Annotated in this window: 55 protein-coding genes, 2 pseudogenes and 2 CRISPR repeat arrays (1 of these 59 running past the window's edge); of the genes and pseudogenes, 15 read left to right on the top strand and 42 right to left on the bottom strand. The window is 70.9% G+C overall.

From position 1 onward, the window contains the following. The 7 genes and pseudogenes from ABD317_RS03450 to ABD317_RS03475 all read right to left on the bottom strand — a co-directional run. Nucleotides 1-181: hypothetical protein (locus ABD317_RS03450; protein WP_344287675.1), on the bottom strand; the 181-nt coding region annotated here is incomplete at its 3' end. A 396-nt stretch (nucleotides 182-577) separates the two neighbouring features. Beyond that, entirely contained in the window at nucleotides 578-1771 is a 1194-nt protein-coding gene (locus ABD317_RS03455) for a tyrosine-type recombinase/integrase (RefSeq protein ID WP_344287677.1), read from the bottom strand. A gap of 39 nt (nucleotides 1772-1810) precedes the next feature. Beyond that, nucleotides 1811-2176, bottom strand: a complete 366-nt coding sequence (locus ABD317_RS03460) for a helix-turn-helix domain-containing protein (protein ID WP_344287679.1) — start codon at nucleotides 2174-2176, stop codon at nucleotides 1811-1813. Next, nucleotides 2173-2385: a hypothetical protein gene (locus tag ABD317_RS03465; RefSeq protein WP_344287681.1), complete on the bottom strand. Its 213-nt coding sequence runs from the start codon at nucleotides 2383-2385 to the stop codon at nucleotides 2173-2175. Before ABD317_RS03465 ends, ABD317_RS03460 begins: the two co-directional genes overlap by 4 nt. 486 nt (nucleotides 2386-2871) lie before the next feature. Then, nucleotides 2872-3420, bottom strand: a pseudogene (locus ABD317_RS37730) (DNA cytosine methyltransferase); the annotation flags it as partial. Further along, on the bottom strand, nucleotides 3407-4369 hold the full coding sequence (locus tag ABD317_RS03470; protein WP_344287683.1) for a TRM11 family SAM-dependent methyltransferase: 963 nt from the start codon (nucleotides 4367-4369) through the stop codon (nucleotides 3407-3409). The pseudogene ABD317_RS37730 and the gene ABD317_RS03470, both read right to left, overlap by 14 nt. A 21-nt stretch (nucleotides 4370-4390) precedes the next feature. Further along, nucleotides 4391-5038, bottom strand: coding sequence for a hypothetical protein (locus tag ABD317_RS03475; protein WP_344287685.1), 648 nt, complete (start codon nucleotides 5036-5038; stop codon nucleotides 4391-4393). A gap of 469 nt (nucleotides 5039-5507) precedes the next feature. On the opposite strand from ABD317_RS03475, the gene ABD317_RS03480 reads away from it, so the two are divergent. The 10 genes from ABD317_RS03480 to ABD317_RS03525 all read left to right on the top strand — a co-directional run bounded on the left by ABD317_RS03480 (nucleotide 5508) and on the right by ABD317_RS03525 (nucleotide 17932). After that, nucleotides 5508-6296 (top strand): hypothetical protein, encoded by a 789-nt coding sequence (locus ABD317_RS03480; RefSeq protein ID WP_344287687.1) that lies wholly within the window; start codon nucleotides 5508-5510, stop codon nucleotides 6294-6296. A 331-nt stretch (nucleotides 6297-6627) separates the two neighbouring features. Beyond that, nucleotides 6628-7005, top strand: a complete 378-nt coding sequence (locus tag ABD317_RS03485; protein WP_344287689.1) for a pilin — start codon at nucleotides 6628-6630, stop codon at nucleotides 7003-7005. A gap of 368 nt (nucleotides 7006-7373) precedes the next feature. Further along, complete coding sequence (locus ABD317_RS03490) at nucleotides 7374-9050, top strand: TrbL/VirB6 family protein (RefSeq protein WP_344287691.1); 1677 nt, start codon at nucleotides 7374-7376, stop codon at nucleotides 9048-9050. A 6-nt stretch (nucleotides 9051-9056) separates the two neighbouring features. After that, nucleotides 9057-10007, top strand: coding sequence for a PrgI family protein (locus ABD317_RS03495; RefSeq protein WP_344287692.1), 951 nt, complete (start codon nucleotides 9057-9059; stop codon nucleotides 10005-10007). Next, the gene (locus tag ABD317_RS03500) at nucleotides 10004-11866 is read left to right on the top strand and encodes a VirB4 family type IV secretion system protein (protein ID WP_344287694.1); all 1863 of its coding nucleotides are present in this window, start codon (nucleotides 10004-10006) and stop codon (nucleotides 11864-11866) included. Before ABD317_RS03495 ends, ABD317_RS03500 begins: the two co-directional genes overlap by 4 nt. Further along, nucleotides 11863-14265, top strand: a complete 2403-nt coding sequence (locus tag ABD317_RS03505; RefSeq protein WP_344287696.1) for a type IV secretory system conjugative DNA transfer family protein — start codon at nucleotides 11863-11865, stop codon at nucleotides 14263-14265. The genes ABD317_RS03500 and ABD317_RS03505 overlap by 4 nt, the downstream gene beginning before the upstream one ends. A gap of 39 nt (nucleotides 14266-14304) precedes the next feature. After that, the gene (locus ABD317_RS03510; RefSeq protein WP_344287698.1) at nucleotides 14305-15297 is read left to right on the top strand and encodes a replication-relaxation family protein; all 993 of its coding nucleotides are present in this window, start codon (nucleotides 14305-14307) and stop codon (nucleotides 15295-15297) included. Continuing rightward, nucleotides 15294-16229 carry a C40 family peptidase gene (locus ABD317_RS03515; RefSeq protein ID WP_344287700.1) on the top strand — a complete coding sequence of 312 codons (936 nt, stop codon included), beginning with the start codon at nucleotides 15294-15296 and terminating at the stop codon, nucleotides 16227-16229. Before ABD317_RS03510 ends, ABD317_RS03515 begins: the two co-directional genes overlap by 4 nt. Then, nucleotides 16226-17062, top strand: coding sequence for a hypothetical protein (locus ABD317_RS03520; RefSeq protein ID WP_344287702.1), 837 nt, complete (start codon nucleotides 16226-16228; stop codon nucleotides 17060-17062). The genes ABD317_RS03515 and ABD317_RS03520 overlap by 4 nt, the downstream gene beginning before the upstream one ends. 147 nt (nucleotides 17063-17209) lie before the next feature. Continuing rightward, nucleotides 17210-17932, top strand: coding sequence for a MarR family transcriptional regulator (locus tag ABD317_RS03525; protein WP_344287704.1), 723 nt, complete (start codon nucleotides 17210-17212; stop codon nucleotides 17930-17932). A 382-nt stretch (nucleotides 17933-18314) separates the two neighbouring features. Beyond that, a CRISPR array of direct repeats spans nucleotides 18315-19201; the repeat unit is 29 nt; unit sequence GTTGCGAGCCCTCCAGGGCTGATAAGGAC. Nucleotides 19202-19290: 89 nt separating this feature from the next. Here ABD317_RS03525 and cas2 read toward each other — a convergent pair. The 11 genes from cas2 to ABD317_RS03580 form a co-directional block, all read right to left on the bottom strand. Further along, nucleotides 19291-19554, bottom strand: coding sequence for a CRISPR-associated endonuclease Cas2 (cas2, locus tag ABD317_RS03530; RefSeq protein WP_344287781.1), 264 nt, complete (start codon nucleotides 19552-19554; stop codon nucleotides 19291-19293). A 6-nt stretch (nucleotides 19555-19560) separates the two neighbouring features. Next, a complete protein-coding gene (gene cas1b / locus ABD317_RS03535) occupies nucleotides 19561-20541 on the bottom strand; it encodes a type I-B CRISPR-associated endonuclease Cas1b (protein ID WP_344287706.1) in 981 nt (326 codons plus the stop codon). Between the two features lie 3 nt (nucleotides 20542-20544). After that, entirely contained in the window at nucleotides 20545-21057 is a 513-nt protein-coding gene (locus tag ABD317_RS03540) for a CRISPR-associated protein Cas4 (protein ID WP_344287708.1), read from the bottom strand. A 14-nt stretch (nucleotides 21058-21071) separates the two neighbouring features. Next, nucleotides 21072-23492, bottom strand: coding sequence for a CRISPR-associated helicase Cas3' (gene cas3 / locus ABD317_RS03545; protein WP_344287710.1), 2421 nt, complete (start codon nucleotides 23490-23492; stop codon nucleotides 21072-21074). Continuing rightward, nucleotides 23474-24190 carry a CRISPR-associated protein Cas5 gene (gene cas5 / locus ABD317_RS03550; protein ID WP_344287712.1) on the bottom strand — a complete coding sequence of 239 codons (717 nt, stop codon included), beginning with the start codon at nucleotides 24188-24190 and terminating at the stop codon, nucleotides 23474-23476. Before cas5 ends, cas3 begins: the two co-directional genes overlap by 19 nt. Beyond that, nucleotides 24190-25245, bottom strand: coding sequence for a type I-B CRISPR-associated protein Cas7/Cst2/DevR (gene cas7i, locus ABD317_RS03555; RefSeq protein WP_344287714.1), 1056 nt, complete (start codon nucleotides 25243-25245; stop codon nucleotides 24190-24192). The genes cas5 and cas7i overlap by 1 nt, the downstream gene beginning before the upstream one ends. Further along, nucleotides 25245-26645, bottom strand: coding sequence for a hypothetical protein (locus tag ABD317_RS03560; RefSeq protein ID WP_344287716.1), 1401 nt, complete (start codon nucleotides 26643-26645; stop codon nucleotides 25245-25247). The genes cas7i and ABD317_RS03560 overlap by 1 nt, the downstream gene beginning before the upstream one ends. Nucleotides 26646-26701: 56 nt before the next feature. Next, nucleotides 26702-27391: a CRISPR-associated endoribonuclease Cas6 gene (gene cas6, locus ABD317_RS03565; protein WP_344287718.1), complete on the bottom strand. Its 690-nt coding sequence runs from the start codon at nucleotides 27389-27391 to the stop codon at nucleotides 26702-26704. 358 nt (nucleotides 27392-27749) lie between these two features. Then, nucleotides 27750-28755: direct repeats of the CRISPR family, unit length 29 nt; unit sequence GTCGTCATCAGCCCGGGAGGGTTCGCAAC. 193 nt (nucleotides 28756-28948) lie between these two features. Beyond that, nucleotides 28949-29782 (bottom strand): hypothetical protein, encoded by an 834-nt coding sequence (locus tag ABD317_RS03570; RefSeq protein ID WP_344287720.1) that lies wholly within the window; start codon nucleotides 29780-29782, stop codon nucleotides 28949-28951. A gap of 296 nt (nucleotides 29783-30078) precedes the next feature. After that, nucleotides 30079-30336, bottom strand: a complete 258-nt coding sequence (locus tag ABD317_RS03575; protein WP_344287722.1) for a hypothetical protein — start codon at nucleotides 30334-30336, stop codon at nucleotides 30079-30081. A gap of 185 nt (nucleotides 30337-30521) precedes the next feature. Further along, entirely contained in the window at nucleotides 30522-30950 is a 429-nt protein-coding gene (locus ABD317_RS03580) for a hypothetical protein (protein WP_344287724.1), read from the bottom strand. Between the two features lie 315 nt (nucleotides 30951-31265). On the opposite strand from ABD317_RS03580, the gene ABD317_RS03585 reads away from it, so the two are divergent. After that, nucleotides 31266-31592 (top strand): SH3 domain-containing protein, encoded by a 327-nt coding sequence (locus ABD317_RS03585; RefSeq protein ID WP_344287726.1) that lies wholly within the window; start codon nucleotides 31266-31268, stop codon nucleotides 31590-31592. Here the strand turns inward: ABD317_RS03585 and ABD317_RS03590 are convergent. The 20 genes from ABD317_RS03590 to ABD317_RS03685 form a co-directional block, all read right to left on the bottom strand. Next, nucleotides 31558-31965: a hypothetical protein gene (locus tag ABD317_RS03590; protein WP_344287728.1), complete on the bottom strand. Its 408-nt coding sequence runs from the start codon at nucleotides 31963-31965 to the stop codon at nucleotides 31558-31560. The two genes, ABD317_RS03585 and ABD317_RS03590, sit on opposite strands and share 35 nt — an antisense overlap. A gap of 305 nt (nucleotides 31966-32270) precedes the next feature. Further along, the gene (locus ABD317_RS03595; RefSeq protein ID WP_344287730.1) at nucleotides 32271-32489 is read right to left on the bottom strand and encodes a DUF4314 domain-containing protein; all 219 of its coding nucleotides are present in this window, start codon (nucleotides 32487-32489) and stop codon (nucleotides 32271-32273) included. 199 nt (nucleotides 32490-32688) lie between these two features. Further along, entirely contained in the window at nucleotides 32689-33030 is a 342-nt protein-coding gene (locus ABD317_RS03600; protein ID WP_344287732.1) for a hypothetical protein, read from the bottom strand. Nucleotides 33031-33081: 51 nt separating this feature from the next. Beyond that, the gene (locus ABD317_RS03605; RefSeq protein WP_344287734.1) at nucleotides 33082-33561 is read right to left on the bottom strand and encodes a hypothetical protein; all 480 of its coding nucleotides are present in this window, start codon (nucleotides 33559-33561) and stop codon (nucleotides 33082-33084) included. Between the two features lie 103 nt (nucleotides 33562-33664). Next, entirely contained in the window at nucleotides 33665-35479 is a 1815-nt protein-coding gene (locus tag ABD317_RS03610; protein ID WP_344287736.1) for a vWA domain-containing protein, read from the bottom strand. Between the two features lie 83 nt (nucleotides 35480-35562). Next, a complete protein-coding gene (locus tag ABD317_RS03615) occupies nucleotides 35563-36603 on the bottom strand; it encodes an AAA family ATPase (protein ID WP_425582262.1) in 1041 nt (346 codons plus the stop codon). 1167 nt (nucleotides 36604-37770) lie between these two features. Then, the gene (locus ABD317_RS03620) at nucleotides 37771-40539 is read right to left on the bottom strand and encodes an AfsR/SARP family transcriptional regulator (RefSeq protein ID WP_344287738.1); all 2769 of its coding nucleotides are present in this window, start codon (nucleotides 40537-40539) and stop codon (nucleotides 37771-37773) included. Nucleotides 40540-40588: 49 nt separating this feature from the next. Continuing rightward, nucleotides 40589-41038, bottom strand: coding sequence for a pilus assembly protein TadG-related protein (locus ABD317_RS03625; protein WP_344287740.1), 450 nt, complete (start codon nucleotides 41036-41038; stop codon nucleotides 40589-40591). Then, nucleotides 41035-41415 carry a TadE/TadG family type IV pilus assembly protein gene (locus ABD317_RS03630; RefSeq protein ID WP_344287785.1) on the bottom strand — a complete coding sequence of 127 codons (381 nt, stop codon included), beginning with the start codon at nucleotides 41413-41415 and terminating at the stop codon, nucleotides 41035-41037. The genes ABD317_RS03625 and ABD317_RS03630 overlap by 4 nt, the downstream gene beginning before the upstream one ends. A 50-nt stretch (nucleotides 41416-41465) precedes the next feature. Continuing rightward, nucleotides 41466-41879, bottom strand: coding sequence for a TadE/TadG family type IV pilus assembly protein (locus ABD317_RS03635; RefSeq protein ID WP_344287742.1), 414 nt, complete (start codon nucleotides 41877-41879; stop codon nucleotides 41466-41468). Between the two features lie 3 nt (nucleotides 41880-41882). After that, nucleotides 41883-42077, bottom strand: a complete 195-nt coding sequence (locus tag ABD317_RS03640) for a hypothetical protein (RefSeq protein WP_344287744.1) — start codon at nucleotides 42075-42077, stop codon at nucleotides 41883-41885. Between the two features lie 37 nt (nucleotides 42078-42114). After that, nucleotides 42115-43011 carry a type II secretion system F family protein gene (locus ABD317_RS03645; RefSeq protein ID WP_344287746.1) on the bottom strand — a complete coding sequence of 299 codons (897 nt, stop codon included), beginning with the start codon at nucleotides 43009-43011 and terminating at the stop codon, nucleotides 42115-42117. After that, nucleotides 43008-43919 (bottom strand): type II secretion system F family protein, encoded by a 912-nt coding sequence (locus ABD317_RS03650; protein WP_344287748.1) that lies wholly within the window; start codon nucleotides 43917-43919, stop codon nucleotides 43008-43010. Before ABD317_RS03650 ends, ABD317_RS03645 begins: the two co-directional genes overlap by 4 nt. Continuing rightward, nucleotides 43916-45265, bottom strand: coding sequence for a TadA family conjugal transfer-associated ATPase (locus ABD317_RS03655; RefSeq protein WP_344287787.1), 1350 nt, complete (start codon nucleotides 45263-45265; stop codon nucleotides 43916-43918). The genes ABD317_RS03650 and ABD317_RS03655 overlap by 4 nt, the downstream gene beginning before the upstream one ends. 11 nt (nucleotides 45266-45276) lie before the next feature. Next, a complete protein-coding gene (locus ABD317_RS03660) occupies nucleotides 45277-46128 on the bottom strand; it encodes a MinD/ParA family ATP-binding protein (protein WP_344287749.1) in 852 nt (283 codons plus the stop codon). Continuing rightward, the gene (locus ABD317_RS03665) at nucleotides 46125-46823 is read right to left on the bottom strand and encodes an SAF domain-containing protein (protein ID WP_344287750.1); all 699 of its coding nucleotides are present in this window, start codon (nucleotides 46821-46823) and stop codon (nucleotides 46125-46127) included. The genes ABD317_RS03660 and ABD317_RS03665 overlap by 4 nt, the downstream gene beginning before the upstream one ends. 83 nt (nucleotides 46824-46906) lie before the next feature. Then, entirely contained in the window at nucleotides 46907-47761 is an 855-nt protein-coding gene (locus ABD317_RS03670; protein WP_344287751.1) for a hypothetical protein, read from the bottom strand. Beyond that, nucleotides 47755-48285 carry a hypothetical protein gene (locus ABD317_RS03675; protein WP_344287752.1) on the bottom strand — a complete coding sequence of 177 codons (531 nt, stop codon included), beginning with the start codon at nucleotides 48283-48285 and terminating at the stop codon, nucleotides 47755-47757. Before ABD317_RS03675 ends, ABD317_RS03670 begins: the two co-directional genes overlap by 7 nt. A gap of 346 nt (nucleotides 48286-48631) precedes the next feature. Then, entirely contained in the window at nucleotides 48632-49090 is a 459-nt protein-coding gene (locus ABD317_RS03680; protein WP_344287753.1) for an ATP-binding protein, read from the bottom strand. 19 nt (nucleotides 49091-49109) lie between these two features. Then, entirely contained in the window at nucleotides 49110-49262 is a 153-nt protein-coding gene (locus tag ABD317_RS03685; RefSeq protein WP_344287755.1) for a hypothetical protein, read from the bottom strand. A 22-nt stretch (nucleotides 49263-49284) separates the two neighbouring features. Here ABD317_RS03685 and ABD317_RS03690 point away from each other — a divergent pair, with 22 nt between their 5' ends. Together ABD317_RS03690 and ABD317_RS03695 are read left to right on the top strand one after the other, a co-directional pair. Next, a complete protein-coding gene (locus ABD317_RS03690; RefSeq protein ID WP_344287757.1) occupies nucleotides 49285-49518 on the top strand; it encodes a hypothetical protein in 234 nt (77 codons plus the stop codon). 4 nt (nucleotides 49519-49522) lie between these two features. Beyond that, nucleotides 49523-50263, top strand: a complete 741-nt coding sequence (locus ABD317_RS03695) for an NUDIX domain-containing protein (RefSeq protein WP_344287759.1) — start codon at nucleotides 49523-49525, stop codon at nucleotides 50261-50263. 7 nt (nucleotides 50264-50270) lie between these two features. On the opposite strand, the gene ABD317_RS03700 is transcribed toward ABD317_RS03695, so the two are convergent. After that, a complete protein-coding gene (locus tag ABD317_RS03700; RefSeq protein WP_344287761.1) occupies nucleotides 50271-50879 on the bottom strand; it encodes an NsdA family TPR-like regulatory protein in 609 nt (202 codons plus the stop codon). Nucleotides 50880-51078: 199 nt separating this feature from the next. Here ABD317_RS03700 and ABD317_RS03705 point away from each other — a divergent pair, with 199 nt between their 5' ends. Continuing rightward, nucleotides 51079-51723, top strand: coding sequence for an SMI1/KNR4 family protein (locus ABD317_RS03705; RefSeq protein ID WP_344287763.1), 645 nt, complete (start codon nucleotides 51079-51081; stop codon nucleotides 51721-51723). 80 nt (nucleotides 51724-51803) lie between these two features. Here ABD317_RS03705 and ABD317_RS03710 read toward each other — a convergent pair whose 3' ends face one another. Beyond that, on the bottom strand, nucleotides 51804-53819 hold the full coding sequence (locus tag ABD317_RS03710; RefSeq protein ID WP_344287765.1) for a hypothetical protein: 2016 nt from the start codon (nucleotides 53817-53819) through the stop codon (nucleotides 51804-51806). Between the two features lie 239 nt (nucleotides 53820-54058). Continuing rightward, nucleotides 54059-54716: pseudogene (locus ABD317_RS03715) on the bottom strand (transposase family protein); the annotation flags it as partial. A 614-nt stretch (nucleotides 54717-55330) separates the two neighbouring features. Between ABD317_RS03715 and ABD317_RS03720 the strand changes: the two are divergent. Next, nucleotides 55331-56389, top strand: coding sequence for a phosphotransferase (locus ABD317_RS03720; RefSeq protein ID WP_344287767.1), 1059 nt, complete (start codon nucleotides 55331-55333; stop codon nucleotides 56387-56389). Nucleotides 56390-56393: 4 nt separating this feature from the next. Here ABD317_RS03720 and ABD317_RS03725 read toward each other — a convergent pair whose 3' ends face one another. Next, nucleotides 56394-56945, bottom strand: partial view of a TfuA-like protein gene (locus ABD317_RS03725; RefSeq protein WP_344287769.1) — the end only. The gene runs 795 nt beyond the window's last position; the window shows 552 of its 1347 coding nt (coding positions 796-1347); the start codon falls outside the window, past its right edge; it ends in the stop codon at nucleotides 56394-56396.

A 56945-nucleotide genomic window follows, 5' to 3' on the forward strand; every position in this document is an offset into this window, starting at 1 on the left:
CCACGGCCGTCGCCCCCGGCGCCACCATGCCATCCGCGGCCGGAGCCAGCCCGGTGTCGACCGGCTTCCACTCGCCGCCCACGCGGGTCCGCACAGGCCGCAGGTACTCACGCGCCTCCAGATTCCCGTCGGGGGTCGCGAACACCTCGCTCGACTCACCGCGCAACGAGAGGATCTCCACCGGCTCACCGGTACGCTCCGCCCGCGCCGCCGCCTCACCCTCCGTCGCCGCACCCGCCGCACCAGCGTCCGACGAAACCGCCGAGGGCGCACGCACACCAACCGGAGCCGCACCCGCCTCCACGACCGGCGCCGCGCCCAGCAACAGCGCCGTCCCCAACCCCGCCGTCAACCACGCCCGACAACCCAGCCCAAGCCCACGCAACACCAACAGAGCCCCACCCCTGAGACAACTCAACGTAACGTCGCGTCAACCTAACGGCACCGATCACGTCTGGACTAGACCATGATTCCCGGCAATCCCGGGCAATTCAGCCAGCCATCTCAGTGACTTACATCACATCAATTAGCCCTTTAGACACAAAGCTGCTCTGCAAAGCGAGCCCATCCGATCCCTTCAGTCACCCCCGTAGGACTGTCCAGGTCGCAGCGCGTGGTGCATGATCGTTCGGCAGCGGTCCCAGGAGGCGGGGACGAGGTGGCCGTAGACGTCGACAGTAGTTTTGATCGATTTGTGGCCGAGCCAGCGGGACACTTCGTGGATCGGGATGCCGTGGGCCAGGGCGGTGGAGGCGAAGAAGTGCCGCAGGCCGTGGGGGGTGTACTTCGGGCTGCCGTCCGGCTTGACGATGGCCGCTTCTGTGAGTGCTTTGCGGAAGTGGTAGCCGTAGGTGACGGCGGTGGGCATGGTGCGCTTGCCGCGCTCGCGCGGGGCGAAGAGGGTCTCGACGCCGTCTGCGGTTCTGGTGCCCCATTGCCGTAGGTGGGTGTCGATCTCGTCGGCGAGGAAGGCGGGGGTGGGGATGTCTCGGTACTCGTTCTCGGCGCGGTGCTTGAGGGGGATGAACCGGGTGACGCAGTCCTCGCGGTGGGCCTTGGAGCTGATCTGGCGGCGGATGCGGAGGAAGCCGTCGCGGTGGCAGTCGGCGGAGAAGGCGAGGGTCTCGCTGATCCGCAGCCCGGCGCCGGACTGGAGGTAGATCGTGAGCCGGTACTGGGGTGAGATCTGCTTGGCGATGAGGTCCACCTCGTAGAGGGTGGGGATCTCGTCCTCGTCGACCGCGTGGGATCCGGCGCGCGGGAGCTTGATGCCGTCGGTTGGGTCGTCGGAGCGCCGCTTTTCCTTGATCGCGGTCTTGAAGATGCTGGTGACCATCTTCATGCGGTCGCGGACGGTGCTCGGGGCGAGCTTCTTGCTGATGGCGGCCACGAACGTCTCGACGTCCCTGGTGCGGATGCCGATGACGGTCTTGTCGCCCAGGGCGGGGAGGAGGTGGATGCGCAGGAAGCTCTCGTAGTTGCGCCAGGTGCCCTCCGCGATGACCTGGCGGGCCAGCCATTCGGGGGCGTACTCGCGCAGGGGGATGTCGCCGCACTGGGGATCGAGGTAGTAACCCTCGTACTTGTCGCGTTCCAGGCGTGCGGCGAAGGCGTCAGCCTGGGTCTTCTTCTCGAAGCTGGGCTGGCGTTCGGCCCGCGAGACGCCGGGCTCGCGGTAGCGGACGGTCCACGGGTGACCGCAGCGGTCTCGTGTACAGGGGTAGTTGCTGTTGCGTTTGTCGCTCTTGCAGCGCTGGTAGACGGTGGCCACCGGTCCTGCATCCTCCTCGCGGGCCGGCGCGGGCTCGCGTCAGCCGTAATGCTTGTCGAGATAGCGGGTGACGTCGCGTGCGCGGAATCGCAGGAGGCGTCCGACCTTCTGGGGCGGGATGCCCCACAGCCGGTACTTGTTCCTGACGCTGGCCTGACTGACCCTGAGCCACGCCGCGACCTCCCCCACGGTCAGCAGCCGATCCGCACTGTCCGGGGCGGAACGTTCACGATCCGCGGAGCGGGGACGTCCGCCTCTTCCTTTCCGGGAGTTGACGGTGGGCGCGGTGGAGCTCGGCGGGGTGCCGGCTGCCGGGCCGGGGGTGGACCATGGACGCTCCACCTCGGGCACCGCGTCAAGCCCGCGGGCCTGTGCCCCGTCGTCCGGCGGCTCGACCGCGGTCATCGTTCGGTCTCCGCTCGCGGGCAGTGGCACTGAGCAGGAACATGTGCGGGGATGCCCCCGGGGAGAAGGATCTCCAAGGCGCGGGCGGCTTGGTGGGGGACGACGCTGTTGCCGAGGAGGCGGAGCTGGGTGCCGCGGGGCAGTCCCTCGGTGCCGGTGACCCAGCCTTGAGGGTCGCCCATCATCCATTCGATGAAGTCGGTGGACAACCGGCCCCTTCCGGACTGGGTAGGGCGGGGCGCGGCCCTTCCAGTCATGTGCTCCCATCGTCGGATGGCGGCCAGGTAGGGGCCCCACCAGCGGGCGGGTGAGTCGCCCCGATGTGTTGGTTCACGCCGACTTTGCATGTCGGAGGCGTGCCTGCGCGGTCTGTCTCGTCGGATGAGGCCGGGTGGGGCAGCGGATACGCGGGGTCGTCCTCCGCGGCAGCTCCGGCCGGCGTGCCGTGCGCAGCGCGTCTCGTCTCGGTGGAGGCAGTGCCGTGCTTGTGGTTCGGTGAGCCGCTGGTGTTGTCGCTGGCTCGCGGGGTGGGCAGGAAGTGTTCGATCTCGTCGGCCAGGGTCGGGCCGTGGCCTGCGGCCTTGCGCTTGTCCGGGTGCTGGGAGCCGCCGTTGCTGCCCAGGTTCGCCGTCGGGGTCTTCAGCAGCGGCCCGGCATCGGGGCGTCTGGGGCCAGGCGGTGAGGAAGATGCGTTCGCGGCGGTGCGGGGCGCCGATGTCGGAGGCGCGTAGGCACGTCCAGTTCGTGTCGTACCCGAGGTCGGCCAGGTCTGCGAGTAGCACGCCCAGTGCCCGCATGCGGGGTTGATCGGGGCGGTCTCCCGTACACCGCGTGCAGGGTTCCACGTGGCGAAGGGTGTGGATTCCGGCTCGGGTGGAGAGCAGGCCGCGGACATTCTCGATCACCACCAGGCAGGGGTTGAGGGCTTCGATGGCACGGGTGGCGTGGTGCCAGAGGCCGGAGCGGGTGCCGGTGGCCAGGCCGGTGCGGGGGCCGGCGACGGAGAGGTCCTGGCAGGGGAATCCGGCGGTGAGGACGCACACGGGGGCGGCGCTGTGCCAGTCGGTGGCTCGGACGTCTCCCAGGTTGGGGACGTCCGGCCAGTGCCGGGCCAGGGCCCGGGCGGCGTGGGGGCCGGTCTCGGCGTGCCAGGCGATGTGGCGTCCGAGCGCGGTCTGGACGGCGAGGTCCAGGCCGCCGACTCCGGAGAACAGGCTGCCGATCGGGAGATCAGTGGCCGCCACGGCGGCCTCTGTGGGTGCAGGTGCGGGATCGGATGGCTGCCGCGGGTGGCGCAGTGCGGGCGCTGTTGGTTGTGCAGGCCGATGCTTCCGGGCAGTGCTGCGTGGGCTGTCTGGGGCGGGTGAAGACCAGGACGTCCTCGTGCTGGATGACGGCGAGGGGGGTGCCCTGGCGGCGGGCGTCCTGGACGTTCTTCATCTGGAAGAACGAGGGGCGGGTGATCAGGCGGCTGTCGCGGATGCCGGCGAGGAGGGCGACGCAGCGCTCGGAGGGGGTGAGTCCGGCGGCCTGGCCGGCGGCGAGGACGGCGGAGGGCAGGTCGATGAGTTCGCCGCGTTCGCGCCAGGGGCGGGTGGTGACGACCACGGTGCCGCCGGGCCGGAGGACGTGTCGGCACTGGGTGAGGATGTCGGTGAAGGCGTCCAGGAGCCGGTCGGTGGCGACGTGGGCGAGGTTGGAGGGGTCGTGGCTGTAGCGGTAGTCCTTTTTGACCACGCCGCGTTCGCCGGTCTCGCGGGTGGAGCGGACTTGTCCGTGCACCGAGCGCCCGTAGGGCGGTGAGGTGACGACGAGGGCGACCTCGCCGTGGTGCTCTGCGTGGATGAGCTGGGTGAGCCGGCGGGCGTCGCCGCAGCGCACGTCGCCGGAGCCGCTGCCGCCCTGGTGGGTGGCATGGGCGACGTTGCGGCGGGCGAGGGTGACCCACTTGCGTTCGTACTCGACGCCGAGGGCGTGCCTGCCGAGGTGGATGGCTTCGACGAGGGTGGTGCCGATGCCGCACATCGGGTCCAGGACCAGGTCGCCGGGGCGGGTGTACGTGGCGATCGCGTGGGCGGCGATGCGCGGGAGCATCTTGGCGGGGTGGGCGGCGGATCCGGGCACGTAGCGGTTCCTGCGCTGGGCTGGGGCGGAGGTGGGTGCGGTGTTCCACACCGAGAGCGGGGAGGGCACGGCGTTCTCCTTGGCCTGGGTCTAGGTGTGGCGGATCGCGGACAGGGCGATGAGGTCGCAGTGCGCGACGCCGCCGGAGGTGTCAGCGGGACGGGCGGGTTCCAGGCGGTCGCCGGCCGGGCGGCCGTAGGCGATCACGATGTGCTGGAGGTAGCGGAAGCCGGCGGTGCGGGCGGATGCGATCAGGATGCCGAGGGGGTCGGTGAGTCGGCCGGCGTCCCGGCGTTGGCGGGTGGCCAGCAGCAGGAGACCGTCCGCGGGCAGGAGCCGGTGGGCGCGGTGGAAGAAGCCGGGCCAGTCGCTTTCGGCAGCGCCGGGCAGCTCGCTGTCGCCGAATGCTGTGGGAGCAGCGGGGAGCGCGTCGGGGTGGAGTTCCGCCAGGAGGAGGGACGGCTTCCTGACGCTGTCCTCGTCGTCGGCCGGGGCGGTGAAGGGGGTGACGGGGATCCGGGCGTCCATACCGGGTGTCATGTCCCGGATCGCGATCTTGAGGAGGGGGGCGGGCTCGTGGGCGGGGCGGTCGACGAAGTCGGTGCGGAGCTTGTCGATGGCCCAGGCGGGCAGTACCGCGCCGGGGATGGGAGCGGCGGGTTCGTCCGGGTCGGGGAGCCAGATGGTGGTCGGCAGGGATCGGGAGGTACGGGAGCGGGGAGGGGTGGGGTTCGGCATGCGATGGGCGGCGCCCGGTGCGTCGGGGTCCGGCCGTACTCGTGCTGACGTGAGTAATAGAGACTCGCCGGTTGATCTTTGCCATCGCGTCGTGACTGTTCGATCTCCTTGAAGGGCCGCTTTGCGTACGCCCGGCGCCTCCCGGCTATCCCGGCCCTGTGCGGCGTTTGCGCACGTCGCGGTGTGTGCGAGCCAGTCGTGTGCCACCGGCGAGCCACCGGCGAGCCGCTGGGGCGAGCCACACGGTGGGCAGGCAGAGGGATGTCGAGAATTTCTGTGTTCGATTCACTTTGCTCTGTATGGGGCGGCGCTCCAGGTCGGCCGGGGAGGGCCGGGGCAGGGCCTTCGCACATGCCGGGCGATTCGGTTGGCGGTGACGCGGCACTGGCATGCGGGTGGGCCGGCGGTGGCCCGGGGGCTTGGGAGGAGTGGCGGCGGAAGTTGTCCACGTCGTCACGGGAGATGCGCCATGCACCGCCGACACGCAGTTCACCGCCCCGCACCGAGTTCGCGCTGCAGCCTTCGTTCCCCGCTGGGGGAGCTGGAGCGGGGGTTCCTCGCCCTCGCTCAGGGAACGGAGCCGCTCACCTTCCCCGCGCACCTGGTGTGTGATGACCCCGACCGTGCGGCATGGACGGTCGACCGGGTCCGTACGCACCTGGCCCACCCCTCCACCCGCGAAGAGCTGCGCGAGCAGACCTGGCGTGAGGTGGTCCGGCGTGCCCGCGTTCTGGGTGAACCGTGGGGTGCAGTCGCTGTGGCCATGACCGTTCCGGTGCTGCGCCGGATGCTCGCCCGGCTGGCCCGCCCCGCCCACTTGGAGCGCGCTGAGATCGAGCAGGAGGCCCTGGCCGCCGTCGCCGCGGCCCTGCGCACGGTGGACCTTGGCGGGGAGCGGCTGGATCGGGAGTTGTTCAGCGCGGCCGACCGGGCGGTGCACCGTGTGGTGTACGCCGCGCACCGCCGCGCGAGCCGGGAGGCCGGCCCGGCGGCCGCGCACCTGGACCACCTGTGCGCCGCGCTGCAGGCGGACCGGGGCGAGCCGGTGGACGAGTTCACGGTGCTCGCCCGCGCCGTCAAGGCCCGGGTGGTCAACGTGGCGGAGGCACGGCTGATCGCCCGTACCCGCCTCGACGGCGAACCGATGAGCCTGCTTGCGGCCGAGCGCGGCGTGAGTGTGCGCCAGCTCTACCGGCACCGCAGGGCAGCCGAGGAGCACCTGGCCGCGTATCTGCGGGGTCGGGTGCAGGAGGTGTAGGGCGTCCGAACGGGGGATCTTCGGTGGCGTGGCGTCAATTCCCGCCACCGGTCTCTCTATTCACGGTGTACAGCGGCTCGGTCCGGCGTCGGGCCAGGCCGCCCGTTCTGGTCCGGGGCGGCGGCCGACGTCCCGGGCCGGGGCGGTGTCGCCAGGTGCGGGGTGAGCACGGCCGTCTCGTGCTGACACCCGAGAAACCCTTCCCGCCGCATCCGCGTAAGGAGGCCGGCGCCCGGGTCCAGGGTTCTGCTCACCCCGCCCCTGCCCTCCTGCGCCCCGCCTACGGCGACTCCTGCTCGTGTCCTGCTGATTGCCCGATGGAGGTGTGCCCATGCTCGGGAGATTCCGCCGGCCGTCCCGGCCCGAGGTCTGGTCGCTCGGCCGCTGGTGCTTCCGGCTGGGGTTCATCGCGGCCTTCACCGCGGTGACGCTGCTGACGGAGCCGCTGTACGTGTGGGCGGTGGCGGACATCCCGACCGTCATCACGAACCTGCGCAACTGGATTGTCGGCATCCTCACCGGTCTGGCCACCCTGTTCCTCACCTTCGGCGGACTGCGCTACCTGATGGCCGGCGGTGATCCCGGGGAGGTCGAGGCCGCCAAGCGCGCGCTGAAGGCCGCAGGCATCGGCTACGGACTGGCGATCCTGGCTCCGGTGATCGTGACGGTGCTGCAGGGTATCGTCGGGGCAGACGAGGGCGGGCAGTGACCGGCACCCGGTACCTGGGCCGCGCGCTGCCTGTGATGTTCCTGGCGGCCCTGGTGCTGGTTCCGCTGGCCCCGTCGGACTCCGCGCACGCCGTAGGCACCGCTGCTCTGGTCCCGGCGGCTCCGGACCCGCCCGAGCCTGAACCGCGGCCGGCGCCTCAGCCCGCGGCTCCCTCCCCGGAGCCCGAGCCGAGGCCGGATCCTGCGCCCGGTGCAACCCCCACCCCGGGCCGCCCCGACACCGAGCCGGAGGCGCCGTCCTCGCCTGAACCGACGCCGAGTCAGACGCCTCAGGCGTGCGAGCTGGACGGCGACCCGAGCGACTGCAACAACGGAGGCAGCGTTCTCGGTTTCCTCGACGTCCCCGGGATGGTCGTGGACGCGATCACCTCCTTCCTGGGAACGCTGATCGAGCAGATCATGAAACCGGTCCGGGAGTTGCTCGCCGACACTCTCCTGGCGACGCCCGACGTCACCAAGCACGCGGACATCAAGCGGCTGTGGACGGCGACGCTGGGCATCACGGCCGGCATCTACGTGCTGTTCGTGACCGCGGGCGGCATCACGGTCATGGGATACGAGACCGTTCAGACCCGCTACGCGCTGCAGCAGATCCTGCCGCGGCTGCTGCTGGGGATGGTCGCGGCGGCGATCTCGCTGACGGTGATGGGCAAGGCGATCAGCCTGTCCAACGCTCTGGCCCACGCGATCATGGCCACCGGCATGTCGGATGCCGGGCAGGGCATGGTCGAGCAAGTGCTCCCCTTCGCCCTGTTCGGCGGCGCGGGGTTGAAGCTGTATCTGCTGATCCTGGCGATCGTGATGATCGCGCTGGTGCTCGCGGTGCTGATCGGGTTCCTGGTACGCGTCGCGGTGATGGCGCTGCTGGCGGTGGCCGCACCGTTGATGCTCGCGTGTCACGCGCATCCGCTGACCGATCCGGTCGCTCGGCTGTGGTGGCGTGCCTTGGGCGGTTGCCTGGTCATTCAGATCGCGCAGTCGATGACGTTCGTTCTGGCGCTGAAGCTGTTCTTCGCTCCCGGCGCCAGGACTCTGGGCATTCCGAAGTCCGATCAGCTGGGCACGATGCTCGCCGGCGTGGCCCTGTTCTGGGTGCTGTTCAAGATCCCCGGCTGGACACTCCGGGTTGTCCTACGCGGCTCCCCACTGAGTAGTGCGCACGCGCCTGCCGGGGTGCGGATGCTCAAGCACCTGGCGATGTACCGGCTGCTGGACCACTACCTGCCCGGCGCGAGCCCGCTCCGCCGGCGCGGCGGGCCGCGCGGACGTGGCGGGGCCGCCGGGCTCGGCCTTGGCCGTGGCGGACCCGGCGGGGGCGGCGGTGCTGGCCGGCCCAGAGGGGGCAGGGGTGGGCCGGGCGGTTCCGGTGGCGGGCGCGGCAGCGGTGGCCGGCCCGGTGAAGGCGGGCGCGGGCCTGGTGGCGGAAGCCGGGGAACCGGCGGCATCGGTGGCATGCCCGGCGGCGGTGGCCGGCCGGGCGCGGGCCGCGGCGGATCCGGCTGCGGACCGTGCCAGCCCGGTGGGGGCAGCAGCGGGCCTGGTGGTCGCGGGAGCGGATCCGGTGGCGGCAGCAGCGGGCCCGGGGGTGGCGCTGGCCGGCCCGGGGGCGGTCGGCCGCCCGCCGGGCCTGGTCGAGGTGGTGTGGGAGGCGGGCCCGGGGCCGTGCCCGCCGGCGGCCGTGCAGTTCTCGCCCGCTCCGGTGGCCGGCCAGGGGCGGCAGGTCAGCCCGCACTGGGCGCCCCGGGCAGTCAGGGCGGATACCGCGCGGTCACCGCCGACGTACAGCAAGCCCTCATGGGCGCCGATGCTCCCGGCGCCAGTGGAGGGCCAGGCCACGCTCCTCGACGCCGCGGGAGTGCGGCGGCTCCCGTTCCGCCTACGCCGAGGAGCCCCCGCGCCGTGCCCCACCCTGCCGAGGCCCGCCGGGCCAGGCGGCTGGCCCTTCCTGTACCCGTAAGCCGCGTCCGCGTGCGTCTACCACGACCCATGCAGTTGCGGCTGCCCCTCGAACCGCCGCGGAGGTAAGCCCTCATGCACCCACCTGACGAGGCAGCAGACGCCTCGTACGCCACCCGCATTCCGGCCGACATCTCACGCCCCGACCGCCTCCTCGGACCGTTCACCGCCCGGCAGACCGCCATCCTCTCCCTGGCCGGAGTCGTGCTGTACGGCGGCTGGTGGGCCACCCGCGCCTTCATGACGCCGCTCACGTACGTCGTACTGGTCATCCCGATCGCCGGGGCGGTGGCCGTCCTCGCGGTCGGCCGGCGGGAGGGCATCGGCCTGGACCGCTTCCTGCTCGCCGCGCTCGCCCACACCCGCGCCCGGGGGCGCCGCGTGTACGCGCCCGAGGGAGTGCCGCCCCTGCCGACCGCCGTCCCCGAACGCTGGGCTGACGCCGCCGGTCCGCCTCCGTCGGCGGTGCGCATGCCGTACGACGGCATCACCTCAGACGGAGTGCTCGACCTGGGCGGTGAGGGACAGGCGGCGCTGGCGGCCTGCTCCACCGTGAACTTCGAGCTCCGCTCGGCGGCCGAGCAACAGGGCCTGACCGCCGCGTTCGCCCGCTGGCTCAACTCCCTGACCGGCCCCACCCAACTGCTGGTCCGCTGCCACCGCATCGACCTCGCGCCGCTCGCCACCACCCTCCAGCACCACGCCGCCGCGCTTCCGCATCCCGCACTGGAGCGGGCCGCCCGCGCGCACGCCGAGTTCCTCGCCGACCTCGCCGCGGGCGGCCACCTGCTCGGGCGGCAGATCGTGCTGATCTCCCGGGAAGAAGCGGCGGCACCCGGCGGGCGGCGCCGCACGGGCGAGGGGCGGGTGCTGCAGCGCTCGGCCGAGGCAGCCCGCGCGCTGGCCGCCGCCGAGGTCACGGTCACCCCGCTGGACAGCGGGCAGAGCGCCGAGCTGGTCAGCGCGGCCTGCAACCCCGACACCCCCACCCCAGCCGAGGACGGACCGGAAGGTGCCCACGCATGACCCTGCTCCGATTCAGCCGCCACCGCCCGAAGAACGACGCACCGGCTGTCGACGCCGCACGCCTGCTGGACGTGAACGGCCCCGAGGCCATCGAGGTACACGCCCGCGCCCTCGCCATCGGCGAACACCTGGCCACCACCCTGGTGGTCAGCGGCTACCCGGCCGAAGTCGCCCCCGGCTGGCTCGCCCCGCTGCTGAACTTCCCCGGCCACCTCGACATCGCCCTGCACATCGAGCCCGTCCCCAACCCCGTGGCGGCGGCCGGACTGAAGAAGCAGCGGGCCCGGCTGGAGTCCGGCCGCCGCACCGGCTTCGACAAGGGGCACCTGGACGATCCGGAGGTAGAGGCCGCCGCCGCGGACGCCGCCGACCTCGCGTATCGCATCGCCCGCGGCGAGGGAAAACTCTTCCACGTCGCCCTGTACCTGACCGTGCACGCCCCGGACGAGGAGAGCCTGGCCGAGCAGGCCGCCGCCGTCAGGGCGACCGCCGAGTCGCTGCTGATGACGGTCGCCCCGACCACGTACCGGGCCCTGCCGGGCTGGCTGGCCACCCTCCCGCTCGGCATCGACACCCTCAAGACGCGCCGCACCTTCGACACCGCCGCACTCGCCGCGTGCTTCCCCTTCACCAGCCCCGACCTGCCGATCACCGCAGACGAGAACGGCACGGCATGCGGGGTCCTGTACGGATTGAACACCGTCTCCGCAGCTCCGGTGATGTGGGACCGCTTCGCGCAGGACAACTACAACTCCATCACCCTGGCCCGCTCGGGGGCCGGCAAGTCGTACCTGACCAAACTGGAGCTGCTCCGCCTGCTGTTCACCGGTGTCACGGCCTCGGTGATCGACCCGGAGGACGAATACGTCCGCCTCGCCGACACCGTCGGCGGGAACGTCGTCGCCCTGGGCGCCGACGGCGTACGCCTCAACCCCTTCGACCTCCCGGCCGCGACCGACGGCGGCGAGGACGTCCTGACCCGGCGCGTGCTGTTCCTGCACACCTTCCTCGCCGTTCTCCTGGGCAGCAACCTGACCGCGGCGGAGAAGGCGGTGCTGGATCAGGCCATCCTGACCACCTACGCCCGCGCCGGGATCACCACAGACCCTCGCACCTGGCGACGGACCCCGCCCACTCTCGGCGACCTCGCCGCGGTCGTGGCCGACGACGGCGGCGAGACGGCGGCCGATCTCACCGACCGGCTCGTTCCCTTCACCACCGGCTCGCACGCACGGCTGTTCAACGGCGCGAGCACCGTCTCCACCACCGGGCACCTCGTCGTGTTCGCGCTGCGTCAGCTCCCCGACGAGGTCAAGGCACCGGCCATGCTGCTCGCGCTGGACACCATCTGGCGGCAGGTCACCGACCGCGCCCACCACGGTCGTCACCTGGTCGTGGTGGACGAGGCGTGGCTGCTGATGCGCGACGGGGCCGGTGCGCGCTTCCTGTTCCGCCTGGCCAAGGCGGCACGCAAGCACTGGACCGGTCTTGCGATGGTCACCCAGGACGCCGACGACGTCCTCGCCTCCCCGCTCGGCCGGGCCATCGTCTCCAACGCGGCCACCCAGATCCTGCTCCGCCAAGCCCCGCAGGCCATCGACGTGATCAGCGAGAACTTCCACCTCTGCCACGGCGAGCGCGAGTTCTTGCTCTCCGCGACCCGCGGCGAGGCCCTGCTGCTGACCGGCGACCGCCGGCACAAGGTCGCCCTGATCAGCGTCGCCGCCCCCGGCGAACACGAGGTGATCACCACGGATCCCGGCGAACTCATCACCCGACACCCGGAAGACGAGGAACCCGACACCGATGACCCCTACGCCGATGCCCTCGTCGGCGACGACGTGGGAGGAGGGGCATGACGGCGCCCCCAGCCCACACCGCGCCCCAGCCGAGCGGGCCGCTGGTGGACTTCCTCACCAACCCCGGCAGCTGGGCCACGGTCGGCAGCCAGGCCGTCGGCTGGCTCGCCGCCCACGCGCCGATCGTCGCCCCGTGCACAGCCGTCGCCGTGACCAGTGGCTACGTGCTCAACACCCGCCTGCGCCGGCGGCGCGAGCAGCGCCACGCCCAGGGCGCACGCTGTGTGGAGGTCCTCTCGCCGCCCACCGTCGCGCCCCGCGGCGGTGAAGTCCTGTGGGCTCAGCTCGCCGGTCTCCTACGCCCCTGGTGGCGCCGGATCACCACCGGCCAGCCGCATCTCGCCTTCGAATACACCTGGTCCCACACCGGGCTGTCCATCCGCCTGTGGCTGCCCGGCACCGTACCGCTGGGCCTCGTACGCCGCGCCGTCGAGGCCGCCTGGCCCGGCGCCCACACCCGCGTCACCGCACCCGCCCCACTCCTTGCGCCCGGCCACACGGTCTCCGCGGGGAGGCTGCGCCCGGCCCGCCCCGACGTCCTCCCGCTGCGCACGGACCACGCCGCCGACCCGCTCCGAGCGCTCCTCCAGGCCGCCACCGGCATGGGCGAGGACGAGTCCGCGTGCGTGCAGATCCTGGCCCGCCCCGCCACCGGCAGCGCGCTGCGCCGGGCCCGCCGCCACGCCCGCAGCCTCAAAGCCGGACGCACTCCCGCCCGCCTCCTTGCCCTGACCGCGCTGCTGTTCCACCGCGCCCAGCCCGCCGCCACCGGCAAGCAGGACCCCGAGCACAGCGTCGCCGTACGGCAGTCGGCCACCAAGCTCTCCGGCCCGCAGTGGCAGTGCACCCTCACCTACGCCGCCACCTGCTCCCCCAAAGCAGAACGCTCGGAGGACGTGGCGCGCGGCCGGGCCCACGCCCTCGCCTCCTCCTTCGGCCTCTACGCCGACCGCAACTACCTCGCCCGCACCCGGCTACGCCATCCCGACCCGTACCTCAGCGCCCGAGGCTTCCCGCTCGCCCGCCCCGCGCTGCTGTCGGTCCCCGAGCTCGCCGCCCTCGCCCACCTGCCCCTCGACCCGGACGCCCCAGGCGTCCGCCGGGCCGGCGCCCGCTCCGTCCTGCCACCCCCGCAGGTCCCCGAGCCCTCCCCCGGCAACGGCGTCAAGCCCCTCGGCCGCTCCGACACCGGCGCGCGCCGCGGAATCGGCCTCGCGGTCACCGACGTCCGCCACCACCTCCACGTCATGGGCGCGACCGGCTCCGGCAAGTCCACCCTCATCGCCAACCTCGCCCTTCACGACGTACGCCACCACCGGGGCGTCATCGTCATCGACCCCAAAGGCGACCTCGTCACCGACCTCCTGGACCGCCTCCCCGACACCTGCGCCGACCGCCTGGTCCTCATCGACCCCGACGACCCGCACACCCCGCCGTGCCTGAACGTCCTCGACGGCACCGACATCGACGTCGTCGTCGACAACATCACCGGCATCTTCCGCCGGATCTTCACCGCCTTCTGGGGCCCGCGCACCGACGACGTGATGCGGGCCGCCTGCCTGACCCTCCTCAAACACCGCGACCGTACCCGCCAACTGGTCACCCTCGCCGACGTCCCCCGCCTCCTCGGCGAGTCCGCCTACCGGCTGCGCATCATCCCCGCGCTCAAAGACCCGGTGCTGCGCGGCTTCTGGGCCTGGTACGAGTCCATGTCCGAGCCCTCCCGCGCCGCCGTCATCGGCCCGGTCATGAACAAGCTGCGCGCCTTCCTGCTACGGGACTTCGCCCGCCGCACCATCTCCGCCGGCCCCTCCACCTTCGGCCTCGGCCACGTCCTCGACGGCGGCATCCTCCTCGCCCGCCTCCCCAAGGGAGCCCTCGGCGAGGAGACCGCCCGGCTGCTGGGCTCGTTCATCGTCGCCGGCACCTGGCAGGCGGCAGCCGCCCGCGCCCGCGTCCCCGAGCACACCCGCATCGACGCCACGCTGAGCATCGACGAGGCGCACAACTTCCTCACCCTCCCCTACCCGCTGGAGGACATGCTCGCCGAGGCACGCGGCTACCGCCTGTCCATGCTCCTCGCCCACCAGCACCTCGCACAGCTCCCGCGCGACCTGCGCGAAGGCATCTCCGCCAACGCCCGCAACAAGATCTTCTTCAACGCCTCCCCGGAAGACGCCGGCGCCCTGGAACGGCACACCCTGCCCACCCTGGCCGCGCACGACCTCGCCCACCTCGGCCCCTACCAGGCCGCCGCCCACCTGCTCACCGGCGGCGCCGAATCCGCCGCCTTCACCCTCACCACCCGGCCCCTACCGCCCGCCGTGCCCGGCCGGGCCAAGGACCTACGAGCCGCCGCCGGCGGACGTACCGGCCCCCGCCCGGCCACCCGCCCCTGACACACCCCTCCCGCCCCACACCCCTGGTGGAGATCCAGCATGCCCGCACTCCCCCGCCCGGCCTCCGGCCCCGGCTCGCGCTACACCGCCCGCGCCGCCACCACCCGCCGACGCACCACCCCGCACACCGACATCGCCGCCCTCTCCCGCATCCTCACCGCCCGCGACCTGTGGCTGACCCGGATGCTGAACGAACACCGCGTCCTGACCACCCACCAGATCGCCAGCCTCGCCTACACCTCCCTGCGCTCCGCCCAGCGCCGCCTGCGCACCCTGCACCACCACGCCGTCCTCGACTCCTTCCGCCCCCTCACCCAGACCGGCTCCGCCCCCGAGCACTACACCCTCGGCCCGGCCGGCGCCGCCGTACTCGCCGCCCACGCCGGATGCGACCTCACCGACCTGGGCTGGCGCCCCAGCCACACCGGCCGCGTCGCCTACAGCCCCTCCCTCGGCCACGACCTCGGCGTCAACGAACTCCTCGTGCACCTCGCCGCCCACGGCCGCACCGCCGCCACAACCGGACTGCCGCTGTGGCTTTCCGAGCGCTCCTGCGCCCGCCGCTGGGGCGACATCGTCCGCCCCGACGCCTACGCCCACTACGCCGACGGCGACCTGCTGCTCCCGTTCTTCCTCGAATACGACACCGGCAGCCAGCCCCTGTCCCGCGTCGAAGCGAAACTCACCGGCTACGCCGCCTTCACCACCACCACGGCAAGCGCCCGGCCGGCCCTGCTCATCCACACCCGCACCGCCTCCCGCGACCAGGCCCTGCGCCGCCGCCTCGCCACCGCCGCACGCGAACTGGACCTGAACATCGCCACCTCGTCCGCGGACTTCACCACCACCGAACCCTGGGGCCCCTGGTGGAGCCCCCTGGCCCCCGGAGACACGCGGCGCACCACCCTCACCCACCTCGCCACCCGGTGGCCCCGGCTCAGCCCGGCCTGCGAACTGGAGCCCACCGACGCCGACACCGCCCTCACCCTCCCCGTACCCCCGCTCCCGCCCGCCACCGGGGCGGGCTCGTGACCTCGCTGCTCGCCAAGACCACCGGAAGTATCGGCTGCGCGATCCTCGCGCTCCCGCTGCTGGTCGCCGTCGTCATCGCCGCGCTGCTGGGCGGTCTGTCCTCCGGCGGCAACGTGGCGGCTTCGCCGAGCAAGCACGCACTGGCAGACATCCCCGCCCACCTGCTCGCCCTCTACCAGCGCGCCGCGAAGGAGTGCCCGGGCCTGTCATGGGCGGTCCTCGCCGCGATCGGCAAGGTCGAGTCCGACCACGCGCGCCACCCCACCATGAAGTCCTCGGCGGGCGCGGTCGGGCCGATGCAGTTCCTCCCCTCCACCTTCAGGCAGTACGCCCATCCGGTACCGCCGGGCGGGAAGAAACCGCCGACACCCTGGGACCCGGTCGACGCCGTCTACGCCGCCGCCCGGCTGCTGTGCGCCAACGGCGCCAAGAACGGCCAGAACCTACGGCGCGCCATCTGGCACTACAACCACTCCGACACATACGTGAACCGTGTCCTCGCCATCGCCGACAGGTACGAGTCCGCCGCCCCGGCCCGAACCGGGGCCGCGGCCGAGGCGGTCGCCTTCGCCCGCGCCCAGCTCGGCGCGCCCTACGTGTGGGGCGGCGACAGCCCGGCCGAGGGCGGCTTCGACTGCTCCGGACTGACCAAGGCCGCCTACGCCTCCGCCGGCATCACCCTGCCCCGCGTCGCCCAGGACCAGTACCGCCACGGCCCACGCGTACCCCGCGGTGCTCCGCTGCTTCCCGGGGACCTCCTGTTCTTCGGCACCGGTACAGGGCACATCACCCACGTCGCCCTCTACAGCGGCTCCAGCCGCGCGATCGACGCCCCACGGCCCGGAGCCGTCGTACGCGAAGGCCCAGCCGGCACTCAAAGGCCGACCTACCAGGGAGCGACCCGCCCCGCGGCCGGCAAGGGCCGCCGGTGAACGGACCACCGCCCGAAGAGGCAGCCCGGATGCTGCGCGCGCTCACCGCGGTGCTGTGCGCGGTCGGATTCCTGGCGCTGGTGTTCACCGCAGTCAACGTCACCGGCTTCGCCACCAGCCGCGGCATCCCGCTGCCGATCGCGATCCTGCTGGACCCCATAATCAGCATCGCTCTGGCCGGCACCCTCTACGCCGACTCCCGCCTAGCCGGCTGGGGCCTCACCCCGCCGGCCTGGTCGACCACCATGCGCTGGGGCACCGGCCTGTGCGCAGCACTCATGAACACCTGGGCCTCGCTGTGGCCCGACGGACGCATCGGCCTCCCCCGCCAGGCGGACCCAGCCGCGGTACTTCTCCACCTGACGCCCCCGCTGCTGCTGATCGCCCTGGCCGAGACCATCGCCGCCTACCGCCGCCTGCTGACCGAGGTACACCACCGCACCCCGCCCGCACCCGCGTCCGATCCACCCCGGACCACCACGCACCCGCCTCCGATCCCGCACAAAGCCGCCACCGCCGGACCACCGCACCCCGCCCCGGCAACCACCACCGGCACCCGGGTGCGCCCCAGCGCGGCCGGCTCCCGCCCCCGCCCCCGTCACGTACACCCCGCCGACGGCGAACTGTTCGCGCGCGCCATGGCCCTGGACACCGCATGGCGGGAGCGAACGGGCCAACCCATCTCCATCCGCCAGCTGCGTCGCCAGCTGCACCTCGGACAGGAGCGCGCCCGCACCTTGCGCACCCGCCTGGACAACGCGCACCCAGCGGGTGCACCCGCACCCGACACCGCACCCCGACATCTCTTTGACCAGGAGAGATCCGGCGCTTGACGAACACCCAAGAGTCGAGCGTCCATGGTCGCGGGACGACCGGAATCACCCGCGATGCGCACGCACCGGCACCCCACGCGGCCACCCCATCGCGGCCGCACCCCGGCCGGGGTCCACCCACCGAACCACCACGGGAGGTCCCACTCCATGACGAACCAGCCAACCCCCCACCGCGACCCGAGCCCCGGGCCGGACGCCCAAGACGCCACGGGACTGCCTGGCCCCGCCGCGGACGTGTTCGCCGCCCTCACGGGCAAGACCGAGTGCACCGCCGCCGAGCTGGCCCGCACCACCGGACTCGGCCGCTCCACCGCCACCAAGGCCCTGGCACACCTGGAACAGTGCGGCCTCGCCGTACGCACCCGCGGCCAGCTCGAAGGCGGACGCCGCACCCCCGACCGCTGGGAACCCGCCCCCGAACGAGCGGCCGGACCCGACACCGCGGAACACACCGAGCCGAACCCCACCCCGACCAACGCCGAGAGCAACACCAACGAGAACGAGGCCGACGGATCTCCCGACACCGCCCACCCCGCCGACGACACGGCAGCTGCCGTCGACGACGGCCACAACGCCACCCCCAGCAGCCCGAAACCATCTGCCGACCCGGCGCCGGACACCCGACCCACGACGCCCCCTCGTACCGGCCGGCTGGCGCCCGGGGCCCTGCGTAAGCAGGTTCTCAGTCACCTGCAAGCGCACCCCACCGAGGCCTTCACCGCCACGCAGATCAGCCGGGCAATCGAGAGGAGCTCCGGGGCAATCGCAAACGCCCTGGCCACCCTGACCACCAAGGGGCTCGCCGAACAGGTCACCGACACGCCCCGCCGCTACCGCCTGACCGAAGCCGGGGCCGCCGACGCCCACTGACACCCCCTCCGCCGCTGTGCCCGCCGCACCACGGCGGGCGCAGCTTCGGTCTATCTCACAGTGGTTGTGAGCCCGCCAAGGCTGATGACGACCTTCGCGGCCGTTGCTCTGTAGACGGCGGAGATGATGTTGCGAGCCCGCGAGGGCTATGAGGATGCACACGCCGACTCCGATGGAGCGGCGGTGGCCGTTGCGAGCCCTCCAGGACTGATAAGGACGTTCGCGCAGGGTCTGCTCCACGTCCGCGGCCGGCTGTTGCGAGCCCTCCAGGGCTGATAAGGACGATGCAGCGGTACGTGCCGGAGTTCGCCCTGAAGTAGTTGCGAGCCCTCCAGGCTGATAAGGACGATGACCGCGTCGTAGCGTTGCACCTCGGTCGCCGGTTGCGAGCACTCCAGGGCTGATAAGGACCGCCAAGGGGCGGCCGGTGGGAGGGCCGCTAACCCTCCCACGTTGCGAGCCCTCCAGGGCTGATAAGGACTGCGGCTCATCTGCTGGCTGCTGACCGTCCGCATCGCGTTGCGAGCCCTCCAGGGCTGATAAGGACGCACCACGCCGCCGGTCGCGCAGCCGGGCCGGCCGCGTTGCGAGCCCTCCAGGGCTGATAAGGACCGTCAAGCAGGCCACCGTGCGCCTCGGTCTCGCCACGTTGCGAGCCCTCCAGGGCTGATAAGGACGGGCGGACATCACCGGATACCGGCGGCCGGTCGGGATGTTGCGAGCCCTCCAGGGCTGATAAGGACACGCGGTGCAGAACAGCCAGCCCTCCGTACGGCCGTGTTGCGAGCCCTCCAGGGCTGATAAGGACGCGGAATGTCTCGTGCTGGCGCGGAGCCCGTGACCCGGTTGCGAGCCCTCCAGGGCTGATAAGGACCGCCGCCTGGAAGATCAACCAACTCGCCCCCAACACGTTGCGAGCCCTCCAGGGCTGATAAGGACGTCGCGACCAAGTCCCGCTGGGGCCTGTCGGTCGAGTTGCGAGCCCTCCAGGGCTGATAAGGACGCGAACCCGGACGACCCGGTTCTGAAGCGGACGTACAAGTTGCGAGCCCTCCAGGGCTGATAAGGACGTGAAGTAGGAGAAGGCCGGCCGCCGCAGCAGGTCGGTTGCGAGCCCTCCAGGGCTGATAAGGACGGAGCAGGCGGGCCGCCCTGGACCTGGCCTCGTCGGGTTGCGAGCCCTCCAGGGCTGATAAGGACCCCCTCCACCAGGCCGCGACCGCCCCGGCAACGCGTCCTTGTTGCGAGCCCTCCAGGGCTGATAAGGACCCGAGGGTAAAACAGCAGGTCGCAGTAGGTGTGCTGGTCTGATGAAGGCGGAGTTTTGCGGCGGGTGTGCGGTGATGCAGCGTCGCTGGTCAGATGATGTCGTCCGTGTCAGCGAGGGCGACGCCGAGGGTGGAGGTGGAGATCAGGTCTGGCGATCGGGTGGTGTAGGTGATGATGCTGTCGCATTCGGGGTCAATTGCGGCTTGCAGGGCTGTGGTGAGGGCTCGGTATTGGGCGGCGCTGAGCTCACCTTGAAAGACGCTGCGCTGGGTCCAGTGGAGGTATTTTCGGCAGGTTTTGAGGACGTGTGGGTTGCGTTCGACTGCGGTGTCGTAGACGAGGATGACGAAGATGGCTTGTCACCACCAGGGGCGGAACGGTTTATACGGCTTGTCTTCGAGGCAGAGGCGGACGATTTTCAGCGCTTCGAGGTGGATAAGTTCTTCGTAGCTGGCCTGTCGCTTGAGGCTGCGATGGTAGATGGTGGTGGCGAATTCCTCGCGAGCGAGCGCTGCTACCTTCTTGCGGCCGTTCTTACTGAGGGCGGCTTTGCCGACGTCGGTTTCGAAGTCGCTGGGTTTGAGGTGCTTTTGGTGGGCGGTGCGTTTGAGGAGGCGTTCAGCGAATAGTGGTTTGAAGGGTTCTGCGAGGTCGAGGGCGAGGGTGTTACGTCGGCGGTCGGTGTCGGCATGGAGGAATCCGATCGCGGGGTGGAGGGGTGTGGCGCGCAGGGCGGTGAGGACGCGGGAGTAGATGAGGGAGTTGAGGTAGCTGATGAAGGCGTTGCCGGCGTTGGTGGGCGGGCGTCGGGTGCGGCCGTTGATGCGGAGCCAGGCGGGTAGTTGGGTGTCGAGGACGGCCCAGCCGGTGCGGCGGAAGTTGCCCTCCTGGCCCATGAGGGTGTCGCTGTCGGTGCAGTCGGGCAGGGCGGTGCGGAGGGTGTGGAGTGCCGGGTCGAGGTGGTCGGTGTCCAGGGCCCAGCGGACGTTCTCTGCGGCGGCCAGGACCAGTGCGCGGCCGATCGCGGTGCGCTGTTCGGGGTCGGCGGTGATCTCGACCTGGCGGCGGATGACGGCGGCGGAGGCCATGGATTCGGCTGGGGCGAAGTGTCCGGCGTGGTTGCCGTAGTGGTCCAGGACGTGCAGGGTGACGCCGTGGCGGCTCAGGAGCGACAGGGCGGAGGTGTTGATGTCGACGTGGTCGAAGGCGACCAGGTCGCGGATGTCGGTGATGGGGATGTGTACGGGGCTGTTGTCGGGGCGTTCGATGCGGATGCTGTTGTCTTCGCGGCGGATGCGGCAGGGCTCGGTCAGCCAGTAGGTGCGGCCGGCGGCGGCCATGGGTCATTCTCCCCAGCAGTAGTCGCGGTAGGAGCAGCCGCGGCACTGGTTGCGCGGCAGGCGTGGGGGTGCGGTGGGTGCGGCCAGTACGGCGCGGGCTTGGTCCTCGTCGGCTTCGGCTTGGGCGCGGGCGTCGTCGTTCCAGGGGACGTCGGTGGTTCGGCGGATGAGGGGGTAGTGGACGGTGCCGCCGCGTACAGCGACGCCGCGTCGTTCGAGCAGCAGGCAGTAGTGGCGGACCTGGGCGGCGTGGGCCGGTGACGGGGTGCGGGAGGATTTGGTCTCGTGGACGGTGGCGCCGGTGGTGACCCAGTCGATGCTTGCCTCGCCGAGGTCGACGTCGCGGCGGCGGGTGAAGGTGGTGTCGTTGACGGCTTCGCCGAAGGCGACCAGGTCGCTGGTGTGCTCGGGGCGGTAGCCGCGGCCGTAGAGCCATAGTTGCCGCGGGCAGTGGTGCAGGTACTTGAGGTGGACGCCGCCGAGCCCGGTCCGCTCGTCGTCGGGGTCCGCAGGCACGGGAGCGGGTGGGTTCACAAGATCGTCTCCTGTGGTGGCGGCGGGCGCAGGCCCAGGGTGCTGTCGTAGAGGCCGTTGATGAGGTGGACCTTCAGGCGCTTGTCGCGCTGGCCCAGCTTGCTGCCGTACGCCTTCAGCTGGTGGGCGCGCAGCGGGATGAGCAGCTGGGTGGCGAGGAGAGGGTCGCCGTCCTCGTCTCTCAGCAGCCTTTCGTATTCCTCGGCGTGTTCGGAGTGCAGGACGTCGACGCTGTCGAACTGCTCGGTGAGGGTTCTGGCGTACTCGCTGCGGTCGTGGAAGGGGTCGGTGAAGCGGAGGAATTGCTCGGCGAAGGCGTCGCGGTGGTGGCGGGCGTCCTTTGCCCACTGCAGGCCCCAGTCGGTGGCGTAGGCGTGGGTGAGCAGGGTGTCGATGTCCTGTTCGGTGAGGGTGGCGGTGCCGTTGTCGGCGAGGGTGGTCAGGGCGGACCAGGAGGCGTCGACGGCGCCGGCGGGGTAGGGCAGGTGCGTGGTGGTGCGGTGGACGCGGAACTCCACGGCGCCGTCGGGGTGGAGCCCGCGGCGGTTGACGCGGCCGGCGCGCTGGGCGACGGCTTCGACGGGGGCGTTCTGGACGGCGCCGCGGTCGAAGTCGAGTTGCAGCGAGACCTCCACGGCCTGGGTGGCCACGACCAGCCCGCCGTGTCGCGGAGTACGGGGCCGTTCGGGGTAGCGGTCCAGGAGGGCGTTCTCGATCGCGTTGCGGTCACGGCCGGTGAACCGGGAGTGCAGCAACAGCGCGGCGTGGGGGTCGTCAGGGTGTGCCGCGTGGGCGGCGTCGGCGAGCTGGGTGAACAGTTCCTGGGCGTCGGCGACGGTGTTGACCACGACGAGGACGCTGTGCCCCTGGTGCAGCCATCCCTGTAGCCGCTGGATGCTGGTGGCGGCGGTGATGGGTTCGTCGTCGAGGACGAGGCGGTGGCGTACGGGGCTGGTACCGGGGGGTGCCCGGTGGATGGTCACCGGCTGTTCGACGCTCTCTTCGATGATGTCGGTCATCGCGGTGGCGAGGGTGGCGGAGAGCACGGCGAAGCGGCTGCCGAGGCGTTCCCACAGGCGCATGGCCGCGCACAGCCGGCCGAAGGTGTCGGGTTCGTAGGCGTGCAGCTCGTCGAGCACGAACAGGGCGTTGGCCTGTTCCAGAAGGTTGGAGGAGTAGGCCGGGCCGGCGATGGCGCCGGCCAGGAGCTGGTGCGGGGTGGCGACCCGCAGCCGCTGGGTGAACAGGCGCATCGCCGCGGCCTGGGCGCGTGCCTTGCGGGCGTGGTCGCCCGGGGTTTGCTGGGGGTCGGGGGCGCAGTCGTCGTCGAGGGTCTCGGCGAGCAGGGTCTGGGCGACGGTGCCGTGCAGCAGACCGATGTCCGCCTGCTCTTCGTCCGGTGCGGGGACCAGTGTGTCGACGAAGCGCAGCCGGATGGCGTTGAGCGAGGCGCGATACGGCAGCGTCCACACCAGGCGGGGTAGGCCAGGCATGGCCGGCAGCTGGCCGGCGGCCCAGGCCAGGCCGCCTTCGGTCTTGCCGCTGCCGGTCGGCGAGATCAGGATCAGGTGCCCGTTGGTGGCGGAGGCCTGCTGTTGGTGGGGGTAGGGCTGATATTCCAGGTGGTCGAGGTAGTCGGGACGTAGCGGCAGGTGGGTTTGCAGGTGCTGGTGGGCGGAGCCGGCGTGGTCGGCCAGTGTGAGCGCGCCTTGGGCGAGGACGGCGAGCAGGCCGTCCTCCTCGGCGACGTCGCGGCGCCAGGTCTCCAGCAGCAGCTCCAGCAGGTCCCGCGCACGTTGCGCGAGCGTCACGGGCTCCTCGGGCGGTGCGGGCGGGTCGGTGTGCAGGAAGCCGCTCAGCCACGCCACGAGCTCCCGGTGCAGGAAGCCCGGGACCTGAACGATGCTCTGTCCTGGTGCCGGGCCGGGCGTGATGCCGAACACCTTCTCCCACTCGGTCTGGGCGTTGTAGTCCCAGGCCAGGGGATGTTTGCCGAAGGTACCTGCGGAGGAGGCGTGCAGGGGCCGGTGGTGGGTGGCCACCAGTGTGGCGACCATCAGCCGGTCCTTCGGGCTCCAGCCGGCGGCGGTGGCCAGCAGGTCGATGTACGCCAGGGAGAGCACCTCGTGGCGCTCGCCCCAGACGGCTCCACCGGGTTCCACCTGCCGCTGGAAGCCTTCGGCGATCTTCCCGGTGTCGTGCAGCAGACCAGCCCGGCGGATCCGGGGCCAGAAAGCGGGTTCGGTGGCGATGAGGCCCACGGAGGCGATGCGCTGCTCGATCTCGTCGACCCTGTCGTGCACGGTCCGCGAGTGAGTGGTCAGCCGCTCAGGGTCGTCGGCCGGGGTGGACTTGGCCCGTAGATCGGTGAGCTGCCGACGCGGTCGCGGTGGCGTGTTTACGGGGCCAGCAGCCACAGTGCCCTTCCCTTGCCGAGTCCGGGGTCGGTGTCGTCGTCGTAGCCGGGATCGAGGTAGGCGTCGCGCACCGGGTGGCGGCCGGCCGGGACGTCGCACCACAGGTAGTCGGCCCAGCGGGTGACCCTGCGGTCGGTGGAGATCGACGCGGCCATCCGCTGGTCGAAAGCCTCCGGCGCGTCGTGCCCGCCGTCCGGGGCCAGCGCGTGGCCGACGACACCGGCCTCGCCTGCGGGGTGCAGCATCACCTGCGTGCGCTGCTGGAGATGGACCAGGTCCTGGGAGCGGCCCAGGCGCAGCGGCCAGCGCGGGCGGCGAAACGCGCCGGCGATACGGTCGCCTTCCTCGCCGGGCAGCCATACGGTCAGGTGCACCCCGGTCAGGAACGGCCGGTTGCGGACGGTGGTGCCGCCCTTGCCGGCCCGTACCCGCCCGCCGGCTGCGGGGTTGACGCCGGTGGCGTCGATCGGGTGATAGGTCTCGGCGTCGACCCCCTGCCCATCGGCCCACGCGGCCATACCGAAAGCCAGCGGCTCGGCGGGGGCGCCGGTGGCCGCGGCCAGCAGGCCGCGGACCGTCGACGGCGGCGGGATGGGCAGGCACCGGGACAGACCGGGGAAGAACGGGTCACGGAAGGACGCCACCGGGGCGTAGAACTCCAGCCGCCACGCCGGCAGTGCCCCCTCGGCAGCAGCCATCACCGGGCCGGGTCGTCGAACCAGGCGTCCCGCTGCCCGGAGCGCAGCTCACCTGCCAGGTCACGCAGGACGGTGCGGGGATGGTCGATGACGATGGTGCCGTCGGCCAGCTCAGCTGCGCACTGTTTGTCGAATTCCTCCCGCAGGTCGTCGCGGAACCCCGGCCGCCAGCCGATCCGCACCGGCGCCTCCCACTCCCCCTGCCAGGCCGCCAGTTCCCGCTGAAGCACCGACCCGCGGATCCGCAGCCCCTCCTCGTCGCCGTCGATGACGTTGGCCAGCGGGTTGATCCCGCCGGCGAACGGGATGAGCACCAGCAGCGAGGGGATGCGGTCGCCGTAGTGCAGCGCCTGCTTCGCGCCGCCGCTCAGGCCGGCGATCGCCTCCAGCAGCAGCGCGGCCCGCTCCCGGCGCACCTCCAGCGGCAACCGCAACGCCGGCTGGTCCCGAAAGAGCACATCGGTGGCCCCCGCCGCCGCGGCATCGGCAACCGCCAGTGCCTGCTCCTTCGTCAGATAGTTCGGCCGCCCCACGCCATCGGTGTTCGGCATCGTGAACGTGCCGATCCGCGGTACGTCGAGCAGGAACGGCGCCGCCAGATCGGTGCTGTAGAACTCGTGGCCGTGCAGCACGGGCTCGATAACCCCGCGCGACATCACGCCGAAGTCCTGCGTCGGCCGCACCGGCGCAACCGAGAGCAACGTGCCCATCAGGAATGGCGAGTCGCGCAGCGTGGTGGCCGCGTCGTCCTTCTTGGCCCCTGCCTTCATGTAGCCGAACAGGTCGTCATCCGCGTATTTGATCGGGTCGGCGGCGGTGTTCGCCTTCTGGGCCCGGCCCTGCGCCTTGCCCACCCGGGTCACCGGCGAGGGAACCGCGCCCTGCTCGACCATGCCGTCGCGGATCCAGCGGCGCACGGCCTGCGCCGAGACATACGGGTATTTTCCCCCGCGGACCCACGCCTGCTTCACCCGCGCCGTCGTATCCTCGCCGCGGCCGTTGTTCGGGGCGCCAGCCTCGATCGCGAGCACCATCTTGCCTGCCAGATACGTCATCACGCCGCTCCGAAGTGAAAGTCGTGGTCCTCAGGCGCCAGGATCGGCTGTTGCACCCTCTGCTCGGTCAGCTCCCGCTCGGCCGGGTCGTCAGGCTGCTTGCCCACCTCTACGCCGCGGTCCTGGAGCAGCCGCAAGACCTCAGCGGCGAGCAGAACGCGCTGCTCCCAAGCACGAGAGCGCTGCTGCACGACAAGCCGCCACTCCTCCGGGACGATCGCGACGGGCCGGCCGTCGAGTTTGAGACGGAACGATGCCTCAAGCAGCAGTTCACCCAGGCGGTAACCATTCAGCGCGGCCTTTCGGTATTCGGCCAGTTGTCCCCGCGGACTGCTGCTTCCGTGCTCGATCCAATCGGCGATCAACGTCGCCACCTTGCTCAGGTCCGGCTCCACGCCGTGCACCTCTTTCTCGTAAACGAATGCCAGCCGGGTCAGCGCCGCCCGGTCCTCAGCCGTCCAGCGCTCCGTCTCCCACAGCAGCTCGTACACCTGCCGCAACAGCGACCGCGATCGGCCGTCCTCAGCCTCGAACAGCAACCGCGCCGCCTCCGCAGCCCCGTACGCCGTTACCTGACCGTCCGCGTCCTCGCGCTTCAGGTGGTGTGCCAGCAGCTGCCAGCCGCGCCGCAGAGGCGCGTTGCCGCTCACCGAAGCAAGAAAGACGGGCACCGCCCGCCGGGTACGAGTCACCCGCACCCACGGCTCCTGGTTGTCGTTCTTGAAACTCCACAACGTCGTCGCCGCCAGCCCCGGACCCAACGCACGCAACGCCCGCACCACCACCAACTCCGGACTCGCATCGGCCGCCATACCTGACGCCCCCGCATGCATCATCCGCTTCGCCCGCTGCACGTTGTGCTCGGCGAACTCACGCTCCGCCTGCCGCTGCACGCACGACAGCACCGTCGCCGAACCGGCCGTCACCCACGCCCCGTACGGCAACGCCCACATCGCCACCCGGCACCCCCGGCACACCGGCCAGCCGGACACCCCCGGCGGCAGCGTGTTCAGCGCCTTGTTCGTATCGAACATCGGCAACGTCGACTTCGCCCACACCACCGACGCCACCGCGCCGCACAGCGCGCACGGCCACCGCTCCCCCTCCGCATCGTCCGGGACGAACAGCTCCGTCATCCCCGCTGTGAGCACGGCCGCGTCCTTGGGGCGCTTCGCGTGCGTCACCTTCGAGTTCGGGTAAAGGGCGTACAGCACCTTCCACCACGCGTAACGCGCCGCATCCTTGCCCGCGACCGCCGCCGCAACGGCGTCCGCGACCACCGCCTCCACCACACCGTCCAGATCAGCCGCAGTGACCAGCTCCGGCTCGGACCGGCCGGCCATCACCGCCACCGCCCACGCCCCCGCCCGCTGCAACGGATGCCCCGTCGCCGTCAGCACACCGGCCGACTCCCCAGCAGCCGAAGGCACCGCGCCGACAGCCCGATCCGGCGCGCTCACCGGATCCACCCGAAGCCCTGCAACGTATCCAAGCCCAAACCCCACGACCGCAGCGCCGCAACGAACCGGGCATCGGCATCCAGCGCCACCCGCACCTGCGCCCCGATCCGCGGCGCCCCGCCCACCGCGAACCGCCGCCTGGGCCCCGCCTCCAACACCCTCAACCCCCGCGGCGCCGGCAACCCCAGCACATCCGCCTTGTGCACCAGGTTGTGCAGCAACCGCTCCACAAACCACTCATCCCCCGGAAGAAGCTCCCGCCCCTCATGCCGCACGATCACCGGCGTCGCCGTCGCCAGCTCCACCTCCCCCTCGACCACCGCAGCCGCACCTTCCAGCGCAAACCCCCGCACCCGCAACCGCGCCCCGCCCCACACCAGCTCATCCCGCCCGGCCAGCGACGCCACCAACGCAGACGCAATCTCCGGCACGGGCGAGCCGAACCACACCGAACCCGAATCCGACGTGGTGTACACCCCACGCCTCCGCGGCGCACCCGTGAACTGCGGACTCGTCACCCCCACCGGCTTCAGCCGATGCCCACCCCAGCCCTCATCATGAAGTTCCCGCGCCAAACCCGGATCGTGATCACTCAACAACCCGTACACCACACCCCGCGCCGGCCCGTGCACATCCCCCCACCGCAAACTCGGCACGTCGGCAGCAACATCCACCCTCACCCGCACCTCAACCCACCCCCGACACAACCCACACAAACCAACAACCCGAACACGCGCCGCAGACTAACCGCCACCCGACTCCAAGTACCGCCTTTCTCCATACAAATCACTTGATCTCCAGATCGTGATATAGAGGCGTTGGCTAACAACGAACACCGGGCTGACAGCAGGAGACCTGCTCCCCGATCACGCTCGGAGATGCCACCGACAGCCGCCCCTGGTAGGGATCGCGCTCAGCGTCCCGCAACGAGGCGCGGAAGAACAAAACGCCATGACCTGCGGTGATGCACTACCGACGAGTCCCTGCAGAACTCCCTCCATCACCACGAACAAGCATGCCTCTCACCAGGGGCTTTACCATCGGGTCGTCATCAGCCCGGGAGGGTTCGCAACGCGTTGTCGCGCGCCTCCGCGGTCACCGCGGTGTTGGTCGTCATCAGCCCGGGAGGGTTCGCAACCGAAACGGCCGCCGCATCCCCGGAGGGCCGCCCACCGGTCGTCATCAGCCCGGGAGGGTTCGCAACATTCCGTCGCAGACCGCGGGGAGGGCGGGGACGCCCCGTCGTCATCAGCCCGGGAGGGTTCGCAACCAACGATGACCAGCCCGATAGGGTTCGCGGCCATCACGTCGTCATCAGCCCGGGAGGGTTCGCAACACGTCAGCTCATACCAGTCAGCCGACGCATACCCGCGTCGTCATCAGCCCGGGAGGGTTCGCAACACGTGACCGTGAGGGAGGCGGAGCCCCGTGAGGCGGTCGTCATCAGCCCGGGAGGGTTCGCAACGTTTCCGGGATGAGTTTCCGCTTCGAGGTCATCCGGTCGTCATCAGCCCGGGAGGGTTCGCAACGTGCGGTCGGCATGGACCGCAACCACCAGTACCGGAAGTCGTCATCAGCCCGGGAGGGTTCGCAACGCGGATGGGCTGGAGTTCGTCGTCCCACAGTGCGCGGTCGTCATCAGCCCGGGAGGGTTCGCAACGCCGGCAGCGCCTCGCCCAGCACCAGCGGCGGCGCCGGTCGTCATCAGCCCGGGAGGGTTCGCAACGTTCCGCCCCTCTGCGCAACGCCTACCTGCAGTTCCGTCGTCATCAGCCCGGGAGGGTTCGCAACATCCAGCCGGGCGCCTTCTCGTCCAGGAAGGCCGCGGTCGTCATCAGCCCGGGAGGGTTCGCAACATGACCTCCTCGCCAGGCTGCGCGAGGCGCCCGCCGGTCGTCATCAGCCCGGGAGGGTTCGCATCGGTGGGGCACCCGAGGGGATCAAGGAGGGCGCGCATGTCGTCATCAGCCCGGGAGGGCTCGCAACCCTGGGGCGACAAGCACCCCGACGCCGACGTCCAGGTCGTCATCAGCCCTGGAGGGCTCGCAACACATTCTCGACCGGCTTCCACCAGAGGTAGACCGCGGCATCCTCAGCCCGGGGCGGTTGGAAACACGAAATTCCAATCCACGGAAGTGATCAGCGAGACTGCCGGTCGGGATTGAAGACGTTGGCTTGCCATCCTGCGCGTTCTGGGATCAGGCCGGCGGTCGGTCGGGGATCGGTATGCACAGGGCTGGCTGTCAGTCGTCTTCCTCCTGGGGATGGCTGCGTGCGCTGGTGAGGATCTTGGTCCAAGTGCTGTAGCTGCTCGGCGGCGGATCGGAGCGCCTCTGCAGATCGTCGATCAGCTCGGCGTTGGTAGCGTCGGAGCGTTCGGCGAGGAGTTGGCGGGCGAGGGTGAGGCGGGGGTCGCCGGCGTACGGGTAGCGGGCGTTGCGGCTGCCTGGTCGGCGGCCTCGGCGGATGGGGCGGTCAGCGCGGTGGTCGCGGTAGGCGAGGGCACGCCAGCGTCGCCATTTCGGGCGCTTGCGGCCGCTGGGGAGGTCTTCCCATTCGTCGGGTTCGGGCCAGCCGGGTGGTGGCGTCTTGACGGCCTTGCTGACGGTGCTGGTGTCCGCGTGTCCGAGGATGCGTGAGAACTCGGCCGGTCCAATGAGGTCGTCGTCCGCGGCATCGTGCGCAGCGGGCTGCTCGACGTCGTCGATCTGCAGCCGATTGCGGTTCCAGTCGTCCCACACCTCTGCGTTCCAGCGGAGGCGGCCCCCGATGCGCGTTCCCGGGGGGTGTCCGTTGGTGTTGCGCTCGCGCCAGAGTTGTTCGAGGTAGCGGATGGTGTAGCCGGTCTTCTCGGCGAGCTCAGCTCGGGTGAGCATGCCCTCAGGGGTGCGTCGCTTCTTGTCCCACGCTTCCCAACTGTCCTCGTACCAGTAGAGGGTGCCGTGGAGGCGTACGGCGTCGGGGTGGCCGTTGGTGTTGCGCTGGGCCCACCAGCGTTCCAGGGTGCTGAGGGCGTAGCCATGCCGCTGGTGGATGTCGCGGCGGGAGAGGACACGCCTGCCGTCGATGGTGATCATGCGCCGTCCTCGTATGCTGGCTGGGCTCCTTGTGAAGGGAGCCCGACGCCCGGCGCGCGGTTGCCCACTTGCGCCCGGGCGTCACCCTTGCCCGCCGTAGCGGTGCAGCTGCTTGCACCGACCACCTTATTGAACCGTGTGTGGGGCGGGTGTCGAGCCAGGCCGGGTTCGGTCTGGCGTGTCCTGGAGAGGCAGGTGGCGGGCCGGCCCGGCGGGTTGAGAACTTCGGTGTGCTCCCCCGGGGAGCCCGTAGGGGCAGCCCGCCGCGGGTGTTGCGGCGGGCCGCCGGTGATCGGCTACTCGCCGTGGTGGAGTTCGTACAGCTCGGTCTGCAGGCGCATGGTGTGCTGCTGGCGCTGTTCGAAGTCGGCGGCGAGTGCGGCGGCTGCGCTGGCGGTGATGAGTGCGTTGCCGCCCCTGGCGGCCAGGTCCTCCAGGGTGTCGGCGTTTTCTCCCATCCGCTCGCTGTAGAAGCGCAGCATCTCGGCGAGCGTGTCGCTGTTGGTGTGCAGCCAGGTCGCGGCCTTCTTCATGGCCTGCGTGTCGGTGGTCATGTATTGCTCCTTGGTCGTGAAGGGGTGTGTCGTGACTCGGCGGGTTGCCCTCCGCCGAGTCGTGCTGGGAACCGGGGGCGACCCGGGCCGTACAGGGGTTGTCCGGCCCGGCCTGGAGCCCGGGTTCGTCGAGAAGGGTGTGGGCCGGAGCCGGGGCGGCGTTGCCCGGCCGCCCCGGCCTCGGGTCACAGGTATCGGCGGGCGTATGCGGCCAGTCGGCTGATGAGCCGCACGGCACCGTCCCGGTAGGCGGCCTCGTTGTCGCTGTGCAGGGTGTCGAGCCGCTGGGCCTCTCGCAGGATGCTGCGCGTGACGATGTCCCGGCACCGGATGGTGCGGATTGCTTCGGTGCGGCTGCCGTCGGGCGAACGGCGGGCGATGAGGATCCTCTCCCGCCTCAGGTCGCCCTGGTCGAGGTGGCCGAAGCGGTACACGTGCCCTCCGATCCGCCGGTCCCAGACCTCGTTCACGGCGTCGCGCACGCAGTACTCGCGCTCACCGATCACGAACCGGTCAGGCGCATCGGCGGTGGGTGTAGCGGTGTCGGCCTGGTTGTCGGTGGCACGCCGCTGGCGCGGGATGCGGGGGATGGCGGGCTCGTTCAGGTCGTCCATGCGGTGACGCTCCTTGCTGTGAAGGGGGTTCCTCGGGCCGGTCCGCCCAAGGTGTTCGGCCGGGGGTTGCCCTCCCCTTTAGAACACTTTTATTGAACCATGTTTTATTGGTGGATCAAGTATTGCCGCGGGCGCGGCGGGGTGTCACGGACTGGAGATCGATCCAGTAGCCGCTATCGCCGGGGATCTCCAACTACCGGATAAGCGGGAAGGATGACTGCGACGTCGACGAAACGGGGTTGTCAGTCATTCCACGCGGGTGATCTCTGCGCGGGCCCCGTGACTCTCCTATCATGCCGGGGTTGGCCTGGCGTGATGAAAATGATCTCTCGTATGGCGGTGTCGGCGATCACGGTCGGCGTCGTGCTGGTCGGTGCCGTTCCTGCTGTCCCAGCGGCGCCGTCCTCAGTGGCAGCGGACCGCTATGCGCGGCCGATGATCAAGGTGACCTGCTCGGCGGCTAATGTCCGGAAGAAGCCGCGGAAGAGTTCTCCCCTTGTGGGCGTCGTGCACCGCGGTGAGCGGGTGCGGCTGTTGCAGCGTACGGAGAACTGGTCACATCTGCGGATCCGGTTCAAGGAGGGCGGCAAGTCGCGGACGGGTTGGATCATCTTCGACTGTGGCGACCTCTACCGGCAGTGAGGGTGTGCGTGCCGGGCCGGGTGGTGCACTGCTGGCTGGTCGTGGCCTGCGCGGTGGCGGTGCTGGGCACCACCGGATGCGTGTCGGTCACGGGGACTTCTCCGGAGGTGAGACCGCGGTCGCCTGCGCCGACCAGCGCGCAGCCGGTGCCGGTGAGTGAGGAGGTGGCGCTCACCGAGCCGGACCCGACGTCGTCCCGTACGCCGCGGCGTACGGGTGCTCCCGCGGCGGCGCGCAGTGGTGGCGAGACGGCGGCCGGCGCGGGTGGCCCGGTGTGGAGGGAGCCGTCGGGGTCGCGTCCGTCCTCGCCGGCCGCTGCTGCCCCGGCCCCTCCGACTGCCGCTCCGAAGGCGCGGGCTACGGAGGTTGCCACGACTCCGCAGCGGCGTGGGGCTGCGCGCCCTCCGCAGCCGCGGGCCCGGCCGCGGACTGCAGCGCCGTCGTACGACCTGCGGAAGGCATGCCGTGCGGCTGACGGAGTGGTGGATCCGTCGATCGTCGAACTGTGCCGGGCGAAGTACGGGCGGTGAGCCTGGCCGCCGCCGTCGGACCGTGGGCGAGGGCGAGCCGTCCCGCCGGGAACCGGTGGGACGGGTCGTCGGCATCGTGCACGCAGCCGCGCTGGGCATCCCAACCGCCGAGCAACACGGGTGCCACCGGCAGCATCGCCACGTCCTGCTACGACGTGCTCGTTGGGTTCTTCTGGGAGGTGATCAGGCGGACTTCGTCGCCTTCGTCCGGGAGCATGGACAGGGTAGAGCCGCAGTCCCAGTCGATGTGAAGTTGCCTGTGCCGGGCGTCCCAGCGGCGGATGGTGCCTGTGGCACCGGGACGCAACTCGGTGTAGGGGTCGCTGGTGCGCACGAGAGTCACACGGTCACCGTGTCGGCCGTACATGATTGTTACCTCCTGCGGATGGTTGTTCGCTTCGGGATGTCGTCCTCGTGGTGATCAACGGCCGTGCCCGGGGTGAGTGACAGGGGGCGGTGGTTTCCATGCCGAGGCCATGGAGGATTCGCTGCAGGAACCGACGCCTTCGGCGTTGACGGTCGTCGCACGGGGCGGCCGGCGGCTGCCCCGTGCGGCTGATGGCTCCTCACGGCACCGGGTGATCGGGCGGGGTGATCTCGATGAGGGTGTTCAGGGCGCGGCCCAGGCGCAGGGTGAGGCTGGCGCCGCGGTCGGGGCCGTCGGCGTAGCCGCGGCAGATGGCCGGGGCGGGGGTGTCGAGGGTGGAGTGGCAGGGGATGTGTCCTGCGCAGGCGCGGGCGTCGCGGACCATCTGGGCGACCCGTCCCGGTAGGAGGTCCGCTTGGTTGCCGGGGTGGAAGATGCAGGTGGCGCAGAGGCTGGCGCACAGCCGGACCTCTCCGGTGACCGGGTCGGCGACGTCGGCGTAGCCGGGTCGGCCGGGGGCGTCGGGGCTGTCGGGTGTCATGTCGGTTTCTCCTGTTTCTTCGCGGGTGTGGGGTGGTGGGCGTCGGGGTTTCTAGCGGCGCCGGTTTCCGCAGCCGCGGTGGCCGCAGCCGCACGGCGCGGTGGTGGCGGCGTTGTTGCACGGGCAGGGGCAGGGCCCGGGTCGCATGTGGGAGCGCGGGTTCTGGCCGGAGGCGCGGACGCGGGGCAGGGTGTGGTCGGCGGCGGTGGCCAGCAGGCGGACGCGGACGATGGGTGCGAGGTCGTCGAGGCGGGCGAGCATCTGCGGCAGTTCGGGGTCGGTCAGTCCGGCCGGTTGCCAGCCTTTCGCGCGGGCGAGGCGGAAGGCTGCCTCGGCGGCCAGCCATGAGGCGGCCTGCCCTGCCGGGGGTCGGGTGGGGTGGTGAGCGCGCCAGACGGCTACGGCGGCCTCGTCCAGTAGCTGGGTCAGTGCGGGCTGTCGGGTGCCGGGTACGACGTCCAGCGCGGTACGGACTTGCAGGAGGATGTCGCGGACGACCTGGCGGCATTGAGTCGGCGTCAGCGGGTTCATGGCGTGGGTCTCCTTGCGGGTGGTGGTGGTCGCCGGGCCGGGATGCGGCGGTGACCGGTGGGTGGGCGGTGTGGGGCCGCTGGAGGCGGCCCCACACCGCGGGTCAGGTACGGGCGAGGGCGGTGGTGGCGGCCTTGCCGATCGCGGCGGCGGCCTGGGCGGGGTCGGTGAGTTCCACGAGGGTGGTGCCGGGCAGCGGGAGGGGGTCGGGGGCGAAGGCGAGCCACAGCACCGCGCACCCGGCCTTGCGCAGGGCGGCGATGCGCCCGGCCGCCCGGTCGGCTTCCTTGGCGCCGTAGATGCCGTCGGAGGCGATCACCAGCAGGCGTCCCGCCCCGGGCTGGGTGAGACCTGCTCCCGCCTCCAGGGCGTCGATGGCCTCGCCGAGGCTGTGGCCCCTCCCGCTGGCGTCGAACTCGGTGACCCGGGCGGGGGTACGGCCCGGTGCGGTGATCGCGGTGATCGACTTGTCGTAGGCGACGGTCGCGCTGCGGGAGTCGGAGTCGGTCAGGGCGGCGGCCTTGGCCACGATCCAGGCGGCCGAGGCGATCGGCGCGGTGGCGATGCTCATCGAGCCGGAGACGTCCACCGCGATGCCCACGCGCAGCGGCGGGGTCGCGCCTGCCCGGTGCACGGTGTGCACCCAGGGGGTCGCCGTCGGGATAGCTCCTGCGGCCTTCTGGGCGTCGCGGGCGAGGGCTTGGCGCATGTTCAGGCGTCCGGGCGGGACGGCCGAGGCGGTCTGAGTGGTGGTGCGTTCCCGGTAGGCGGCGGCCCGCAGCGCGCGGGCGAGGTGTCCGGCAGCGGCCTTCTCGGCGCGGGTGGGCTGTCGGGTGCCGGTCACCGGGGAGCGGCTGCTGCGGGATGTCGCCTTGCCGGGGGTGTAGGGGCGTGCGCCGGGGGCGAAGACCTTCTCGGCGGTCTGCGCGGCTTGCCGGGCATGGGCGGCCCGGGCGGCCGTCGCGCGTGTCCGGGCCGTTTGGGCGGCTGCCGCTTGTTCCTGTGCTGCGGTTTGGGCGGCTTCGTTCGCGGCTACCGCGGCGGTCACCTTGCCGATCGCCTCGGCCAGTTCGCCCTGCTTCCCGGCGGCGGGGTCGGGGGCCGGTTCCGGGCCGGTCGGGTCGGTGCCGAGGGCCTGGCACCAGGCGCGGGCGTGGTCCAGCATGCTCTGGCCGTCCTCGTCGGCGGTGGCGTGGGCGGCTGTCCAGATCGCGGCGAGGGTGTCGAGGAGGTCCGTGCCGAGGATGGCTGTGGCGGTGGTCTGCAGTGCGTCGGTCTCGTCGTCGTCGAGGATTCCGGCGTCCCGGCGGGCGAGGATCAGTCCGGCTGCCGCTGCTGCCTGCCACCGGTCGGTGGGGGTCTGGCTGGTGAAGTCGTCGAGGATCAGGGTGTGGACGGCGGCCCGCAGGAACGGCCGGTCGCCGGGGCGGCGGGAAAGGTGGGCGTGTTCGGCGCGGGATTCCTCCAGCAGCTGGGCCGCCGTGTCCAGGGCCGTGCCGCGCTGCGGGGGCGGGGTGGTCCAGCGGCTGTGGGCGGCGTGGGCGGCCTCGTGGGTGAGGGCGCCCCAGGCGACGGGGTAGTTCTCCTCGTCGCCGACCCGGGCGGGGTCGATGGCGGCGGGGGCCAGCGGGGCGAAGAGGGCGGCGTCGATCTCCAGTTGGGCCGTGGTGGGGTAGAAGGCGGCGGGGGCGCCGGAGCGGGTTCCGTGTTCGCAGGTGACGATCACGTCCTCGCGTCCGGCGAGCTCCGGGAGGCGTTCGGTCAGGGCGGCGGCGATGCGCAGCCAGTGTCCGGCCTGCGGTGCGGGCGGGGGTTCGAAGGCGGGGCCGCCGTCGTCCTCCCAGCGGACCAGGGCCTGTTCGGTTTCGGACAGAGCGGGCGGGGTGTGCTGGACGTGGGTCTGGGCATGGGTCGGCATGGCGGATACGGGTCCCTTTCAGGAGAGGGTTTTCGGGGGTTGGGTGGCCCGGGCCCGGCGCTCGGCGGGGCCCGGGCGGGGGGTTAGAGCTGGCGGCCGAGGGCCAGGGCGGTGACCGGGTGGCCGAGGGCCTTGGTGACGATCTCGGTCACCGTGTCCCGGTCCTCCAGCGGGGCGACGCCGACCAGGTTGGCGAAGGCCGCCTCGCTGCCGAGGACGTCGGCGATCTTCTGGAAGGCGATCAACTCGCGTAGCTGGGGCGCCCAGCCGACATCGCCCGCCTGCCGCAGGGTGGCTAGGTTGCGGGCGATCCGCACCGCGGCCCGGTTGATCTTCAGGGAGGCGGCCAGGTCGTAGTCGGAGCCGACCTGGATCTGCACGCTGAACCGGGAGGCGAGGGCTTCGGTGAGGACCGCGCCGTGGACGCCCGGGTTGTGCCCGGCGATCACGTAGAAGCCGTCGGCCGCGGTGATCGTTTCGCCCTTGTGCGCCTTGACCTGGATCTGCCTGCGCCCGTCCATCGCCGGATACAGGGCTGCCAGCACCTTCGGGGAGATCAGCGTGGCGTCGTCCAGCAGGAGGGCCCGGCCCTCGGTCATGGCGGTCACCAGCGGGCCGTAGACGAACTCGTAGCCGCCGTTGGCGTCCTGGGTGTACTCGCCGATCAGGTCGCCGACCGTGGTGTCCCCGTCCCCGGCCACCGTGATCAGGTCCGGGAAGGCCGCCTCGATCAACGAGGTCTTCCCCGTGCCCGGCGGCCCGTACAGCAGAACCGCCACCTGCGCCTCGCGCAGCCGCCGCAGCGCCTCCACGTCCGGCATCTGCGCCAGGGCCCGGGGGTGGTACTGCTGCCCGTTCGGCCGGACGATCGGCACCGGTCGCCCGCCCGGCGGCGGGGACGCGGGCGCCTGCCGGACGCCCTGTCGCGACACCTGGGGGGTTCGGCCCGGGGCGGGCGGAGACGGCGGAGGTGGCAGTACGGCGTGCTGGGCTGCGGCGGCCGTCGCCGACGTCGCCTGGTACGTACGGGGTTTGGAACCGGACTGGACCGCCTCGCCCCGGCTGACCAGGGTCTCGCACGCGTTGCCGACCGCGCCGCCCGAATGCCCCAGCCGCCGCGCCAGTTCCGTGACCGTGAACACCCTTCCCGGACTCGCCGTCAGCACCTGGGCGACACGCGCACGCAGTTCGCCCGGGCGCGCCTTGGCGCCCGCTGCGGGCACAGGGCTCGATGGCGTCGCGGGGGCGGTCGGCGCGGGAGGGGTCGCCTGCCGTCCTGCGGGGCCGGAGGGCGGGGACACGGGCGTGGCGGTGCTCGTCATCGAGACATTCCTTTCACCAGGAAAACGGGGGGCGCTTTATCTGGATTCGAGAACAGCTGACCTCTGGGCAGACTTCACCCGTCATCTGTTTTCGGGCAGGCCCCTTCGGCGGTATTTTCATTCCCGGCCCTTCCGGGAACAATTCAAATATAACTCGACCCGCGTCCCGCTTGAAGCCGGAATTCGGCTTGGGAATGCTGGAATTCTCGTGAATTCACGACCGTTTTTCAGGGGTTTTCCCTGAAGCGCGACGCAAGGCGTCGCGACAGGCGGCCCGGACGACCGATTCCCAGGCGCCCGCGCGCGGCGATTTCGGCGCGCCGATGACACGCATGAGCGGGGGCGCGCCCCCGGCACGGGGCGCGTCCCGCCGCGCGGCGGTGTGGCCGGGGTCCGGGCTATGACCGCGCAGGTTTCAGCAGCGGTCTTCGGGACGTACGACCACGGTGTGCACCTGCCCGGTGGCGGGCCCCGCCGTGCTCGGTGCGGTTGCGGTGTCGTGGCGCGGCATGCCGCACCGCAGAGGGCACGTCGCCCTGCACCGTGCCGCGGGACGCGCCCCGGCATGACGGCATCCCTCCGGCGACGCCGTGGCGGCCGCCTCGTGTCACGGGCCGTGAGGTCCGGGTCGGCCGAGGGCAGGCCGGCTTGTGGTTGTGAGAAATGGAAGCTGAGGAGGTGGAGGAGTCACGCGACGTGACAGGCGGCCGGGTCAGGATGTGCGGGGGCGGGGACGGCCGGGCGCCGGCTGTTGGCAGATCGGGATGCGTTGCTGCACCGATATACAGTCGCCCTCGCCTGCCACCGGCTCGCAGGGCGCCTGGCCTGCACTTTCGGGCGGAACAGGGGCGTCGCATCCAAGGGCGAACGCGGAAGCGGCGGCAGATACGGCCCCGGATGCGACAGGACGAACGCCATCAGGTCACCGCAACGAGCAGCGAGGCGTGTTCGGGTCGGTGAACTGCGACTTCACCGTGTCTGGCGGAGGCGGGTGCGGGGGGTGATGAGGGCCTGAGTGGCCGGCTCGGGTTCGAGGCCGAGTTCGGTGAGGCATCTCGTCAGGCGGGTGTGGATGTGCCGGGCAGCGTCGTGGCGTCCGGCGGCCTGGTAGAGGCGGATGGTGTGCTGGGCCAGGCGTTCGTGGTCGGGGTGGATGGTGCCCAGGTGCTCCAGCAGCGGCAGGACGGCGTCGCGCTCACGTGGCGTGGCGCCGGCGTGCTCGGCCTGGTGGGCCAGGCGGAGGGCTGCGTCGATGGCCTTCATGGCGAGGTGTTCTCGGACCGTGTCGGCCCATAGGTAGTCGCTGCCCTGGGCGAATGGGCCCTGGTAGTGGCGAAGAGCGGCACCTACGGCGGCCAGGGCGGTGTCGAGGTCTTCGTCTCTGCCGGAGGTCGAGAAAGTCGCTTTCAGGCTGCCGCTGAAATCCGCGAGGTCGGTTTCTACGAGTTCAGGATGGAGTTTGTGAAGCTCCCCTTGAAGGAGGATGAATTCCTGCGCGGTGATTCCGGTCGCAGCGCGCAGGGCACGTCTCACGGCACGGCGGAGGTTTTTCAGTGCGTTTTGGTCGCTGCCGGGGGCGAGATGGAGTTTGTCGGCGATGTCGGATGCCAGGAGTCCGGTGGGGTGGGCGGCGAGGAGGGCAAGGAATTCGTGGACCTCGCCGCGCAGGTTGGTGCCGACGGGATCGTGGTGGCCGCGGGCGTAGAGGGTGACGGGTCCCAGGACGTGGAGGCGCACGGCCTTGGTCTGCTTCGGCCGTGTGCCTTCGACCGCGTACGGGCGCACCGGCGGGTCATCGGCCTCGGGCTCGGCCGGGGGTTCGGGAGGCTCGCTGCCGTCGTGCGGGCCCGGGGTGGGGGTGGAGGGGCTGCGGGGGCGGGGGTGCTGCCCGTGGGCGGTCAGGAGGACCTCGGTCATGTCACGGCCGGCCTCGGGCGTGAGGTGGAACAGCCGCAGCGGGTCGGGGTGTCGGCCGTGCCTCTTGGTGGTGACGGTTCCGTCGTCGGCGATGTGCCAGGAGTCGGCGCCGGGCAGTGCGGTGCCCAGGGTGAGGACGATCAGCGTTTCGGGGCTGCTGCGGGCGGCCAGGGCCTGGAGCTGTCCGGTGTGGGCGGCGTCTGGAGTGGTGAGTAGGAGGAGGGTGTGCGGCCTGGCCTCCGCGCCGGAGTCTGCGGTTGCCGCGGGCGCGGTGTTCTGCTCGTCGCGGAGGCGGGCGTGGGTGATCAGGTGCTGTTCTCCGGCTCGGATCGCTTCCGCGAGGTCGGCGCTCTGGGTCAGGGCGGTGAACTGGGCCGGCAGCGAGGGCAGCAGGGTCTCGGCCACGTCGCGGGGGACGACGGCTGTGACGCGCGAAGGTCCTGGGCGCTGGCGTTCGGCTGCGGTGAGGACGCCGGCCAGCAGGGCGCGGGCTGCGCCTTCGGCGCCGGGACCGGTCCAGGCGCAGCCTGCGGGCACGGCCAGTTCGTCGAGGGGGACCTCGGCGTCCTGGCGGACGCCGATGGTGACCGTCCCGGTCGTGCGGGGCTGCTGAGGCGGGATACGGCGGGGAGCCAGAAGGTGGGGGTCGGCTGGGCGTCGGGGACGGGTGGCCGCGTGAGCGGCCTGCGCGGCCTTGTCCACCAACGGGCTCAAGGCGGGTGGTTCGGTATCCCGGTCTGGGTCGCGTCGGCGGTGTTGGTGGAAGTGCCAGTAGCGGCGTGCGGCCAGCAGGCCGGCTGCCGTGGTGATGCCGATCAGGCTCGCATGCCCGAGGGTGATCGCGGCGGGGCGCGCCTGTGTGCCTGTCTGCTGAGCCGCGGCCCCGCTCTGCCGGTCGGCCTCGGATAGGGAGTGTGCACCCCCCGCCTGCTCGTCGGCGTCGTTGTGCTCGGAGGGAACGGGCGGCGCAGGCTCGGCGGACTCGGTGAGCGGCGCGTCCTTCCCGGGGGCCGTCGAGGTGGACGGAGGAGGCGGCGGTGGGGCGGCGGCCCGGGCGGCGGGGAGGGTCAGTTGCCAGCCGGGCAGGATCAGGTCCGGTTCGGTGAGCCGGGCTCCGTCGCTTTGGACACGGTCCTTGTTCAGCGCGTAGATCCGCGGCCATCTGAGCGCGTCGCCCAGGTGTTCGTGGGCGATGTTCCACAAGGTGTCGCCTTCGACGACCGTGTACTCGATGTGCCCGACGGCCTCGTCCGTACGGGACACTCCATCACCCTCCGGCCCGGGGCCGGCTGTCACAAGCGGATCCGAGGCCGCCATGGAGGGTGTTGTGACCGGCTGGAGAGAGGCGGGGACGAGAGGCGCTGTGACGGCGGTGCGTGCCCGCGCCTCGCCCGGCGAGGGGAGCTGTTGCTGGGCGCTGACCGTCTGCGGGCGCCACAGGCCGATCAGGGCGACGACCAGGGTGCCGACGCACAGCGCGGCCAGCGAGCCCTTCACGGACAACGAGGCGACGTGCTCATGGTGTGCGTGACGGTCACGCAGCAGGTGGGGGAGGTGGGTGGCGTACCAGATGGCTTCGCGGACCACGGTGGCGGCGAAGGCGGCCCAGCACAGCCAGCCGACCACGGCCAGCAGGTCGATCATCAAGGGGTCGCTGACCGGCTGCGTCAGTCGCTGGGCAAGCTCGCTGAGGGAGGAGACGCGTTCGGGCCAGGGCAGGCCGGTGGCGCGCCACAGGATCCAGGGCATGCCGCCCAGCAGGGCGAGCGTGACGGCCAAGGTGCCGGTGACCGTGGTGGCCGCGGTCAGGCGCTGGCGCAACGGTGGAGGGTGGTTCATCGCCGGTTCGCTCTCTTCGTCCGAACGGTCTCTACGGGGTGAGGCGTTCGGCGTGTGCGGTGCCATTTGCGTGCACGGTGAGGGTGTGGAGACCGATCAGCTGCAGGATCTGGGTGCGCTGGTGGCGGGTGACGGTGACGGTGACGGTGTTGCCCTTGACGGAGGCGGTGGCGCTGTCTCCCGTGGAGGCGACGTAGGCGCGGGCCTCCGCCGCTGCCTTGCCCCGTACGAGGCGCACGTCCCCGCCGCGCCGCAGCTGGCCGAGGTCCAGTTGCTGGGCGCCGGTGCGGGCGGCTTCCTGCGCCACGTCCAGCGCCCGGACCTTGCCGGCCAGGGTGAGGCCGCCGTCGACGACGATCCCGGCGAACAGCCACAGCGCGGCGAAGACGCCGACGACGAACGCCGTGACCTGCCCTCGGTCGTCCCCGGCCGCCCGCCGGATGCCCGCGTACGTCACCCGTGCTCGCTCTCCTGGCTTCACGGGGCGCTCCTGAAAGAGTCGACGACGGAGAAGGCGGTGCCCTTCAGCGGGACGTGGCCGGGCAGCCCGGTGTGGGTGAGGCCGGCAAGGTCGGCGGTGCAGGTGACTCGTGCGGTCACCGTGGCGCCCGGCGCCAGGCCGCCGGTGGTCAGGTGGACGGTCGGGCGGGTGCAGGACGATCCCGCCTCGCGCAGTGCCGCGTCGGCCGCCCGTTCGGCCTGGGTGTGGGCGTCGTTCTCGGTGCGGGCGAGGGAGGCGGCGCGGGCGGCCTGGTGGGCTGCGTCCGCCACGACGAGGCGGGCATCGGCGAGCAGCCCGAAGGCCACCACGACCAAGAGCACCAGGACGAGCAGCGGGGTGAGGAGCACCAGCTCCACCGCCGCCGAGCCCCGCTGTCCGTCGTCACGCGCCGGGCGCGCCTGCCGGGTCACGGCCGGCCTCCGGTGGGGATGGTGAGGCGTTCGGTAGGGCCGGATGCCGTGCCGGAGGCGTGCAGCGCCAGGCCGGGGACGGGGAGCACGCGGATCACGGTCCCCTGGACGCGCACCGTGGTCCGGGCGGTAGTGCGCTGGGCCTTCGCGGACGGGTCGGTCAGGACCCGGCTGCCCAGGGCGGCGAGGCTGCGCCGTGCCTGTGCCTGGCCGTCAGCGGCGGTGCCGTCCTTCACGCGGGCTGCGGCCAGGCCGCGTTGGGCGGCGTGCTGGGCGATGTGCCGGGCGTGCCAGACCAGCGCGAACTGCACCACCAGCAGCGCGATCAGCAGCAGCGCCGGGAAGACGAGCACGAGCTGGGTGCTTGCCGCCCCGCGGTCGCTGCGCAGCCTGCGAAGAGTGGTGGTCATGCGCTATCCGAGGTCGATGCCGTTCGCCTTGGCGGTGACCTTGGCGACGATGATGCCCACCACGGTCAGGCCCAGGACCGCCAGCAGAGCGGTGACCACGATGGTCTCGGTGGTGTAGCCCGCGTCCCCGCGGGCGTGGCGGCGCACTTCGGCCAGATGTGCACGTACCGGGCGGGCCAGGGTGTCGAGTCGGAACATGGGGGTGCTCTTTCTACGGGGCTCGTTGAGCGGGAGCTCAGGTGATCGACATGACGTGGGCGAGGGCCGGGTAGCCGATCAGCAGCAAGAACGCGGCGAACAGGCCGACCACGGGCAGCGACATCCGCTCGGTGGCCGCCTGGGCGGCCCCGTCTGCCTCGGAGATCCTGCGTCGGCGCATCGCTCGCGCCTTCGCGGCGAGTGAGCCGCGGATCTTGGCGCCCTCGCTACCCGCGAGGTTCAGCGTCGAGGCCAGCTCGCTCAGGTCCGCCACGGACAGCTGTCGTCCCAGGTCTCCCAGGTGGGACCAGGGGCTGGTGCGGGTGAGCTGCGCGACGTGCAGGGCGTGCCGCAGTCTGGCCGCCGCCCACCCCTGCGGTGCGGCCACGGCCTGGGCGAGCGCCTGCTGGACGCCGGCGCCGCCGGCGAGCGCGATCACCGTCAGGTCCAGGACGAGGCTGAGGGTATGACGCATCTCGCGCCGCCGCCGCGCAGCCTGCTGACGCACCGACAGGTCGGGGACGAAGAACAGCACGACGGCCAGGGCGAGTGCCCCGGCCGACGGCACCCACCATCCGGCGTCAACACCGGCCCCCAGGCGCAGGACGAGCATCGCGGCCCACGGGGCGAGGAGGCCGGCAGTGGCGCAGACCGCCTTGCCCGCCAGGTGCTGCTCCTCGTCGGTGCCGCACACGGCCAGGTCCGCACGCAGCGAGGCGGTGGGGAACCCGAGGGCGCGCACCAACGGTACGGCGCGCCGGCCCAGCCGGGTGGCCCACTCTGCATCCTGCCCGCCGGCCGGGAAGTCCACCGGGCGGGCGGGCGTGTTGAGGACGGTGAGGACGTCGGCGAGGGCGGGCCTGGGCGGACGCAGCCCGTAGACGGCAGTGGTCGCCCCGGCGCCGAACAGCGCACCCAGCAGCATGACGATCACGGCGTGCCTCCCGGTTCGGCGCCTGCCGCGGCGCGGGGAGCGGTCGGGGCGATGAGGCGGACCGGTTCCTCGATGCGGCCGATCGCTGTGAGGTAGGTGAAACTCGCGGCGAACAGGGCGCCGACCACCGCGAGCACCGCCTGCCCGGTCAGCGTGTCGAAGGGGTCCAGATAGGGCCGGTTGAAGACGACCAGCCCGACCGCCATGCCCAGGGTGACGAGCACCGTGACCCGTACACCGGTGCGCACGCTCGCCCGGCCGGCGTCGATGTGCTGGCGCATGGCGACCTGCTCGCGCACCGACTCGGCCAGCTCACCCAGCAGCGGCGCGAGGTGGCCGGCCTGCTGTTCGGCGGCCATCACCAGCGCGGCGACCACCACGTCGGCCAGCGGGTCGTCGACGTCCTCGGCGAATGCCCGTAGCGCGGCCGGCAACGGGCGCCCGGAGCGGACCGCGGCGGCCAGCTGCCGCAGCTCAGACTCAAGCGCGGCAGGGGCGATGTCCGAGGTCGCCAGCACCGCCTGCTCCAGGCCGGCCGCGGCGGAGAGCGTGTCGCGCAGCATCTCCGTCCACGTGGCCAGCGCTTCCATCCGCTCCGTACGCTGTGCGGCCTGCCGGTCCGGACCCAGCAGGCCGGGCAGGGTGAGCAGGGCGACCGTGGTCAGCACCGCCGCCACCGGCCACGCCGTCAAAGCCCCCGTCACCGCCCCGGCCACCACGGCGATCAGCACGCGCTGCGTCGTCCACTCCGCCGGAAGCCGCGCCACCAGGCCACGCCGGAGGCCGGGCCGTTCTTCGCGCGCCGCGCGCCGCACCGCGCCGTAACCGATGGCCACCAGCCCGAGGCCGAACACAGTCCCGAACGCCACCGCGACCGCTGTCCAGATGCCGGAGCCTGCCACGCTCATGAGGCGGCCCCCCACCACTGGTCCGAGGCCCACTGGGCGTCCCACCCCGCCGCAACAAGATCAGCAACGGTCTCGGTGCGCAGCGGGGCCGCGGCGACGGCGCGCCCGTCGGGGCCGGGGCGGTAGACCTCGTTGGAGACGATCTGTGCACCGTCGGCGTCGATGACCTCGCGCACGGAGTCGATGACCCGGCGGCCCGCCGCGTCCCAGCCCAGGTGGACGACGAAGTGGACCGCAGAGGCCACCATCAGATTCGTCGCCTGAAGCGTGAGCCGTTCCGGAGCCTGCGCGGCGTAGGAGGCGAGTTTGGTGAACACCCCGCGCGAGGTCGATGCGTGGATCGTGGACAACGAGCCGTCGTTGCCCTGGCTCATGGCGTTGCACATCGGGATGACCTCGGATCCGCGGATCTCCCCGACGATGACCCGGTCCGGCGACATCCGCAGGCCCCACCGGACCAGTTCCGCCTGGTCGATGCCGCCCTGCCCCTCGATGTTCGGCTCCCGTGCCTGCATGGCCACCACGTTCGGATGCGCCACCACATCAGCGTCCAGGCCGAGTTCGAAGGTGTCCTCGATGGTCACCAGCCGCTCTTCGGGCGGGATCTCGTGGGCGAAGGCCCGCAGCACCGTGGTCTTGCCGACGTTGGTGCCGCCACCGATCACGATGTTCTTCCGCGCCCGCACCAGCGCTCTCAAGAAGGCGGCCAGCTGCTCGTCGCACACACCCAGCCGCACCAGCTCCGCCATCGAGGCAGCGGGGAAGCGGTGACGGCGTACCGTCAGAGACACCCGGCCCGTCACCGCCATCACCGCGAACAACCGGGACCCGTCAGGCAGCTGCAGATTCAGGCGCGGCATACCCCGATCGAAGCGACGCTCCTCCTCACCCGCGCGGGCCGCGAGCGTACGCACCAGTTTCACCAGTTCTTCGTCCGAGGCAGCCACCGGTGCCTCACGCCGCCATCCGCCTGCCCCGCCCTTGACCCACACCACATCGCAGCCGTTGACGCAGATGTTCTCGATCCCGTCATCGGCCAGCAACCGCTCCAAGCTGCCCGTGCCGAACAGCGCGTCCCTGACCGCCTGGGCGACCTGCTCCTCCACCGCGGCGTCGATCACCGGGCCGCCCTGAGCGAGAGCCAGACGCCGTTGCTCCCCCAGCTCCTCGGCCAACAGCATGCCCACAGTGGCCCGCCGCGCCGACTCGTCCTCCGCCGGCAAACCCGCCGCCTCGCGCTCACCCGCGTACGCAGCCAGCCGAGCCGCCACACGCTGCCGCACCACCTGCGCCAGCGCCGGCTCACCACCGCCAGGCGCCACGCCAGGCATCACGCCGGGCGGCATCACCTGCTCACTCACGATCCGCTCTCCCCGACTCCCAGTACCCGGGCCAAACCCGTACGGCTCCGGCCCGGGGCCGCACTGCCCGCACTCCCGGCATCGCCGTCCGCGACTCCTGTCTCCGTGCCGCCCTCGGACGGCACTCCCAGCCGCCGGGCCACGACCCGGGCCGCGGCCAGCAACGGCGACCGCCGAAACCCGGCCGTACGCAACGCCCCGTGCTCACCACCGTTCATCGCGGCCACGCACTTGGCATCCCAGGGCAGAAGATCCACCCGCTCGATACCGAGGGCCTTGGTGATCTCCGCTGCCGGGTAGGGGCACGGCCCGACCACGGCGAGGGCCAGCCGTCCCGCGTACGCGCCGGCATCGACGTCGTAGGCGGACACATGGGTCAGCGGCTCCGCCCCGCCCCGGGCCACCAGCACCACCTCATCCGCAGCCTCCAGCAGCGGCTCCACGTCCTCACCCAGGCGCCCGACGTCCAGCAACACCGTGCCCCGATCCCGGTCGTCCCCCAGCAGCACACGCCGACCGCCCCCACCGGCCAGCAGCCGCACCGCCTCCCGGCACGGACCCCGGCCCGGCACCGCGACCACCGCCCGCACCCCGAAAGGCAGCTCACACGCCGCCCCCAACAACGAACCCGGATACCGCTGCCCGGCCGCCGCCGCGACATCCAGCAGCGAAGGAGCCGGCGGCAGACCGAAACGGATCATCAAGTCACCACCGGACGGATCCGCCTCCACCATCACCGGCCGCACCCCGCCATCCGCCTCCGGCGGCCACGCAGCAGCCAGCGCCAGCCCCGTCGTCGTCACCCCGGGCGCGCCCGTCACCGAACCGAGAACGACCAGCCTCCTCACGGAGCCTCACGCCCCCGGGCGGAAAGGACCACAACCCGCGGATGCTCCACCTGCGCCGCCCGCCGCGCCGCCGCGGTCTCCACCACCACCGTCACCACCCGCGGTCCCCCCGCAGACTCCGGCTCCGCCACCCCCGTCACCGTCCCCACCACCGCCGAGGACACCCCTTCCTCCTCGACCACGGCTTCGGCACCAGCCGGGCCGGGAAGGACCGCGACACGCTCCCCCCGAGCAAGATCCGGCGACGCACCTCCCGGCTCGACAGCAAGCGCCACCTCCGAGAACCCCTCCGCCGGGAAGGCCGCGCTCTTACCCACCTGGCCCGGAGCCAGCAACGCCCCGGCCACAAGCGGCACCTTCACCCGCCGCCCCAGCACCGTGCCCCGATCCTCAAGACGCACCACGCCTACGTCCGCCGCCACCTCCACCACACGCAGATCACCCGGCTTCAGCACCCCACCGGCCGGCACATCCCGGCCCAGCACCAAAACCTCGTCCCGCTCCCCCACCACCTGCGCGATCAGCGTGAAACCGACCGCCGAGACCACCACCGCCCCCACCCCGCCCCACACCCAGCCCAGCCTCCGCCGCCGCGCCCCCGTCACCACCGGCTGCTGCTCCGGACCCGACCGGCGCGCCCCCGGCACCCGCAACCCGCCGCCCTTCAGGCCCGAAGAAGGCACAGAGGCACCCATCGATCCACCTCACGATCACAACAAACCCAACGACCATCACCCCGCCCCGAACCGCGCGGGGCCGCGCCTACTGCGCCACGCCGTCAGCGCACGACAACGCTCTGCACCTCATCCACCACCAGGTCCCGCCGCGAGCCCATCACCAGCCCCGGCACCACGCCGGCCTCGCCAGCACCCTGCCAGTGGACGTCCCAAGTCACCCGCACCGACACCGTGTACGCCCGGTCCGGCCCGGACACCGACGCACGCCGGTAGGTGTAACCGCAATCCGGCGACGACGCCCTCGGGCTGTACACCTCCGAATACGGCGTCCCCGGCCCCCGGCACACCACCCGACCACCCTCACCCATCGACCACACAGCCCACCGCGGACGAGCCGTCGCCCTCACCTTCACACCCTCCACCGCCGCCGAAGTCGACACCGGCCCCCACGTGGAGTGCTCCACCCACAACCACGTCGGCACATGCACCACCTGCGCAAGATCCTCATCCGGACTCGTACGAATCACCGGCTCCGGCAACTCCAACCGCTCCACCGCCCGCTGAACGACGGTCTCCACCGGAACCCGCTGCCTCCCGCCCCGGGCCGGCTTCTCCGCCTTACCTCCGTCGAAACGCGGCAAGATCCCCACGCCACCCAGCTCGTAATCCCAGCCAGTCGAGGTAACCGTCGGCGGGCCCGTGGCCTTTTCACCACCACTGCCGGGCTTCGACGTACCACCACGAGAAACCGGCCCGCTCTTTCCTGGCCTGCCTGGCTCCCTCTTGACGCTTCTCGCCTCCACCTCGCAGGCACCGGGCGCACAGGTGAGCCCGCCGTAGAGATCGCTGACTCCGTCCGCACGCGCAGGCCACGCATCCGTGGACACAGCTAGACCAGCAACGAACAGCATCACCGTGTAACTTCCGGTGCACTTCGTGGCGCGCGACTTCAGCATGACCCGGCCTCGTGCATGTAGAGGTCCGAAACTTTCCATGTACTGTCAACGCGCCGCACGGACGCATCCACCTTGAAGTGACCGCCAGGGACGTCGTTCTTCAGCTCGCCATTCTGCTTGTACTGCAGCCAATCTGTGCCATCCACACAGTCTCGGATCACCACCATGTCGCGACTGGCGGAGGAAATCTCAGGGTTCGGACGCGGGGTACCTCTGGCGACGACCATTTGCTTCTGAGCCGTCTCAAGGCCGTGCTTCATGAGTTCCAGGGCACCGCCCATCGCATGGTCGTTCAGCCTCGGGGAGGCAGGGTCAGGGGTAGCGGAGACCGCAGCCAGATCTCTCCACCATGACCGGTACGCCGCAAGCGCCTCCGCCTGCTCCATGTCGGGCCTGGAGGAGGCCGCCATCTCAGCGGACTTCCCCTTAGGCAACGGCCGGGCATCGGGCGATTTGTCATCAGCACAGCCTGCTAGCAGCAGCCCGGCGATCGCTGCACTCGCGCCCGCCAGAAGCGCACTCACCCACCGTCGCGTCGTCACGGCCCGCCACCCTCCATCACCATCCGTGCGGAGGTTACAACAATCGGTAACCGGATGCGACTGGAGTTACCCGGCGCCGCGTACGCCAGCCGCGCCTGGAGAACGAATACCTCCCTGCTGACGCACCGTTACCTGCCGCCGCCACATTCCGATAACCCCACAAGCCGAAGGTGGTGGTTATCGCTCGAATGAGTGACAACCACCACCTTCAAGGGCTCGCCCGTAAGTCCAATAACCGCCCCATTCCAGCTTCCCCGACCATATCCAGAGCCCTGCGAGACCGTGAGCCGATGACCGGAAGGGGGCCGCGAGTGCGCACAGCAATGCATCACGACGGGACTGACATCCACGCGACCTTCTTCCAGGTGTCACGTCCGCTTCCACCTGCCAGGCGGAAGCCCCAGGAACCACCCGTCAACGTCTCCACCACGAGCAGACCTCGACCCCGCTCAGCGTGCACACCCAGCACCCTGGGCAACGTGCAGTCCTCCCGTGCAGCAGAGGCTGCCGCTGCTCGGAGAAAGGGAGCCGGAATGCACGGGAGTGATGCATCTCGGTCGTGCATCTCCACAATCAGTTCGCATTCCGTTTGCCGAAGCCACAGCTCATACGGGCCGATGGCGTGCTCCACGGCGTTGCCGACCAACTCCGAAGCAGCCAGGACTGCGTCATCGACCGCCGGGGCCCTCAGCCCGTGGAATGTCAGCGCATGACGCAGCGCTGACCTCGCCTCCGAAACCGCGTGGGTCGCGCCCTCATTCCAGCGTAGTAGCAGCGTGCCACGCAATGGCCGCGCGGGGGGGGCGTCACCGCGAACCGTCCCGCTTCGCGTACCGGCACGGTTTTACGCGGCGATGACGGCCGGCCGGCACCAGCCAGGTGCGCGCATCGTGCATCACCATAACCGCCGTGATCACGATGGCCAGGGTGAGAAGAACAGCTGAGGGCAGGTAGATCATGGCGCTCCCAGGTGTGTATGCGATGGGGCATTTCCACCACGACGACACCGTCGGCCTCGCCAAGAGCGGAACCCCCTCCGAAAGACATTCACCGGAAGGAATCGAAAACATCGAAGGCGCCTTTGGGCTGCACGGTGTTCGCGAGAAGGACGGCTGTCTTTCGGCTGCCGAGGGCTTGCGGCCGGGTTCGATGGTGATCAGTGAGGGCTGTCCGGGTGAACAGGTGAGAGCGTTGCATGTCGCACTTCTACGATGAGCTGGTGACCGAGACGCTGCCGCCCGTGAGCATGGACCTCCTTGACGTTGAGCACCTTGTGCTGGCCGAAGCTGAGGAGCCGCCGCTGTCGCCCCGGGATGCTGCGGCGCGAGACCGGGTGTGGGAGAGGGCGGTGCGGGCCAACCCTGCGCTCTTCGACGGGCCGGTGGTGGCGTGTGGAGGGCTGGAGCAGACGGGCCCGCACGCCCTGCGTCTGTCCTGGGTGCGTGTGACCTACCGGCACTACGCCTTGCGTCGTGTCCCCGGCGCCACCGCACTGCCCTCGCTGTTCGTGAACGTCGTCCAGCCGACTGACGACGGCCGTGTGCTGGCTGCGAGGATGTCGTCTTCCACGGCCGCGCCGGGCAGGTGGCAGCTGCCGGGAGGGTCTGTGGAGCCTCCCGGGGACGGGGCGGTGCTGGACGAGGCGGCGTTGGCCGGCCAGGCTGCTCGGGAGCTTGCTGAGGAGGTGGGGGTCGGCGCGGGCGGCGGGGAGCTGAGGTTGTGGGTCGTGACCCGGGGGGAGAACGGCAGTGTCGGCCTGACCTACCTGGCCCCGGCCGTTCCCGAGGCGATGCTGCGTGCCGGGCTCGCCGATGCTGCTGTAGCCGAACGTGCCGGGGGGCGCGAGCCTGAGCTCGACGACATCGCCTTGGTGCGTTCACCGGAGGAGTTGGCCGGTCTGGCGGGTCCGCACGCGGACTATCTGGAGCCGATCGTCCGGCGCTTTTTCGAGCGCCGTTGAGCTGGGGTCAGGAGCTGGTGAGGAAGCCGCGTCCGCGTTCGTCGAGTTCGGCCACGCATCGCAGGCCACGGGCCCGGAAGCGGGCGAGGTCGCTTCGCATGCGGGAGACCGCCTTGCGGGTGCGGGCAGAGCGTACGCCTTCCATGCGGTCGATGGCCCGGTGCCAGGTTGCGCACGCCTGCTCAATGTTGCCGCGCTTGAGGTGCATCTCCGCGCCCGCGACCAGGTCGAGGGCGACGATGCGTGCGTAGGTGGTCGGCGGGCGGGCCGTGGCTGCGAGCGCGTACTGGCCGGCGGCGGCCTGGTGATCGCCCAGGGTTTCGTAGGCCTTGGCGGTGCGGGAGTACACCGACGCGGCCGGCGGGCCCCAGGCCAGCGCCCAGAACGGCACCTCGTCGCCGGGGGCGTTGGTCAGCAGGGTGCGGGCGCGTTCGGCTTCGGCCAGGGCGGCGCGGCGCTTGCCGCTCTTGGCCAGGGTGTGGGCGTGCACGACGCGGAAGAGGGCTTCGGTCTGGGCATCGACGTGTCCCTTGGCGCGGTTCAGGCCGGTTTCTGCCAGGTTCAGGCAGTGCTCGGGGCGGTGGAGTTTGAGGCCCTGCATGGCCATGGTGCGCATCACGAATCCGTCGTGCCCGCGCAGGCCGGATTCGGCGGCCGGGGCGTAGGACTGGAGGTAGTCCGCTGGGCGAGGCCCTGCTGGCCTGCGTCGTAGCTCTTCCAGCCCAGCAGGTGGACGCCGCGGCTGGCGGCGGAGAGCATCTGCTGGCGCGCAAGAGCGCCCCGGGTGGCGGGCTCCTGGTTCGTAGGATCCAAATATGAGTACTGATGCTGAAGCTGTGGAGCGGCTGACTGCGGCCTGGGGGCGAATCGAAGCCTGGCTTCACGCGCATGCGCCGGCTTCCGCCGCGCTGCTACGTCCGCCGGCCAGTGAGGCCGACGTCGCCGCGGCGGAGGCGGCCATGGGGGTGGAGCTTCCCGCGACGCTGGCGGCCTGGTATCGGATCCACGACGGCATGGACGAGGGCCACGGGGGCGGGATCCTGCCGTCGGACATGACGATGTTGTCGCTGGACGAGTTGGTGAATGACTATCAACTGCATACCAGGCACTGGGAGGGAGAAGCGGGCATCATGCCGTTCGCGCGAAAACTCGGGGACATCTGGTCCGGTTGGTATGTCGATGCACGCCGGAGCGTGCCTTCCTACGGCAAACTGGGCTACTGGTCGGTCGAGAGTGGTGAAGAGCCGCATCCGTGGGGATCAGACGGGTGGCCGCTGGAGGAGTGGCTGACGGAGATGGCCGCAGCGCTGGAGGAAGGCCGACTTCTGCGCCAGCCGGATGGGAAGGATGACAAGCCCCATTGGCCGGTGCTCACCGTCAGCGGCGGATTGACCTGGGCTGATGTCAGAGATCCGCGGCTGTTCCCAGAAGGCGGGACTGTTCTGGACGGGCCCCGGTAGAGCTAGTGGCCCGGGAGGCACACTCTGTGCCAACCCGAGCCACCGGCCCCACCGGCCCGACTAGGCCGCCTGATGGTTCGTTATGGCTGTGGGATAGTGCACCACACCCTCGCTGGGCTGGGGTCACAATGGCTGAATTCCGGGAAGTCCACCCAGTATTCGTCCTGGTCCAGCAGACGATACTTGCCGGAGAATCCGTTGCTGAATGCAACGCCCATTGAGGCGGTGTTCATCCATGTCGACATGGCCGAGCGTCCGCAAACCTCGTTCCAGGTGGGGGCGGGTAGGCGCCAGTCGTCGTACAGGCGCCATTGGCCTTCGCTGAGACGGGTTGCGAAGGTCTGCACGCACTCGTCACCACTAGAGACCTCGTTCAGGCCGCCCATGCTCGTAGGCATGCCGCCGGAGTTGTAGGAGGCGGCGTAGGCGAACTCGTCACACGACTTCGTATCGCTTGGGCTGATCTCCGGCAGCGTGGTGGTGTCCGGGTTGGCATGTCTTTTTGCCCAGCCGGTGCCGTCACTGTTCCGAGGGCAGATCACCTTCCGGTTGTCATCCGGATCTCTGTTGTGCTCGTTCTTCGACGCGACGGGCAGGAACTGCATAGGCTTGTTGTGTGCCTTGCTTCCTGGATGGTTGGGCAGCTTGGACTGGATCAGCCATGCATGTGCCACGGCAGCCGGGGCCTTGTTGAAGTTCATCACCCACGTCGGGGTGTAGTTGTGGAAGGTACAGCCGGGCGTGGTCCGGGAAACGGTGTCGCAGCGTATCTGCGCGTCGTCAGCCTGCCAGCGGCTGGCGGCCGGATTCGCCAGCGGGGAGTAGGCGTTGATCTTAGCGCTGAGGTCGAGTAACTGAGTCGAGCCCGCTTCGGCACCGCCGTTCCAGTTGTGGGTGACGGTCCCTTCGGCGGCGTGCAAGTCCCCCACGGTCCACTCCAAGGCGCCATCCCAGGCCATGGAGCTGGTATCGGTGGTGCAGTCGGTGGCCAGAAGACAGTCGAACTTGACATCGAGCGTGACAGATACGAACTTCGCATCGAAGCTAGTCGGAACGAGGAGCATCTTCTCTTTGATCACGCCGGCAGTGTTGGACAGTTTGTACTCCTGCCCTACGGCCCAGCTGGCGTTGATGATCTCACCGGTAGGCTTGCCGTCCTTGATGACAATGCCTTCGTACTCGAAAGTGAACGAGCCGATGCAGCCTTCGAAGCGCTTGATGTGTGAGTTTGCCAGGTTGACGCACCAGTCGACCAGGCCAGCCGACCTCGCGCCCATCCTGGCCTCGGCCAACGCATCACGGGTCTTGTCACTGTTGTCGTGAATGATACGCGTACACGGCAAGACGTCATTTTTCACGTTGACGTTCCCGCAGTTCCAGCCCTTACGTCCGTCCGGGCTCATCGTGCCTGACTGTACCGGGTCAGGCGGCACGAGCGTCATTTCGGGCTGGGAGATCTTCTGTGGGTTCTGGAAATCGTCCTGGTTGAGGGCCGGAGCGTCCTTGTTGGGCTCGGGTAGCTTGATGTTCGACCTTGCGCGGCGGACGTGGAACGTCGCCCACGGCGACCAATCGGTCTCGTACAGGCTGCCATCGAAGGCGGAGGTACGGAACATGTAGGTCGTTGCCGTCTTGAGATCCCCGTATTCGACGGTGCGCTGGGCATTCTGCCCGGAATCCACGTAATCGGACACCAGAACACCGTGGTCGTTGGGATGCTTCTTGTCGGTGAGCATGACTTGATTCTTCGGGTTGCCGTTGGCGTCAGTCGTCCACACCTGGAACGTCAGGGTCGACCTATCGCCGTCTGCGTCGGTCACCTTGTTACGTAGCACGACCGTAGTGCGGTCGACCTGCCACACCTCGTTGGTCTGGGTGAACGGCGGGCCGGCCGACGGGTTCCTTCCGGAGACCGGACGACTGTTGTTGGCCCTGGCGACCTCCGGTCCGGCTGCCGGGCTGTCAGACGGGGTGGCGCTGATATCCGTGTCGGGCGTGGTCTCGGAATCGGCCGCGGTTGCCTCTCCGGTTCCCAGTAGCAGGGCGACGGTGATCACGCCGATGGCGACGCAGCGCAGGGCGTAGACGGGTCTCATGCGTAACAAACTCGCACCCTCCATCAAGCTCGTTCATTGCCCGCTCGCAGACTCATTCCGGTGGACCGCAGCCAGTCCACGTGAACGCGACTGCCGGACGATCGGACTGGTCTCAAGCGTCTGTCAAAGAACTCGCATAGGGTGACACGTACCGCAGCCCTTTCGCACTACCCTCGAAAGGAGTTGCATCGACTTCCAGCCCCTACACGGGGCACGAAGGCCCTGGGTCTTTTCCAACCTCAGTTTGGGCAGGTCAGGTGCAGGGTGAGGATGACATGGACGAGGTTGGTGGTACGTGCGGTGGAGCACCGCGGTTTGTAGAAGCCGCCAGGTCTTGAGGGTGGCCATCGCCTGTTCGGCAAGTACGCGGATCTTCGCGTACGAGCGGTTAACGGCTTGCTGGCCTGCGGAGAGCGTTTCCCAGCGGCCCCCGGTACGGCAGGCGTACGGTGCTGCCGGCGCCAGCGGTAGCCCTTGTCGGCCCAGCACTGCCCGTCGGCTTCTTTCAGGGCGTCGAAGATGCCGTGGACGGCTCCGGGCAGTGCTGGGGTTGCCCAGAGCAGCCGCCTCGCCGGGTCGGTGATGACCTGCACGTTTATGCCGTGCTTCTTGTGTTTGCCGGAGTAGAAGGGCCAGCCGGTGGCGATCTGGTCGATCGGCGGCAGTGCGCTGTCCAGAATCACGAATGCATTGGTGGCGGTGGTCTTCCTCGCTTCAGTGAGGATGGGCGCGAGGGCAGCCATGACATCGACGGGCCTCGGCGATGTACCGGTAGGCGGTGGTGGTGCCGACGCTGAACCCGGCGGCGAGTTGGGCGCAGGTGTGTCCGCACCAGCAAGTGCGCGAGCGCCACCAGGCCTGACGACCGGGGGTCAGCCGCCACCAGCGGGTGTCACGAGCGCACGGCTCCCCCGCCAGAGTCATCGAGGCGATCAGCTGTACATTCACCCGATCCGTCTTGGCGGTCCACAGGGCCGGCCGTCGAGCACCGTCTGCGGCGGCATGGCAGATCACCATCACCCGCGACCCGGGCGACGGCGGCCTCCCTCACCCCGTCGACTTCTCGGAGCCGCCGGCGGCCAGGACAGGGTCCTCAAGCGGCTCACCCTGCGACACCCGGACGAGGCGCACCACATCCTCGCCGCGGGCACCGACTGGCGCCAGCTCGGGGGCGATGAGCTGGGCGGTGCCGTGAGGGGCCGGGCAGCCACACGTCCGTCGCAGCGCCCCGGGCGGCCGCCCCCGTCCGTTGATCAGCAGGTGGGCACAGCACCCGCGACCCTGCAGCCGGCCACCTACTCCAACCGGCGGTCAGCCGCCCGCCTCCCTTCGAGGGAGGTCCTGCCGGATGCACCGGACCCTTCGCCCCACGAAGTTGACGGCTGACCTGCTAAGTGGGGCGGACACGAAAGGTGCGACGGTGAGGAGATTGAATCGGTGTTGCCGCTGGAGGACGGCTGTGGCCCCGGTATGGTGGCGGGCTCGTTGTGGTTGTCGTGCGGGGAGTGGCCGTGCCGGATGCAGCTTCGTCGCCATCACCTGGAGAGGTTTCTGCTGAGCAGATCGCTGAAGTGCTCGGCGCCCGCTACGAGCTGCCTGACGCCCGGGTGGAGATCATCCCGCTGGGCGTGGAGACGGACAACGCCGTCGCCGTCACCTCGCGGGGCCGGGTGTTCGTCAAGGCGTACCCGCGCGCCGCCGACCTTGAGGTGATGGCGGGGCGGATCGAGTTGATGCAGTGCGGTCGGGCCGCCGGCAGTCCCATCCCGGCGGTGCACCCGGACGTTGACGGCGCGCTGATCACCCGGCACGACGGTGTGGCGCTGTCGGTGTGGGACTGGGCGGACGCCGCCTCGCTGGAGAAGCCCTTCACCGCCGTGCACACGCGCCAGATCGGCACCGCGCTTGGCCGGCTCCACATCGCGCTCGCCGGGGCTCCCACCAGCCGCTACAGGGCGAACAACAACCGCTGGTGGGAGGCGCAGGCGGAGGCCCTGAGCGCGCGCGGGCACAAGCTGCTGGCGCTGATTGACCAGGTCGAGGAACCGTCCGAGGGGGATCTGCGGCGGCGCGAGCAGGTGCTGACGCGCATCGCCCAGGTCAAGGACGTCGCCGCCCTCCAGGCCCCGTTGCCAGTCTCGCCGCGCGAGCAGGTGTGCCACTTCGACTTCACCGGCGCCAACCTGCTGTGGGACGCGAAGGAGGACTTGGCCGCCGTCATCGATCTCCAGGCCCGGGTCGCCTTCCCTTCCTGGGAGCTGGGCCGTGTGCTGTACGAACCGCATACCGTGGTCGAGTCCGACACCTGGCGCCAGGCCGCGGTGGAGGGTGTGCTTGCGTACGCGGCCGAGGTGCCACGCGAGGCCCGCGTGGAACTGTCGTACACGGCGCGGATGGCGCTGCTGCACAACCTCACTTCCTTCTTCGGCATCGACGCCCTGTACGAGAAGCACTGGCCGGGTGCCGGGATCTACGCCCGGTTCTGGGATCTGCGCGCTCGGGCGGCCGAGCGGATGCTTCCGGTGCTGGACGAGATCGAAACGGAGCTGGTCGACGCCCTGGGCGTGTAGAGGATCAGCAGGTTTCGGTGACCGTGAGCTTGGTGCGTTCGGTCAGGTAGAAGGCGCGCGCCGTCTCCACCGCGGCGGCGAACGAGCGCATGCCCCGGTCCCGCGTCACCGCGTCGCGCGCCCGTTCGTCGGCGTCTGCAGGGAGGTTCCAGCGGGCGGCAAGGTGTTGGGCGATCCGCCGGGAGTCGAGGCGGTCGATGGTGTGGCGGGGATCGGCCCGGGCTACGGCGGCGTTGCGGCGCAGGCACGTGGTCACGGTCTCGGCGGTGGCCTGGTCGTCGTCCAACAGGCCGACGGCCTCGTCCACGGTGGCGGGCCACACGTTCCAGGCGCCGTCCCAGCAGGCGGAGCGCACCAGGATGCGTGCCGTCTGCTCGGTTACCTCCAGCGCGTGCGCCTCCGTGTCGGTGAGCCAGAAGCCGCGCTGAGCGTCGGTGAGGGCTTGAAGGTGCAGTCCTCGCTGGGCGGCGGCCGCGGCCGCTTTCGTCTCCAGCCCGGGGGTGTCGGCGCGGACGCCGGCGACGGCCGCGAGCACCCGGGCGCGCCAGCGGAAGGG

The sequence above is a fragment of the Streptomyces synnematoformans genome (assembly GCF_039531005.1).
Classification (GTDB): Bacteria; Actinomycetota; Actinomycetes; order Streptomycetales; family Streptomycetaceae; genus Streptomyces; species Streptomyces synnematoformans.

Coding starts and splice junctions, on each gene's coding strand:
- ABD317_RS03460 (WP_344287679.1), bottom strand. CDS start 2,176: ATGACCGCGGTCGAGCCGCCGGACGACGGGGCACAGGCCCGCGGGCTT.
- ABD317_RS03475 (WP_344287685.1), bottom strand. CDS start 5,038: ATGCCGAACCCCACCCCTCCCCGCTCCCGTACCTCCCGATCCCTGCCG.
- ABD317_RS03480 (WP_344287687.1), top strand. CDS start 5,508: ATGCACCGCCGACACGCAGTTCACCGCCCCGCACCGAGTTCGCGCTGC.
- ABD317_RS03485 (WP_344287689.1), top strand. CDS start 6,628: ATGCTCGGGAGATTCCGCCGGCCGTCCCGGCCCGAGGTCTGGTCGCTC.
- ABD317_RS03490 (WP_344287691.1), top strand. CDS start 7,374: ATGGTCGTGGACGCGATCACCTCCTTCCTGGGAACGCTGATCGAGCAG.
- ABD317_RS03495 (WP_344287692.1), top strand. CDS start 9,057: ATGCACCCACCTGACGAGGCAGCAGACGCCTCGTACGCCACCCGCATT.
- ABD317_RS03500 (WP_344287694.1), top strand. CDS start 10,004: ATGACCCTGCTCCGATTCAGCCGCCACCGCCCGAAGAACGACGCACCG.
- ABD317_RS03505 (WP_344287696.1), top strand. CDS start 11,863: ATGACGGCGCCCCCAGCCCACACCGCGCCCCAGCCGAGCGGGCCGCTG.
- ABD317_RS03510 (WP_344287698.1), top strand. CDS start 14,305: ATGCCCGCACTCCCCCGCCCGGCCTCCGGCCCCGGCTCGCGCTACACC.
- ABD317_RS03525 (WP_344287704.1), top strand. CDS start 17,210: ATGACGAACCAGCCAACCCCCCACCGCGACCCGAGCCCCGGGCCGGAC.
- cas1b (WP_344287706.1), bottom strand. CDS start 20,541: ATGGCCGCCGCCGGCCGCACCTACTGGCTGACCGAGCCCTGCCGCATC.
- cas5 (WP_344287712.1), bottom strand. CDS start 24,190: ATGGCTGCTGCCGAGGGGGCACTGCCGGCGTGGCGGCTGGAGTTCTAC.
- cas7i (WP_344287714.1), bottom strand. CDS start 25,245: ATGACGTATCTGGCAGGCAAGATGGTGCTCGCGATCGAGGCTGGCGCC.
- ABD317_RS03570 (WP_344287720.1), bottom strand. CDS start 29,782: ATGATCACCATCGACGGCAGGCGTGTCCTCTCCCGCCGCGACATCCAC.
- ABD317_RS03575 (WP_344287722.1), bottom strand. CDS start 30,336: ATGACCACCGACACGCAGGCCATGAAGAAGGCCGCGACCTGGCTGCAC.
- ABD317_RS03580 (WP_344287724.1), bottom strand. CDS start 30,950: ATGGACGACCTGAACGAGCCCGCCATCCCCCGCATCCCGCGCCAGCGG.
- ABD317_RS03585 (WP_344287726.1), top strand. CDS start 31,266: ATGAAAATGATCTCTCGTATGGCGGTGTCGGCGATCACGGTCGGCGTC.
- ABD317_RS03595 (WP_344287730.1), bottom strand. CDS start 32,489: ATGTACGGCCGACACGGTGACCGTGTGACTCTCGTGCGCACCAGCGAC.
- ABD317_RS03600 (WP_344287732.1), bottom strand. CDS start 33,030: ATGACACCCGACAGCCCCGACGCCCCCGGCCGACCCGGCTACGCCGAC.
- ABD317_RS03605 (WP_344287734.1), bottom strand. CDS start 33,561: ATGAACCCGCTGACGCCGACTCAATGCCGCCAGGTCGTCCGCGACATC.
- ABD317_RS03610 (WP_344287736.1), bottom strand. CDS start 35,479: ATGCCGACCCATGCCCAGACCCACGTCCAGCACACCCCGCCCGCTCTG.
- ABD317_RS03635 (WP_344287742.1), bottom strand. CDS start 41,879: ATGACCACCACTCTTCGCAGGCTGCGCAGCGACCGCGGGGCGGCAAGC.
- ABD317_RS03640 (WP_344287744.1), bottom strand. CDS start 42,077: ATGTTCCGACTCGACACCCTGGCCCGCCCGGTACGTGCACATCTGGCC.
- ABD317_RS03650 (WP_344287748.1), bottom strand. CDS start 43,919: ATGAGCGTGGCAGGCTCCGGCATCTGGACAGCGGTCGCGGTGGCGTTC.
- ABD317_RS03655 (WP_344287787.1), bottom strand. CDS start 45,265: ATGCCGCCCGGCGTGATGCCTGGCGTGGCGCCTGGCGGTGGTGAGCCG.
- ABD317_RS03665 (WP_344287750.1), bottom strand. CDS start 46,823: ATGGGTGCCTCTGTGCCTTCTTCGGGCCTGAAGGGCGGCGGGTTGCGG.
- ABD317_RS03670 (WP_344287751.1), bottom strand. CDS start 47,761: ATGCTGAAGTCGCGCGCCACGAAGTGCACCGGAAGTTACACGGTGATG.
- ABD317_RS03685 (WP_344287755.1), bottom strand. CDS start 49,262: ATGATCTACCTGCCCTCAGCTGTTCTTCTCACCCTGGCCATCGTGATC.
- ABD317_RS03690 (WP_344287757.1), top strand. CDS start 49,285: ATGGGGCATTTCCACCACGACGACACCGTCGGCCTCGCCAAGAGCGGA.
- ABD317_RS03700 (WP_344287761.1), bottom strand. CDS start 50,879: ATGCGCACCATGGCCATGCAGGGCCTCAAACTCCACCGCCCCGAGCAC.
- ABD317_RS03705 (WP_344287763.1), top strand. CDS start 51,079: ATGAGTACTGATGCTGAAGCTGTGGAGCGGCTGACTGCGGCCTGGGGG.
- ABD317_RS03710 (WP_344287765.1), bottom strand. CDS start 53,819: ATGAGACCCGTCTACGCCCTGCGCTGCGTCGCCATCGGCGTGATCACC.